Source organism: Acinetobacter sp. Marseille-Q1623 (genome assembly GCF_902809895.1).
Lineage (GTDB): Bacteria > Pseudomonadota > Gammaproteobacteria > Pseudomonadales > Moraxellaceae > Acinetobacter > Acinetobacter piscicola_A.
This window is the reverse complement of sequence record NZ_CADDWG010000002.1, coordinates 172,859-230,529: the sequence shown is the minus strand read 5'-3', so window position 1 is coordinate 230,529 and position 57,671 is coordinate 172,859. Positions and strand designations below refer to the sequence as shown.

At 38.7% G+C, this 57,671-nt stretch carries 60 protein-coding genes (2 of these 60 running past the window's edge); 24 read left to right on the top strand and 36 right to left on the bottom strand.

All coding sequences use genetic code 11. The features are described from left to right. From topA to HUV91_RS13670, 5 genes are all read left to right on the top strand, one after another. On the top strand, window positions 1-1,135 hold the final stretch of the coding sequence (gene topA / locus HUV91_RS13690; RefSeq protein ID WP_130072112.1) for a type I DNA topoisomerase. The gene continues 1,508 nt to the left of window position 1, outside the view; 1,135 of the gene's 2,643 nt are visible here — the last part of the coding sequence; its start codon lies beyond the left edge, outside the window; its stop codon occupies window positions 1,133-1,135. Between the two features lie 122 nt (window positions 1,136-1,257). Beyond that, entirely contained in the window at window positions 1,258-1,500 is a 243-nt protein-coding gene (locus HUV91_RS13685) for a hypothetical protein (RefSeq protein ID WP_174493768.1), read from the top strand. 303 nt (window positions 1,501-1,803) lie between these two features. Continuing rightward, entirely contained in the window at window positions 1,804-2,562 is a 759-nt protein-coding gene (locus tag HUV91_RS13680; protein ID WP_174493767.1) for a hypothetical protein, read from the top strand. Between the two features lie 264 nt (window positions 2,563-2,826). Beyond that, window positions 2,827-3,390, top strand: a complete 564-nt coding sequence (locus HUV91_RS13675) for an HdeD family acid-resistance protein (RefSeq protein ID WP_174493766.1) — start codon at window positions 2,827-2,829, stop codon at window positions 3,388-3,390. 98 nt (window positions 3,391-3,488) lie between these two features. Then, window positions 3,489-4,625 (top strand): glycerate kinase, encoded by a 1,137-nt coding sequence (locus HUV91_RS13670; RefSeq protein ID WP_174493765.1) that lies wholly within the window; start codon window positions 3,489-3,491, stop codon window positions 4,623-4,625. 64 nt (window positions 4,626-4,689) lie between these two features. Here HUV91_RS13670 and HUV91_RS13665 read toward each other — a convergent pair whose 3' ends face one another. Then, window positions 4,690-5,088 carry a hypothetical protein gene (locus tag HUV91_RS13665; protein ID WP_174493764.1) on the bottom strand — a complete coding sequence of 133 codons (399 nt, stop codon included), beginning with the start codon at window positions 5,086-5,088 and terminating at the stop codon, window positions 4,690-4,692. A gap of 109 nt (window positions 5,089-5,197) precedes the next feature. Here HUV91_RS13665 and HUV91_RS13660 point away from each other — a divergent pair, with 109 nt between their 5' ends. The 5 genes from HUV91_RS13660 to HUV91_RS13640 all read left to right on the top strand — a co-directional run bounded on the left by HUV91_RS13660 (window position 5,198) and on the right by HUV91_RS13640 (window position 8,878). Next, window positions 5,198-7,189: an ATP-dependent helicase gene (locus tag HUV91_RS13660; protein ID WP_174493763.1), complete on the top strand. Its 1,992-nt coding sequence runs from the start codon at window positions 5,198-5,200 to the stop codon at window positions 7,187-7,189. A gap of 29 nt (window positions 7,190-7,218) precedes the next feature. Beyond that, on the top strand, window positions 7,219-7,470 hold the full coding sequence (locus HUV91_RS13655) for an RNA recognition motif domain-containing protein (RefSeq protein ID WP_174493762.1): 252 nt from the start codon (window positions 7,219-7,221) through the stop codon (window positions 7,468-7,470). A gap of 72 nt (window positions 7,471-7,542) precedes the next feature. Further along, a complete protein-coding gene (locus tag HUV91_RS13650; RefSeq protein WP_174493761.1) occupies window positions 7,543-7,905 on the top strand; it encodes an ASCH domain-containing protein in 363 nt (120 codons plus the stop codon). A 75-nt stretch (window positions 7,906-7,980) separates the two neighbouring features. Beyond that, window positions 7,981-8,484: a DUF6586 family protein gene (locus HUV91_RS13645; RefSeq protein WP_130072104.1), complete on the top strand. Its 504-nt coding sequence runs from the start codon at window positions 7,981-7,983 to the stop codon at window positions 8,482-8,484. Between the two features lie 115 nt (window positions 8,485-8,599). Continuing rightward, window positions 8,600-8,878 (top strand): hypothetical protein, encoded by a 279-nt coding sequence (locus HUV91_RS13640; RefSeq protein WP_130072103.1) that lies wholly within the window; start codon window positions 8,600-8,602, stop codon window positions 8,876-8,878. A gap of 62 nt (window positions 8,879-8,940) precedes the next feature. Here HUV91_RS13640 and HUV91_RS13635 read toward each other — a convergent pair whose 3' ends face one another. From HUV91_RS13635 to HUV91_RS13615, 5 genes are all read right to left on the bottom strand, one after another. Further along, complete coding sequence (locus tag HUV91_RS13635) at window positions 8,941-9,183, bottom strand: hypothetical protein (RefSeq protein WP_130072102.1); 243 nt, start codon at window positions 9,181-9,183, stop codon at window positions 8,941-8,943. A 167-nt stretch (window positions 9,184-9,350) separates the two neighbouring features. Continuing rightward, window positions 9,351-11,069 (bottom strand): cation:proton antiporter, encoded by a 1,719-nt coding sequence (locus tag HUV91_RS13630; RefSeq protein ID WP_130072101.1) that lies wholly within the window; start codon window positions 11,067-11,069, stop codon window positions 9,351-9,353. A 162-nt stretch (window positions 11,070-11,231) separates the two neighbouring features. Continuing rightward, entirely contained in the window at window positions 11,232-11,387 is a 156-nt protein-coding gene (rpmG, locus tag HUV91_RS13625; RefSeq protein WP_003654787.1) for a 50S ribosomal protein L33, read from the bottom strand. Window positions 11,388-11,399: 12 nt separating this feature from the next. Further along, window positions 11,400-11,636 (bottom strand): 50S ribosomal protein L28, encoded by a 237-nt coding sequence (gene rpmB / locus HUV91_RS13620; RefSeq protein ID WP_000048256.1) that lies wholly within the window; start codon window positions 11,634-11,636, stop codon window positions 11,400-11,402. Between the two features lie 165 nt (window positions 11,637-11,801). Then, window positions 11,802-13,250 (bottom strand): coniferyl aldehyde dehydrogenase, encoded by a 1,449-nt coding sequence (locus HUV91_RS13615; RefSeq protein WP_174493760.1) that lies wholly within the window; start codon window positions 13,248-13,250, stop codon window positions 11,802-11,804. A 112-nt stretch (window positions 13,251-13,362) separates the two neighbouring features. Between HUV91_RS13615 and HUV91_RS13610 the strand changes: the two genes are divergently transcribed. The 5 genes from HUV91_RS13610 (at window position 13,363) to HUV91_RS13590 (ending at window position 17,150) form a co-directional block, all read left to right on the top strand. Further along, window positions 13,363-14,055 carry a TetR/AcrR family transcriptional regulator gene (locus tag HUV91_RS13610; RefSeq protein ID WP_130072099.1) on the top strand — a complete coding sequence of 231 codons (693 nt, stop codon included), beginning with the start codon at window positions 13,363-13,365 and terminating at the stop codon, window positions 14,053-14,055. 85 nt (window positions 14,056-14,140) lie between these two features. Continuing rightward, a complete protein-coding gene (purU, locus tag HUV91_RS13605) occupies window positions 14,141-15,007 on the top strand; it encodes a formyltetrahydrofolate deformylase (RefSeq protein ID WP_130072098.1) in 867 nt (288 codons plus the stop codon). A 212-nt stretch (window positions 15,008-15,219) separates the two neighbouring features. Continuing rightward, complete coding sequence (locus HUV91_RS13600) at window positions 15,220-16,092, top strand: energy transducer TonB family protein (RefSeq protein ID WP_228721876.1); 873 nt, start codon at window positions 15,220-15,222, stop codon at window positions 16,090-16,092. Window positions 16,093-16,125: 33 nt separating this feature from the next. After that, on the top strand, window positions 16,126-16,746 hold the full coding sequence (locus tag HUV91_RS13595; RefSeq protein WP_174493759.1) for a MotA/TolQ/ExbB proton channel family protein: 621 nt from the start codon (window positions 16,126-16,128) through the stop codon (window positions 16,744-16,746). After that, the gene (locus HUV91_RS13590) at window positions 16,746-17,150 is read left to right on the top strand and encodes an ExbD/TolR family protein (RefSeq protein ID WP_130072096.1); all 405 of its coding nucleotides are present in this window, start codon (window positions 16,746-16,748) and stop codon (window positions 17,148-17,150) included. Before HUV91_RS13595 ends, HUV91_RS13590 begins: the two co-directional genes overlap by 1 nt. 90 nt (window positions 17,151-17,240) lie before the next feature. On the opposite strand, the gene msrA is transcribed toward HUV91_RS13590, so the two are convergent. From msrA to thyA, 5 genes are all read right to left on the bottom strand, one after another. Beyond that, window positions 17,241-17,765 carry a peptide-methionine (S)-S-oxide reductase MsrA gene (gene msrA / locus HUV91_RS13585; RefSeq protein WP_174493758.1) on the bottom strand — a complete coding sequence of 175 codons (525 nt, stop codon included), beginning with the start codon at window positions 17,763-17,765 and terminating at the stop codon, window positions 17,241-17,243. 103 nt (window positions 17,766-17,868) lie between these two features. Further along, on the bottom strand, window positions 17,869-18,297 hold the full coding sequence (locus HUV91_RS13580; RefSeq protein WP_130072095.1) for an META domain-containing protein: 429 nt from the start codon (window positions 18,295-18,297) through the stop codon (window positions 17,869-17,871). Between the two features lie 94 nt (window positions 18,298-18,391). Beyond that, entirely contained in the window at window positions 18,392-19,459 is a 1,068-nt protein-coding gene (locus HUV91_RS13575; protein WP_228721875.1) for a DUF4105 domain-containing protein, read from the bottom strand. Between the two features lie 28 nt (window positions 19,460-19,487). Beyond that, window positions 19,488-20,000, bottom strand: coding sequence for a dihydrofolate reductase (locus HUV91_RS13570; protein WP_174493757.1), 513 nt, complete (start codon window positions 19,998-20,000; stop codon window positions 19,488-19,490). 95 nt (window positions 20,001-20,095) lie between these two features. Beyond that, on the bottom strand, window positions 20,096-20,938 hold the full coding sequence (gene thyA / locus HUV91_RS13565; protein WP_174493756.1) for a thymidylate synthase: 843 nt from the start codon (window positions 20,936-20,938) through the stop codon (window positions 20,096-20,098). A 133-nt stretch (window positions 20,939-21,071) separates the two neighbouring features. Here thyA and HUV91_RS13560 point away from each other — a divergent pair, with 133 nt between their 5' ends. Further along, the gene (locus HUV91_RS13560) at window positions 21,072-21,875 is read left to right on the top strand and encodes a YwqG family protein (RefSeq protein WP_174493755.1); all 804 of its coding nucleotides are present in this window, start codon (window positions 21,072-21,074) and stop codon (window positions 21,873-21,875) included. Window positions 21,876-22,173: 298 nt separating this feature from the next. Then, complete coding sequence (locus HUV91_RS13555; protein WP_130072091.1) at window positions 22,174-22,722, top strand: CHAP domain-containing protein; 549 nt, start codon at window positions 22,174-22,176, stop codon at window positions 22,720-22,722. Between the two features lie 82 nt (window positions 22,723-22,804). Here the strand turns inward: HUV91_RS13555 and HUV91_RS13550 are convergent, their stop codons facing one another. The 3 genes from HUV91_RS13550 to lgt form a co-directional block, all read right to left on the bottom strand. Then, window positions 22,805-23,176: a hypothetical protein gene (locus HUV91_RS13550; protein ID WP_165353023.1), complete on the bottom strand. Its 372-nt coding sequence runs from the start codon at window positions 23,174-23,176 to the stop codon at window positions 22,805-22,807. A gap of 2 nt (window positions 23,177-23,178) precedes the next feature. Then, entirely contained in the window at window positions 23,179-23,562 is a 384-nt protein-coding gene (locus HUV91_RS13545; RefSeq protein ID WP_174493754.1) for a hypothetical protein, read from the bottom strand. Window positions 23,563-23,717: 155 nt separating this feature from the next. Beyond that, a complete protein-coding gene (lgt, locus tag HUV91_RS13540) occupies window positions 23,718-24,536 on the bottom strand; it encodes a prolipoprotein diacylglyceryl transferase (protein ID WP_130072088.1) in 819 nt (272 codons plus the stop codon). 105 nt (window positions 24,537-24,641) lie between these two features. Here lgt and HUV91_RS13535 point away from each other — a divergent pair, with 105 nt between their 5' ends. Then, window positions 24,642-25,424 (top strand): NRDE family protein, encoded by a 783-nt coding sequence (locus tag HUV91_RS13535; RefSeq protein WP_174493753.1) that lies wholly within the window; start codon window positions 24,642-24,644, stop codon window positions 25,422-25,424. A gap of 64 nt (window positions 25,425-25,488) precedes the next feature. Here HUV91_RS13535 and HUV91_RS13530 read toward each other — a convergent pair whose 3' ends face one another. From HUV91_RS13530 to tatA, 4 genes are all read right to left on the bottom strand, one after another. Then, a complete protein-coding gene (locus HUV91_RS13530) occupies window positions 25,489-27,678 on the bottom strand; it encodes a PhoX family protein (protein WP_174493752.1) in 2,190 nt (729 codons plus the stop codon). Between the two features lie 146 nt (window positions 27,679-27,824). Then, on the bottom strand, window positions 27,825-28,607 hold the full coding sequence (tatC, locus tag HUV91_RS13525; RefSeq protein WP_174493751.1) for a twin-arginine translocase subunit TatC: 783 nt from the start codon (window positions 28,605-28,607) through the stop codon (window positions 27,825-27,827). Continuing rightward, window positions 28,604-29,065 carry a Sec-independent protein translocase protein TatB gene (tatB, locus tag HUV91_RS13520; protein WP_130072084.1) on the bottom strand — a complete coding sequence of 154 codons (462 nt, stop codon included), beginning with the start codon at window positions 29,063-29,065 and terminating at the stop codon, window positions 28,604-28,606. The genes tatC and tatB overlap by 4 nt, the downstream gene beginning before the upstream one ends. A gap of 16 nt (window positions 29,066-29,081) precedes the next feature. Then, window positions 29,082-29,303: a Sec-independent protein translocase subunit TatA gene (gene tatA, locus HUV91_RS13515; protein WP_130072083.1), complete on the bottom strand. Its 222-nt coding sequence runs from the start codon at window positions 29,301-29,303 to the stop codon at window positions 29,082-29,084. A 164-nt stretch (window positions 29,304-29,467) separates the two neighbouring features. Between tatA and HUV91_RS13510 the strand changes: the two genes are divergently transcribed. Next, a complete protein-coding gene (locus HUV91_RS13510; RefSeq protein WP_174493750.1) occupies window positions 29,468-30,343 on the top strand; it encodes a permease in 876 nt (291 codons plus the stop codon). 128 nt (window positions 30,344-30,471) lie between these two features. Here the strand turns inward: HUV91_RS13510 and rdgB are convergent, their stop codons facing one another. The 8 genes from rdgB to HUV91_RS13470 form a co-directional block, all read right to left on the bottom strand. Then, complete coding sequence (gene rdgB / locus HUV91_RS13505) at window positions 30,472-31,098, bottom strand: RdgB/HAM1 family non-canonical purine NTP pyrophosphatase (protein ID WP_174493749.1); 627 nt, start codon at window positions 31,096-31,098, stop codon at window positions 30,472-30,474. A 192-nt stretch (window positions 31,099-31,290) separates the two neighbouring features. Further along, entirely contained in the window at window positions 31,291-31,884 is a 594-nt protein-coding gene (locus HUV91_RS13500) for a tetratricopeptide repeat protein (protein ID WP_130072080.1), read from the bottom strand. After that, the gene (gene metW, locus HUV91_RS13495) at window positions 31,881-32,474 is read right to left on the bottom strand and encodes a methionine biosynthesis protein MetW (RefSeq protein ID WP_130072079.1); all 594 of its coding nucleotides are present in this window, start codon (window positions 32,472-32,474) and stop codon (window positions 31,881-31,883) included. The genes HUV91_RS13500 and metW overlap by 4 nt, the downstream gene beginning before the upstream one ends. Continuing rightward, a complete protein-coding gene (metX, locus tag HUV91_RS13490; RefSeq protein WP_130072078.1) occupies window positions 32,474-33,634 on the bottom strand; it encodes a homoserine O-succinyltransferase MetX in 1,161 nt (386 codons plus the stop codon). The genes metW and metX overlap by 1 nt, the downstream gene beginning before the upstream one ends. Window positions 33,635-34,028: 394 nt before the next feature. Next, entirely contained in the window at window positions 34,029-35,726 is a 1,698-nt protein-coding gene (leuA, locus tag HUV91_RS13485) for a 2-isopropylmalate synthase (RefSeq protein WP_130072077.1), read from the bottom strand. Between the two features lie 278 nt (window positions 35,727-36,004). Beyond that, window positions 36,005-37,105, bottom strand: coding sequence for an alpha-hydroxy acid oxidase (locus HUV91_RS13480; protein ID WP_174493748.1), 1,101 nt, complete (start codon window positions 37,103-37,105; stop codon window positions 36,005-36,007). A 54-nt stretch (window positions 37,106-37,159) separates the two neighbouring features. Further along, window positions 37,160-37,843, bottom strand: coding sequence for a Fe2+-dependent dioxygenase (locus HUV91_RS13475; RefSeq protein ID WP_174493747.1), 684 nt, complete (start codon window positions 37,841-37,843; stop codon window positions 37,160-37,162). A 108-nt stretch (window positions 37,844-37,951) separates the two neighbouring features. Next, the gene (locus HUV91_RS13470) at window positions 37,952-40,192 is read right to left on the bottom strand and encodes a TonB-dependent receptor (RefSeq protein ID WP_174493746.1); all 2,241 of its coding nucleotides are present in this window, start codon (window positions 40,190-40,192) and stop codon (window positions 37,952-37,954) included. A 435-nt stretch (window positions 40,193-40,627) separates the two neighbouring features. Between HUV91_RS13470 and tig the strand changes: the two genes are divergently transcribed. From tig to HUV91_RS13450, 4 genes are all read left to right on the top strand, one after another. Beyond that, window positions 40,628-41,962, top strand: coding sequence for a trigger factor (gene tig / locus HUV91_RS13465; RefSeq protein WP_130072073.1), 1,335 nt, complete (start codon window positions 40,628-40,630; stop codon window positions 41,960-41,962). Window positions 41,963-42,151: 189 nt separating this feature from the next. Next, window positions 42,152-42,763, top strand: a complete 612-nt coding sequence (gene clpP, locus HUV91_RS13460) for an ATP-dependent Clp endopeptidase proteolytic subunit ClpP (protein WP_130072072.1) — start codon at window positions 42,152-42,154, stop codon at window positions 42,761-42,763. A gap of 34 nt (window positions 42,764-42,797) precedes the next feature. Continuing rightward, window positions 42,798-44,108 (top strand): ATP-dependent Clp protease ATP-binding subunit ClpX, encoded by a 1,311-nt coding sequence (gene clpX / locus HUV91_RS13455; RefSeq protein ID WP_130072071.1) that lies wholly within the window; start codon window positions 42,798-42,800, stop codon window positions 44,106-44,108. A gap of 159 nt (window positions 44,109-44,267) precedes the next feature. Further along, entirely contained in the window at window positions 44,268-45,020 is a 753-nt protein-coding gene (locus HUV91_RS13450; RefSeq protein WP_174493745.1) for a DUF2846 domain-containing protein, read from the top strand. 65 nt (window positions 45,021-45,085) lie between these two features. On the opposite strand, the gene HUV91_RS13445 is transcribed toward HUV91_RS13450, so the two are convergent. From HUV91_RS13445 to HUV91_RS13410, 8 genes are all read right to left on the bottom strand, one after another. Continuing rightward, on the bottom strand, window positions 45,086-45,619 hold the full coding sequence (locus HUV91_RS13445; RefSeq protein ID WP_174493744.1) for a DUF2059 domain-containing protein: 534 nt from the start codon (window positions 45,617-45,619) through the stop codon (window positions 45,086-45,088). A 33-nt stretch (window positions 45,620-45,652) separates the two neighbouring features. Then, the gene (locus HUV91_RS13440; RefSeq protein WP_174493743.1) at window positions 45,653-46,147 is read right to left on the bottom strand and encodes a DUF2059 domain-containing protein; all 495 of its coding nucleotides are present in this window, start codon (window positions 46,145-46,147) and stop codon (window positions 45,653-45,655) included. Beyond that, on the bottom strand, window positions 46,144-46,647 hold the full coding sequence (locus tag HUV91_RS13435) for a hypothetical protein (RefSeq protein WP_130072067.1): 504 nt from the start codon (window positions 46,645-46,647) through the stop codon (window positions 46,144-46,146). The genes HUV91_RS13440 and HUV91_RS13435 overlap by 4 nt, the downstream gene beginning before the upstream one ends. Window positions 46,648-46,737: 90 nt before the next feature. Beyond that, entirely contained in the window at window positions 46,738-48,264 is a 1,527-nt protein-coding gene (locus tag HUV91_RS13430) for a fumarate hydratase (protein ID WP_130072066.1), read from the bottom strand. A 709-nt stretch (window positions 48,265-48,973) separates the two neighbouring features. Next, a complete protein-coding gene (pta, locus tag HUV91_RS13425; RefSeq protein WP_174493742.1) occupies window positions 48,974-51,115 on the bottom strand; it encodes a phosphate acetyltransferase in 2,142 nt (713 codons plus the stop codon). Window positions 51,116-51,171: 56 nt separating this feature from the next. Further along, window positions 51,172-52,389 (bottom strand): acetate/propionate family kinase, encoded by a 1,218-nt coding sequence (locus HUV91_RS13420; RefSeq protein WP_174493741.1) that lies wholly within the window; start codon window positions 52,387-52,389, stop codon window positions 51,172-51,174. A gap of 313 nt (window positions 52,390-52,702) precedes the next feature. Then, entirely contained in the window at window positions 52,703-53,104 is a 402-nt protein-coding gene (locus tag HUV91_RS13415; protein WP_174493740.1) for a hypothetical protein, read from the bottom strand. 133 nt (window positions 53,105-53,237) lie between these two features. Further along, window positions 53,238-54,503: a glutamate-5-semialdehyde dehydrogenase gene (locus tag HUV91_RS13410; protein WP_174493739.1), complete on the bottom strand. Its 1,266-nt coding sequence runs from the start codon at window positions 54,501-54,503 to the stop codon at window positions 53,238-53,240. Window positions 54,504-54,817: 314 nt separating this feature from the next. Between HUV91_RS13410 and HUV91_RS13405 the strand changes: the two genes are divergently transcribed. Beyond that, window positions 54,818-56,152, top strand: coding sequence for an alpha/beta fold hydrolase (locus HUV91_RS13405; protein WP_174493738.1), 1,335 nt, complete (start codon window positions 54,818-54,820; stop codon window positions 56,150-56,152). Window positions 56,153-56,214: 62 nt separating this feature from the next. On the opposite strand, the gene HUV91_RS13400 is transcribed toward HUV91_RS13405, so the two are convergent. Beyond that, on the bottom strand, window positions 56,215-57,060 hold the full coding sequence (locus tag HUV91_RS13400; RefSeq protein ID WP_174493737.1) for a class I SAM-dependent methyltransferase: 846 nt from the start codon (window positions 57,058-57,060) through the stop codon (window positions 56,215-56,217). Between the two features lie 76 nt (window positions 57,061-57,136). Beyond that, on the bottom strand, window positions 57,137-57,671 hold the 3' portion of the coding sequence (nagZ, locus tag HUV91_RS13395) for a beta-N-acetylhexosaminidase (protein ID WP_174493736.1). It continues 485 nt past the right edge of the window; 535 of the gene's 1,020 nt are visible here — the last part of the coding sequence; its start codon lies beyond the right edge, outside the window — the gene reads right to left on this strand; it ends in the stop codon at window positions 57,137-57,139.

Below are 57,671 nucleotides of genomic sequence, written 5' to 3'. Positions count from 1 at the left end.
GAAAGAGCTTGAGAAAAAAGGCATTGGTCGTCCTTCGACTTATGCTGCGATTATTTCAACGATTCAAGATCGTGGTTATGTCAAACTCGACAATCGCCGCCTTTATGCTGAGAAAATGGGTGAAATCGTTACAGATCGTTTGGACGAAAGTTTTAACAATCTAATGAATTATGCTTTTACTGCTGATCTTGAAGGTCAACTGGACAAAGTTGCCGATGGTGAGCGTAATTGGAAAGAGTTACTCGACAGTTTCTATGGCGATTTTAAGAAACGTTTGACGACTGCACAGGGTGAAAATGGCATGCGCCGTAATCTTCCTGTTGAAGTTGAGGCAGTACATTGTAAAGAATGTGAACGCCCAATGCAGATTCGTACAGGGACAACAGGTGTATTCCTTGGCTGTTCTGGTTATAACTTACCACCGAAAGAGCGTTGCAAAGGGACATTGAATTTAACCCCAGTCGAGTCACTTGCTGCATTGTCGGACGATGACGGTGCTGAAACTGCAGATTTGATGTCGAAAAAACGCTGCCCAATTTGCGGTACGGCCATGGATAGTTATGTCATTGACGGTGGTCGTAAGCTACATATTTGTGGTAATAACCCTGATTGTAATGGTTATGAACTCGAAGAAGGTGAGTTCAAAATCAAAGGATATGATGGGCCAACTATTCCTTGTGATAAATGTGATGGCGAAATGCAGCTGAAAACGGGACGCTTTGGTCCTTATTTCGCATGTACAAGCTGTGACAATACCCGCAAAATGTTAAAAAATGGTCAACCTGCGCCGCCGCGTGTAGACCCGATCAAAATGGAACATTTACGCTCAACCAAACATGATGATTATTTTGTATTACGTGATGGTGCGGCGGGTCTGTTCTTAGCAGCAAGTAAGTTCCCGAAAGTTCGTGAAACACGTGCACCTAAAGTTGCTGAGTTGCGTACAGTTGCAGATCAGATTGATCCAAAGTACCAATTTATCTTACAAGCACCTGATCAAGATCCAGATGGTCATCCAACTTTGGTGAAATTTAGCCGTAAAAACCAAGCGCAATATATTGGTTCTGAAACGCCTGAAGGTAAACAAACCAAATGGTCATTGGTTTATCAAGATGGAAAATGGGTTGAAGCTTAATTTTTAATTTTATTAAAATTTTTCAAGAAAATGCTCACTTTGGTGGGCATTTTTTATATGATTTTGGAAATTAAGTAAAAAATTATTTGAGTTAAGTATTTTTTAACTAAGAGAATAGTAATATGAAAACTGCAATAGAAATGCTTATAGTGTTGTGGTTTGATCGGGTGAATGCTCAACAGATTAATCAGTGGGCAAGTGAATATATTGAAAATCAAAATGTTACATTGCATAAAGAATATTTTGCGCTTTTAGATTCTAATTTAAATGATAGTGAAAATTTGTTCGTTGAATTAGTTAAAAAGATAGATTCAAACTTTACTCAAAGCAGTGTTTTAGCTGAAATATATACAGCTAAATATTGATTAGGAAAATTGAAAGAGTATTTAGATAATCAAATACTACCATTATCTATATGCAATCTAATCATGGACATTGAGGTGGCTTTTTTAAGTGCTTCACGGGGGTTACCTGAAAATATTGCTGATTACCCAGAATGGTTGGGTAGCCTTTGGAATGCTTGCGATTAGTGTGATGAAAGCTGGACATTTGAAAATTCTCCTCACTTGGAAACTGAAATTCAAATACAGGTGGAAAAAATTGAAGAATGGTTATTAAAACAAAAGATTGGTGATCGCAAATAAAAGCGATAATGATTGGTGCTGAAAATGTGGAAAAAAATCCGAGTTGTAATTTTATTACTCATTTTATTGATTGTCGCCGTGAATGCTTGGCGTGATATGAATCAAGATTGGACGAAACCCATTATCGTGTTACTTCATCCGATTAATGCGGATGGGCAAACGGCAACAGAGCACTATATTCAGCAGCTTTCGATTGATGATTTAGATGAATCAAAACTATATTTAATGCAACAGTCGAAACAATTTCGTGGACAGCCCATTCAAGTCTATTTCCAACTCGGACGAGAACTTAAAAATATTCCCCCTAAAGTTCCAGAAAATCCAAGTCTGCTCAATAGTATTCTATGGAGTCTAAAGTTTAGGTTTTATGCTTGGAAACAACATGAAAATGGTGATGGTGCACCTGCTGTCACACTTTATTTAAATTATTATGATCCTCAAAATATACATATTCTAAAACACTCAACAGCACTTGAAAAAGGTCGTATTGGTTCAGTCAATTTATTTGCTTCTAAAAAACAGAGTGAAAGCAATAAAGTCGTTTTAGTACATGAACTCTTACATACCTTTGGTGCAAAGGATAAATATGACCTGAACACAGGACAGCCGATTTTTCCATTGGGATATGCACATCCTGAGCAAAATCCAAGATATCCGCAACAATATGCTGAAATCATGGGTGGCTATATTCCACTGAGCGCAACGAAAAGCAAAACCCCTGATAATTTAGAAGATACCATGATTAGTGATTTAACCGCTCAGGAAATAGGCTGGGTTAAGTAAAGATTATTCATTTATCTTCAATTCTGGATAAGCTTTTACTTTTATCACTACGTTTGTCTTGCACTTCGAATAAAGCATGCATTTTTTTATTGCTACGCAAGTCTTGTGCTTCGAACAAAGCGATGCATTTTTTATCACTACGTTTGTCTTGCGCTTCGAACAAAGCGATGCTTTGTTCTCGCTCAAGATGCAGATTTTATACAGACAAATTTAACTTCTTGTTCAACAATAAAATGAGTCTTTATAACAACTACGAGAAGAACTATGCGTACAGTGGGAAATGATATTGTCCGTCATCAATTGCATGAAAATCGGAAATGGTATTTGTTATTGGGAGCATTATTGGTCATTTTTGGCTTAGTTTTACTTGCTTCTTTAAGTATGGCTACACTGACTGTTGTTTTACTTTTTGGTGTGCTGATGATGATCGGTGGCGTGATTCACTTAATTGCAGCATTCAAAATATTTGATGGTGGCTTTAGATGGCTGTGGGCATTGTTTGGTATTTTATATTTGATCGCAGGTTATTATGCGTTTAACTCACCAATCAAAGCTGCTGTAGTGTTGACGAATTTACTTGCAATTGCTTTGTTAATTGGTGGTTTTATTCGTATTTTTAATGCCTTTATGCTCAAACCTATGTCTGGTTGGGGGTGGACACTCTTTTCAGGGATTTTAACTTTAGTTACAGGTGCGATTATTTTGGCTTCTCCTGATTCACCATTTTGGGTGCTAGGGCTATTTTTAGGGGTAGATATTCTATTTCAAGGGGTGAATTATCTAACTTTTGCAGCAGCAATTAAAAAGATTCCACCTGCGAGTCATTGAAAAGTTCATTTGCAAAAGAGCGCTTCGTGCGCTCTTTTTAGTGTGATCACTTGTGTTATTCTGCAATAAATATCTATAAAAGTTACACAAAGAATCTAATGTTTAAAACCTTTCTCCTTGCTCCTGACTCATTTAAAGAAAGTATGACAGCTGAACAAGCATGTTTAGCGATGCAACGTGGTATTGAAAAAGTCATACCCGATGCCACTTTCATACATGTGCCTATGGCGGATGGTGGTGAGGGCACAGTCGATGCGCTTATTTCTGCGAGGAAGGGGCGAAAAGTCGAAATTGAGGTTTCAGGACCGCTGATTCATCAAAAAGTGAAAAGCTATTTTGGCTTGATTGAACATGACCAAACTGCAGTGATTGAAATGGCACTTGCCAACGGCATTCATCTGCTTGAACAATCACAACGAAATCCGATGCTCACTTCAACTTTAGGCACAGGGGAAATGATTAAGGCTGCATTGGATTTTGGGGTTTCCAAAATTATTATTGGTTTAGGTGGGAGCGTCACCAATGATTCGGGTACAGGTATGGCACAGGCGTTGGGTGCAAGGTTTTTGGATGTAAATGGTCAGCCTGTTGCGGTGGGTGGTGGTCAGCTTAATCAAATCCAAGGTATTGATCTTTCACAACTAGATACTCGTTTAAAACAGACTGAAATCATTATTGCGAGTGATGTGAATAATCCATTGTGTGGAGAAAGTGGCGCATCTTATGTCTTTGCACCTCAGAAAGGCGCAAGCTCTGAAATGGTCAAGATTTTGGATCAAAATCTAAGTTATTTTGCCGATTTGGTGAAAAAGCAACTTGGTTTGGATTTTGCTCATGTTCAAGGTGCAGGTGCAGCAGGTGGGTTGGGTTTTGGCTTAATGGCGTTTGCAGGGGCAACCATCCGTTCAGGCGTGGAAATCGTGGTTGAAGAAACCCAACTTGCTGAAAAAATTGCACAAGCGGATTATGTATTTACAGGTGAGGGCGGGATTGATTTTCAAACCAAGTTTGGCAAAACTCCGTATGGTGTGGCACAAGTGGCGAAGCGTTTAAATAAGCCTGTGATTGCTTTTGCAGGCTATGTCGGGCAGGGTGTTGAAGAACTTTATGACGAAGGTTTTACTGCGATTTTCGGCATTGTCGATGGTGCATGTGATTTACCAACGGCTTTAAAAAATGGTGAGAAGAATTTGGAAAGATGTTGTGAAAATGTGGTGAGGTTGATTGGTCGTTAAATTTACTTTTCCCCTCCCTTAGTCCCTCCCAAAGGGAGGGAAATTCCCTTGAGGAATCTCGTACTTATTCATCTATCCAATACTCATCAGGTTTTACACCATACTTTTTAAGTAATAATTTACTCACAGTATGAAAATGTTCATGACCAAAATGACTAAGTAAGTCTATTGCTTCAGCATAGCTAAATTGATGATCTAAAATATAACTTTCACCAAAACGTAAGGAATACAGTCGAATTAAACAGTTCATTTTATTAAAACGAATCAAGTCAAAACTTGGATAAATATCAAAGTCATCATGAGGATACATGACGACTTCGCTTTTATAATCGTATTCTTCTTTTATGAAAGGGTTGAATTTAATCCCTTTTTCTTTATCAAAACCTTCTGTTCGAATGAGTTGGTAAAAGCAATTACCTTCAGTCTGAAAATTAAAAATCTGGTAAATGGTATTTTTCTTCATTTTTATGAGGTGCTGATACGACATTATCAGACTTGATTCTAAGTCAAAGACACATAATTTATCTATAGCTCTGTTAAACTACTCACCATCCACAAAACGATGAGTAAACATGAGTTTAGCCAACCTGATCAATGAATTAAACCCTCAACAAAAACAAGCTGCTACGACTGAAACCAAACACAGTCTAGTCCTTGCGGGGGCAGGTTGTGGCAAAACCAAAACCATCGTGGCACGTGCAGCTTATCTTATAGATCAAGGTGTGCCTGCCAATCAAATTCAGATTTTGACCTTTACCCGCCGTTCAGCAAGTGAAATAGTCGCTCGTGTGGAACTTGCCTTAGGTGATGCTGCTAAAGGTCTGCGTGCATCAACCTTTCATACATTTTGTATGTACCTGCTGCGCCGTGTACCGAAAGCATTTGGATTGGAACAATTCTCCATTATTGATCGTGATGATCAACTCATGTTGTTCCGCTTGATTCGGGGCAAAGACGATAAAAAGAATCCAAATGCCTTACCCAAACCGCAACAACTCTGTGATCTATATTCATTTGCCCGAAATACTCGTCAAAAACTCAGTTTGGCTTTAGAAAAGCAATTGCCTGAGTTTTTAGAATATAAAGATCAAATTGCTGAGATCATGAAAGAGTACGAGACACGTAAACAGGCACGTCATTTTCTCGATTATGATGATATTTTGGCAGTGGTGGCTTCAGGCTTGGCGCAATCCGAAGGTTTGACCGATTATGTTGCAAGCTTGTGTCAGCATATGTTGGTGGATGAAATGCAAGATACCAATCCACTGCAATGGGCAATTCTAGAACCACTCAAAGACAAAACTTCATTGTTTTGTGTAGGGGATGATGCACAGTCAATTTATGGTTTCCGTGGCGCAGATTTTGAAAATATTCACCATTTCAAAGAACGTGTGCCTGATGCACAGATTTTTAAACTCGAAAAAAACTATCGTTCAACCCAAGAAATTTTAGACTTATCCAATTGGTTGCTCGATCAAAGTGCCATTAAATATGATAAAAAACTCGAAGCTTATCGGGGTGATGGCATCAAACCACGCATGCATGTTTTTCCAAATGAGTTTGATGAGGCAAAATGGATCGCCATTGATATTAAAGAGCGTCATTTACTTGAAGCCGCAGCGTGGAATGATCATATGGTTTTGGTACGCTCAGCTTTTGCCGCGCGTCATATTGAAGCCGCATTTATCCAAGCCAATGTGCCGTATCGTTTTATTGGTGGCATGAAGCTGCTCGAAACTGCGCATGTGAAAGATTTACTCAGTTTACTGCGTGTGATTGCTAATCCTTTGGATGATATTGCATGGATGCGATTCTTGACGCTGTGGAATGGTGTGGGTGATGTCGGTGCAAGTAAACTCGCACAGCAACTTTTGACCGATCCTGATCTGGACAAAATTGCTGAAAAATTGGAAAAGTTTGGACGTATTCCTGAAAATACTTTGCTGATCATGAAGCAAATGTCCGTGCTAAAAACCGAAGTTGAAGCCTGTGTCAAATTGGGCGTCGAAGCGATCACTAATCAACTTGAAGAAAACTATGCCAAAAAAGACTGGCATAAACGCGTAGGTGATTTTGATCTGGTGAAACAGTTGGCATCTAAGCATTCTCAACTCAGTGAATTTTTAGAAGAATATGTACTCGATCCTATCTCTATTTCCGAAATTGAGCGTCAGTCACAGGATGATGTTGTTACGCTCATTACCATTCATTCTGCAAAAGGGACAGAACAAAAAGTATGTTATGTTGCTAATGTGTCAGCAGGGCAATATCCACATGCCCGTGCACAAGGGGATTTCGATGAAGTTGAAGAAGAACGTCGTGTGCTTTATGTGGCATTGACTCGCGCACAAAATGAACTGATTTTGACCAAACAAAATTTAAGTTTCTGGGCACAGAGCCAAATTGATGAACAAGGACGTAAAGTAGAAAGCTATTTTCTAAATGATTTAACACGCAATTTATGCATCACTGAAACACATTATCGTCAACGTGAACAAACGGTGAAAAGTGCCTTGATCGAACGAAAGGCGATTCATTTAGATTTTGGTATTGATTTAGATTAAACTATAGTGAAGATAATGAAGGTTTGATCATGAAAATTTTAGTGCGTAATTTAGAGCGTTCAGTAACTGAAGCAGAATTACTTGAATTGTTTAAGCCTTATGGTGCAGTAGATTCAGCTGTGGTGGTGATGGATGCTGAAACCAAAAAATCTAAAGGTTTTGGTTTTATTGAAATGCCAAATGGGCGTGAAGCGATCAAAGCCATTAAAGGTTTAAACACCCTTAAAGTGAAAGGTATGGGGATTCGTGTGAAAGCTGCGGAAGAAAAGCCTAAACCTTAATTTTATACAGTGAAGAGGGAGCATTGATTTGCTCCTTTTTTATTGCTTGAAAATAGTTGATGGAACTTATGCATGACCAAAACATATCTTGCTTTATCTATCGTTGCACCTAGTGCAAGCAAAATTGCTCAAGGTTTAAAAACATTAGAAATACGCACATGGCAGCCTGAATATTTACCTCTGAAAAATTTAGTCATTGTTGAAAATACTCAATTTCTAACATTTGAATATCCTGAAGAAATAGGCAAAGCAGTTGCTATCGTTGATATTGAATCAGTGCATCCTTGGCGAGCAGACGAATTTGACGCAGCCTGTGCAAGCTACTGGGCGGAAGGTTATTGGGCATGGGTCATCAATAATGTCCGTCCTATTTCACAGCCATTTGATGTACCTGCAAAGCGTAAAATCTATTGTATTGATACGGATCATTTATAAATTTTGTTGTGCATTGATACTAAGAAAGTTTAATCTTAGTCAGATAAATGCTGCCAAAATTTAGGAAATAAAATCATGTCACGAGTTGCTCGCTTTCATGCAGACCGCACCAATCAAAAACTGTATTTTGCTCGACTTTCATGTATGCAAGCAGAACAATCTGAAAATGTACAACAAGCACAGGCACAGCGTGAAGCAGCAGTCTTTCATTTACATGGTGCTGTTTTGGCATTTTTACAGGAATTAGTCCGTTACTATCGTCTGAATGATTTTGCACCGACGCTTAAATCGATCGAAGAACTGATGGCAGAAAAAGGACAAGTGTCACCAGAGGTGGTGGTGATGCAACAACTGGCAAAAAATGGTTTTATTGCTGAACTTAAACGCGCATATCGCTCATGTCAGTATGCACCTGAGCCAAGTGCGCCAGAACCTGAAGATGAAACCTCATCCAATTTAATTATTAAAGTGACACAAACCCCACAAGCATGGTTACCTGACACCAAGATTTTAAGAGAGTGGCATCGTGATTTAACCCAACTGATTGATGGTTTTCGTAATGAAATGGTGGAATTCTGATCTTTTTACTTGAATTCACTTGAAATTCATCAATTGAATGACAATATACCAATATCTACAAGATGCAAAGTACATACAGTATTTTGCCCCATGTTGAGCATGGAGGGTGATTGATATGTCTATTGAACAGTTAAAAGAGTTATTTGGGAATCAAGAAGCGATTTTAGAGTTAGTACAACTTGAAAGTGGAGAGTTGGCGCTACGTAATGCAGGCTCAGAACAAGAGCCACTGGTTACTATTCAGTTTAATGAACAAGTGAAAGCTTTGCTTGGTGAACAAACCCCTATTGTTGCTCAACACATGATTCAAGCAGCATTGTACGCTTTGATGGAAAATCAAGTGAATCAATTGAATGCTGAGGTGCTTGATGAGCAGCCGAAATATATGAGTTAAATGAAAAAATTTCATAAAAACGCACTGTGAAGTGCGTTTTTTTATACGTACATTTTCAAGGGCTAGTGCGTTGCTAGTGGCTGTGGTGCAAAAAAGGATCCACCTACACACATAATGGCTAAGCCAATCAGTTGTAGAAAAAATGGGTTTTTCGCTTGATGCCAATGCATGATGAGAAAAATCAGAGAAACTGGAGAAAGCAATAAACAGCCTAAGCCCCACCAAATGCTTTCTTTGAATGCAGCGATGAGAAAGCCAATCGAAGCAATCACGAGAATGAGTAGCCCAAAATAAAATAAAAACATGTTGTCCTCTTATTGATCTTTTATATTTAAATTACATTTATCGTTCAAGTGTGCAGAGTAAAATGTATTTTATAAAGTTATAACGTATGTGACTTTTGTTTAGCATGATTTTAATCAAACAAAAACAGACTACCCTATTTGATAGTCTGTTGGAAATTATTAATAAATCAATGTGTTGGTTCGTGATGATGCGCAATTTGGATCTGATTTAAAATATGATTGCTCATATTTTTCGCCATTTCCTCTTTGGCATAATATACTTCGCCAATTTGATCTTGGCGAATCACTTCCGCCTCTTCTTTACTTTCAGCACAGACCAAAACTTGAATTTGCGGATTCAATAATTTTGCTGTATCAACAATTTTATGAATATCTAAAATATCCATCGGAGAGAGCACCAAGAGCCGTGCATGTTGAATATGTGCTTGAATCAACACACCAGCTTCTGTGGCATGACCAGAAACCGCAGCAATGCCTTTTTCACGCAGATTTTCCACAATCTCACGATTTTCTTCAGCAATGACGACTTTGATGCCATCATCCATTAACGTTTTAGTAATACGTCGTCCAACTTCACCATGCCCAACGATAACGACTTGATCACGCAGATAGTCTTGATCCACTTCATCAGGAAGCATGGCCAATGGATCGCCGCTACGTTCAAGTAAACGTGCCAAATGTGAACGTTCACGAATCCAATTTTGTACAGGTTCAATGGCTGAGAATAAAAATGAATTGAGTGTGATGGAGAATAAAGCACCCGCTAAAATTAAGTTTTGTGCTTCAGGTGTAAGCAAACCTAAAGACAAGCCTAATGTCGCAAGGATAAAAGAAAATTCCCCGATTTGTGCCAAACTTGCACCCACAGTTAATGCCGTATTCAATGGGTAACGGAAAAATAAGACGAGTGCCATAGCAGCCAAAGTCTTACCAATCATAATGATGGCGATCACCGCTAAAATATGTAAAGGTTGTTCAATAATGATTCTTGGGTCAAACAACATACCCACTGACACAAAGAATAAAATCGAGAAAATTTCTCTTAAAGGCAGCGTTTCTTCTTCTGCACGATGGCTAAAGTCAGATTCTTTAACAACCATTCCCGCAAAGAATGCACCAAGCGCCATAGAGACGCCAAAGATAGCGTATGAGCCGTATGCAATGGAGACGGCTGCTGCCACCACAGTCAGGGTGAAAAGCTCTCTAGAGCCTAAACGAGCGACATATTGCATGATCATTGGTACAAGGCGCTTACCAATAATAAGCATAAAGGCAATAAAGCCAGATACCTTGAGTAAGGTAATGCCTAAGGTCAGCCAAATATTTTCATTGCTGTCATGTCCTGCAAGTGCTTGTCCCCCGAGTAAAACTGCTGTTGCAGGCAATAAAACCAGAACTAACACCATCACAAGGTCTTCGACCAAGAGCCAACCAACCGCAATTTTACCATTGACGGAGTTGAGTAAGCCTTTATCACCCAATGCTTTGAGGAGAACAACCGTACTGGCACAGGATAAACTTAAACCGAATACTAAGGAGGAACCCCAACTCCATCCCCAAAAGTGTGACACGATCATGCCCAAGAGCGTGGCAACGGTAATTTGTAAAATCGCACCGGGCAGTGCAATACGTCGAACTTGAATTAAATCATTTAAAGAAAAATGCATACCTACGCCAAACATCAGGAACATGACGCCGAGTTCTGCAAGCTGATTGGCAAGGGTAATATCTCCGACGATTCCTGGAGTATTTGGACTAATAATAATTCCGGCAATCAAATAGCCGATCAAGGGAGGTAAACGCAAACGAGCAGCGATATAGCCGAAAATGAGCGCTATACCAAAACCAACTGCAAGTAAAATAATCAAATCTACATCATGTGGCACTCAACACTCCTTAATTGGTGGGGAAAGTTATAGGACAACGCCAATGTACAGACTAAGCACAAAGGGTGCCAAAATAAAAAACTGTGAGGATTTTAACAATTTGCATAAAAAAAAAGCAAAAAAAACGACCCAAAAGGGCCGTGTTTTTTTAGAAAACTAAAATTATTTAATTTTAGCTTCTTTGAAAATTACGTGTTGACGGATTTTTGGATCAAATTTTTTGATTTCCATTTTTTCCGGCATAGTACGTTTGTTCTTAGTTGTGGTATAGAAATAACCTGTACCAGCAGTAGAAACTAGGCGAATTTTATCACGCATGGTTCAGACTCCTTAGATCTTTTGACCTTGAGCACGTAGGTCAGCAACAACCTTTTCGATGCCCAATTTGTCGATAATACGCATACCTTTAGTAGTTAGACGAAGACGTACGAAACGTTTTTCGCTTTCTAACCAGAAACGGTGGTGGTGCAGGTTCGGCTCGAACCGGCGTTTAGTTTTGTTGTTGGCGTGTGAGACGTTGTTACCAACGACTGGACGCTTGCCGGTAACTTGGCAAACCTTAGACATGGTGTAACTCCATTGATTTAGCCAACAGCAAATCTGTATGGCCAGTCAAAATAAAACGGATTGAATTCTTTCAAGGGGCGTTTTATACCAAAATTCCGCTTAAAAGACAAGCGGAATCGATGAAAACACTGCATGATCTTTGACGATAGATCATGCCTTGATCATTTAGCGGATAAAAGTTTTCTCTAGAATTTTATGAACAGCACCACCAAATGGCGGTAGGATGAATTTTATGCTAAAGAGTTTTGGCATCGACATCATAGAGCGTTCATGCGATAAACTGAAAAAACCTTCTGGACCGTGATATTTCCCCATACCTGATGCACCAACGCCTCCGAACGGTAGGTCGTCTTGCGCGACATGGGTCAATAACGCATTTTGACCGAAGTGCCCTGAATGGGTACGCTGAGCGACATACTGTGCTCGCGCATCGTCAAAGTCGAAATAGTATAATGCAAGTGGACGTGGACGGCTATTAATAAAGTCGATGACATCATCGATTTGATCATATTCCATGATTGGCAATACTGGACCAAAGATTTCATTTTTCATGATATCCATGTCCGTAGTGACACCTGTGACTAAAGTAGGTGCAATCTTACGTGCTTGCGTTAAATCTTCATTTTTAGGATTGATTTCAATCAGTTCAGCACCTTGAGCTTGTGCATCCTCTAAATAGCCTAGTACACGTCTATATTGCTTATCATTAATCATCGAGGTGTAATCTTGATTGTTGGCAATGTTTGGATACATGCCTGTCACGATCGTTTTATAATGCTCTACAAATTCAGCAGTTTTGCCTTTCGGTAAGAATAAATGGTCTGGTGCAACACAAGTTTGCCCCGAATTCCATAATTTACCAAAAGCCAAACGTTGAGCGACATCTTTGATTTCAGTTGATGGATGTACAATTGCAGGGGATTTACCACCAAGCTCTAAGATCACAGGGACTAAATTCTCTGAGGCAGCTGCCATGACGGTTTTACCCACATTGGTTGAGCCTGTGAAAATTATTTTGTCAAACGCCAAATGACTAAAAGCATCGGAAATTACACCGCCTCCTGTAATGACGGCAACGAGTTCACGTGGAAAAGCTTCAGCAAGGGCATTTTCTAAGACATAACCCAGGTTCATTGATGAACTTGAAATTTTGATCATGGCATGGTTACCTGCGGCTAATGCGCAGATCAGTGGGCCGACAGAAAGTAGCAATGGATAATTCCACGGTGTAATAATCCCGATCACGCCAAGTGGTTGATATTGTACCCATGCTTTAGATGGTTGATGCATGATACCCACATGGCGTTTAGATGGTTTCATCCATGTACTAATATTTTTACTATAATATTTGATTTGTTCTAAACAAGTGATGAGCTCACCAATTTTTGTTTCGGTGATAGAGCGATTACCATAATCTTGATTAATTGCTTCTGCAAGTTGATCTTGATATTTTAGTAACACTTTTTTAAGGCGTGCTAAACGCTCAATACGCTCTTTTGCAGTAGGTACTGGATAACGTTGATATGCTTGCTTTTGCTGAGTAAGCGTATCATGTAAATGTTGAACTTCAGGGGTATAAGAAGTCATTGAATTTGTTTTTGTTTGACTGTTCATCTCGAACACCTTTAGAGAGGAGCTGATTTATGATAATTTTTAGAGTAAAAGCTCTAATTAGTCAAGTTACTTTATATGTTAGCCTAAGCTAACACTGAAATATGGTATTAGGATGTCGCATACTAAAACGGTAAAAACCAAAGATCGAATTTTGCAGATTAGCTTGCAACTTTTTAATGAGCGTGGCGAACGTTCAATTACCACGAATCATATTGCTGCTGAGCTTGGGATCAGTCCGGGTAATTTGTATTATCATTTTCGCAACAAACAAGAAATCATCAAAGAGTTGATGGAGCGCTATCAAAAAGAAACCTTAGAGATGTTGGCATTGCCTGATGACCGGACAGTCAACGCAAACGATAAAATCCGTTATTTCCAAGTGTTGAGTAGTCAACTTTGGGAATATCGTTTTTTGCATCGCGATGTCTATCATTTGATTGAAAATAATGCTGACTTTAGAAAAATTTATCCACGTTTCGCAGGTAAGGTCATGCAACAAGGGCAAAAAATTTATCATGCTTTTGTTGAAGCGGGTTTGATGCAAATGACGGCTTCTGAAATTGAAGCGTTGATTATTAATATTTGGATTGTATTAACCAATTGGACAAATTTTTTATACATGTCAGGACATTTAAGTGATTCTAATCATTTAGATGAAAAATGGATGTGGCAAGCTTTGCGTCAAATGGTGTTTTTAGAAGGTCCTTATTTGCGTGGTGAGAGTCGTGAGACTTATGAGCGCTTGCTTGAAAGTTTTGGTTCTTCTGAGTTATTTGCGAGTTTATCGACTTTAAAACATGATTGAATTGCGTTCGATGATTGAAAGCTGTGTAAAAAGCGTTAGAATATTCGGCTGTTTTCAAATTAACGTATAAGTGATATCAATTAACATGAACATGACTACTGCCAACACAGCACGTCTCCTGATTACTTGTGAAGATAAGCCAGGAATTGTGCAAGCTGTATCGAGCTTTTTGTATCATCAAGGAGCAAATATTACTGCGCTTGATCAATATGCAACAGAAGCTCAGGGCGGGCGTTATTTTATGCGTGTTGAGTTCGAGTTAGAAAATCTACAAAGCCGTCGTGAAACTTTGCTACAGACGTTTGCTACGAATGTAGCAGAGCGTTATAGCATGCATTGGCGTCTAGCTTTGGTCAGTGATTTGAAAAAAGTGGGGATTTTAGTATCAAAAGTTGACCATGCTTTACTTGAGCTGTTATGGCGTCATGCGCGTGGCGGTTTACCGTGTGAAATTACCCAAGTTGTGTCAAATCATCCTGATTTAAGAGAAGCTGTGGAAAATTTTGGTATTCCATTCCATGTCGTGCCTGTAAATAAAGAAAATAAACGTGAAGCCTATGCACAAATTGATGAAATGATGCAAGGCAATGATTTATTGATCTTGGCGCGTTATATGCAAATTTTGGATGAAGAATTTGTACAAAAATGGGAAATGAAAATCATTAATATTCACCATTCATTCCTACCTGCCTTTGTCGGAGCAAATCCATACAAACAAGCCCATGAGAAAGGGGTGAAATTGATTGGTGCGACGGCACACTACGTCACGGCAGATTTAGACCAAGGTCCGATCATTGAACAAGATGTAGAACGTGTAAGCCATGATTTTACGGTGGAACAATTACGTGAACTTGGACAAGATGTAGAACGTAATGTGCTTGCACGTGCAGTAAAATGGCATTTAGAAGATCGTATTATTGTTGATGGGAACAAAACAGTTGTATTTCAATAATATATAGATTTTTGATGTCAAGAGAGGATGCCATAGTGCATCCTTTTTTACATTTTTGCTTGATAAAACGCTTAAAAGCAACCAAAAAGTAGTTGCAAATGAAAACACTTCTCATTTATTATTGGCGCACTTTCATTGTTCTATCCGATGAGTTCAATCTAAACAAGCTATCTTGTATATAGATTTTCTCAGATTTAGGTATTTAGATTCGTATGAGTCAATCTTCCACTTCTAACATGCAGGCACCCAACCCAATGAAGAAAAAGGTCATTGCTGCTGTAATTGCCGTTCTTGTGGGACACATGGGGGCATTATGGGCATTGAGTCATCTAAAAACACCTGAGTTAAAACCCATCGAGAAAAAACCGATTCAAGTAAAATTTGTTAAAATCAAAGAAGAACAGGTGATTCCACCGCCTCCACCTCCTGTCAAGCCGAAGGTTGAACCGAAGCCTGTGGTTGAGAAAAAAGCACCGCCACCGCCCGTGGAAAAACCAAAATTGATTACCCAGAAAAAACCTGTAGTGGAAAAGAAAGCCATTCAACAGGAAGAACCCAAGATTGATCAAGAAAAAATTAAACGTGAGCAAGAGCAGCGTCAGCAAGAGCAGCAACGTTTAGAGCAACAGCGTCAGGAACAACAACGCCAAGAGCAGCAACGCCAAGAGCAGCAACGTCAAGATCAGTTAAGACAACAGCAAGAGCAGCAACGTCAAGATCAGTTAAGACAACAGCAAGAGCAACAGCGTCAAGAGCAGTTAAGACAACAGCAAGAGCAACAACGTCGCCAACAAGAAGCACAGCAACCACGTAAGTTGAGTGCAGGCGAGATCTCTTGGAAAAAAGCACCAGCATTTGATTTTGATGATGACTTGCTTAAAAATCAAAGTAGATCTTTACTTGTTCGTATAGAGATTAATCCTGCGGGTAAAATCACCAATGTGACTGTTTTAAAATCAAGTGGTTTACCTAGTCTTGATCGTGAAGTACGCAGTGCTGTACGTTTTGCAAGGATGAATCCATCAAGTGATGGGCGTGCAATGATTGCAGATTTACCTGTAAGTCTGAAAACCTCTGGACAATAAATTTAACCGGCTAACCTTATCAGGAGTTCAAATATGAACTTTTCAGTTTATTGGCAACATGCAGATGCAGTCAGTAAGACACTGTATTTCGTGTTATTGGCGATGTCTATTGCCACATGGACAGTATTCATTTTACGTTTGATGGGTACACGTCAGCTTAAACAACAAGCGCAAGCGCATCTTGCGCAAGCGGTCAATCAGCTGAAAGCAAAACTTGCTCCTTTAGGTTTTGATCAACGTAAAGCAGTTGCTGAACAAGCCTTGTTACGCCAAATCTCGGTTGAAAAGTCAAATGCTGAAAAAGGGGTTTCGGTTCTAGGAACTATTGCTTCTATCGCACCATTTGTGGGTTTGTTTGGTACAGTTTGGGGGATTTTCCATGCGCTTGTCGCTGTGGGTAAAAGTGGTCAAGCAGGCTTAGCACAAGTGGCAACACCAGTTGGTGAAGCTTTAATCATGACAGGTTTGGGTTTGGCTGTCGCAATTCCTGCGGTATTGGCATATAACATTTGTGTGCGTTTCAACCGTACATTGTCAAATGAATTGCAAGACCAAGCACACGGTTTATTGATTGATACCATGTTGCAACAAGACTCAACTACGAAAGTTGAACATCAAGCAACACAAAAAAGTTTAGTTGGAGGTCAAGCTTAATGGCTTTTCAGTTGGGTGAAGACAACGATGCTGGCATGAATGAGATGAATCTCATTCCGCTCATCGACATTATGTTGGTATTGATGATCATCTTTTTGGTGACTGCAACCGTTGCTAACCCATCAATACCATTAACCTTGCCAAAAACCACTGCGGAAATTGTGGATCCGCCACCTGAAGCCATTACCATTAGCATCAATAAAGAGGGTGAAGTGGCTTGGAATGATCAGGTGATTGGTTTGCCTGAATTGGAAAAGCGTTTCCAAGAAGAAGCAGCAAAACCAGTAAAACCTGCGGTTCAATTGAGAGCAGACCAAGATTCTCGTTATGATACTGTTGCTCAAGTCATGTCTCGTGCCAGTGAAGCCGGACTGAACGATCTTGCCTTTATGAGTGATAATTAAATTTTATATCGTGTAAATTTTAAAAAAGCGATCTTTTTAGATCGCTTTTTTATGTCTTATTTTTAACATAATTTGTTTTTCAGTTTGCAATTAACTCTCTTTGAGTAAGTCTTTAAATTGGCTTTGTAATTTCATCAGTTTGGGTGGAATAGCAAAGTTGCAATACCCTTGTGACGGGTTTTTGGCGTAATAATTTTGGTGATAGTCTTCCGCAGGGTAGAAGGTTGGCACAGGAGAAAGTTCGGTGACGATATTTAAATCTTGTGCTGTTAATTCTGCAATATAGCTTTCAGCTTGTGCTTTTTGCTCATCATTAAAATAATAAATCACTGAACGATATTGTGTGCCAATATCATTGCCTTGACGGTTGAGTGTGGTTGGATCATGTGTGGTAAAAAAAACATTGAGTAATTGTTTAAAACTGATTTGCTGCTCATCGAAATCAATTAAAATTACTTCTGCATGGTTAGTGTTACCTGTGCAGATTTGCTCATAAGTCGGGTTTATCGTATTACCACCTGCATAACCGCTGACGACTTTGTCTACGCCCTTAAGTTGTAAAAATACAGCTTCAGTACACCAAAAACATCCACCACCAAATAATGCCTGTTGCATCATGATCTCCCTTCTATTTTATTTTCTAGATCAAAAAAGAAAAATGAAACAGCATAAAAACCTAAATAGTACGGATACTTATGCTGCTTGAATATATTCAAACTTATGGTGCAGTGTGGTATTGCAACACCACATTGCCATGCTGATCTAACAGTTTTAAAGTTTGATCATACGCTTGATAACCCATGACTTTCTTTAAAGCCGTATGGTATTTTGCAACAATATCTTGATTGTTTGGGCATAACATTTTTGTTGAAGCGATGTCACCGAGGTTTAAATGATGATTTTTTACTGCATAATTGCCCATAATACGGTTACATCCATCTGAGCCACTGACACGTAAGTCACTGCCAAATTGAATCATAGGCGTTTCTGCTTTTTTCGCAAATTCGGTTGCGCCAATATGGGTCATGACCCACGTTTTATTTTGCAACACTGCTAAATTTTCTTGTTGTTGCACTGACTGTGTTGTTGTCGTACAGCCAACGATTGCAGTTGATACAATACCGATCCATAACAGATTTTTTAGCATGATTTTCTCAGAAATATAGACTGCTTCTATATAAACAAAAAATCATGCAAATCACTAGCTTGACAATGTATCTAAGCGTTAAAAATCTACTGAATTATGAACCCTTTGTGACCGTTTTCGGTAAACCTTCACGAATCACTTGGGAGTAGTTCTCACTGCTTTGATATTTAAAATGTTTAAACTGATCTGTACGAGGATTGACATGTGCATGTTGATACCACTGGTGCATATTCCATTGTGCATTTAAGGCACCTAGATCATAGAGATAATTCGGTAAATAACCTGAGGCAAGCAAACGATAATCTATCGGTAACTCTTTAGGTGAAATGGCTTGGATCATGTCAAAAACGAGCGTCGTGCAATTACTGGTGAGCGTGTTATACCATTTTGCTTGTTGTGCCAACTCATCAGTTTTACTCAAATATTCTTCAAATAAGGCACGCATTTCAGCTTTGGGCATATTGATTGGGAAGAAATACACTTGTTCATTGCGTACATTACTACGGGTATAAATTAAATCTTTTTCATCTGAGGCAATTAAACTCAACTCATATTTACGGAAAAAGCCCCCGATTGCAGAAAAACTTTCAGTTTTTTCTTTACGGATTTCAATTGAAAATACCAAAGGTTTTTGATCAGAAAAATCAAAACTTACCAAAGTATGTGCAATTTGTGGTCCCATCCAATAAGAGGTAATGATATTGACCCCTGTAATATGATTTAAATTATAACGGCGTGTATCCCAATGCGCATCGTATTGGTCTTCAGTTTTCCAATTAAAATTACGAATATTCTGAATGGTGACGATATCACCTTGTTTTTGATAGGTAAATAAACGGTCTACTTCAGGATTCCAGTCACGGTTTTGTTTGGCAGGAATATTAAAATACCACAGCAGACTCAGTATAAAAACGACGCTATACAGCAAAATATCTTTATTGCGACTAAACAGATTTTGACGAATATAAATGCCTAAAATACTGAGGGAAAATATGATCCAAATGGCGATGAGGACACGGCTGAATACTATACCTAAAGGTTCTTGAAACCAAATGACACCACATAGCCAAATAGAAGAAATGAGCACAAAAAGACTAAAAATGGAATGGAGTAATCCCATTCCAAATGTATGAAAAATAGATTTTTTTTGGAATTCTGGCATATTTCAAAATCATGATTTGAATTGATGCTTATTTTCGATAAGTTGCAAACTCAAAAGCAATAGCTGTTTTGTCATCAATATGTGATTCAGAAGCAACTTTTTTAAATGCCGTCGGGATTTCTGGATAGTGTGCATCGCCTTGTACATCTAGTTCGACATGCGTCAATTCTAAACGATCAGCAATATGCATCGTTTGTTTAAAAATTTCACCACCCCCAATGATAAAAATGCTACTTGGTTTTTCTGAAGCGAGTACATCGGAAGTTGCAAGCGCGAGAGCATCTTCAATGCTATGTGCTCTTTTGACACCTTCAAATGTCCAGTTTGGATCACGGGTAATGACCCAGTTGACACGTTTAGGTAGCGCGCGCCCCATAGACTCAAGAGTTTTACGTCCCATCACAACGACACCACCTTGGGTGATTTCCTTAAAGTGTTTTAGGTCAGCTGAAATATGCCAAGGAAGATCATTACCTTTACCAATACAGCGTTGCTGATCCATAGCAACAACATGAACAACTTCTAAATTTTTAAATGTCATAGTGAACTCGTTTTTGAATTCCTCTCAACCTCTCTGTTTAAAGAGAGGGGAGTACTTGAACGGGAATGGGCTTTATTGAGAAATAGTGTGTAAAATTAAACCGCAACAGGTGCTTTAATTGCAGGATGAGATTCATAACCGACAATTTCAATATCTTCAAATTTAAAATCAAAAATATCTGTGATTTCAGGGTTGAGCTTTAATTGACATAGTGGCAAGGGTTCACGCGTTAACTGTAACTGTGCTTGTTCAAAATGGTTGGCATATAAATGTGTATCACCACCTGTCCAAACAAAATCTCCCACAGCTAAACCACAGACTTGTGCAATCATATGGGTGAGTAGTGCATAGCTTGCGATATTAAATGGAACACCTAAAAATACATCCGCACTGCGTTGATAAAGCTGACAAGATAATTTGCCATCTTGTACAAAAAACTGAAATAACGTATGACAAGGCGGTAATGCGACTTGACCTGCTTCTTGAGGGTTCCAACCTGAAACAATCAAACGGCGTGAATTCGGATTGGTTTTGATTTCATTAACGAGCCATTTGATTTGATCAAAGCCGTCATTTTCATATAAGCCATTTTCAAGCTTTGTTGCACCAAAATTACGCCATTGATGACCATATACAGGGCCGAGTTCACCTTCGGGACGACCAAAACGTGCAGTTTGTTCAGCAGTAGACCATTCATCCCAGATAGAGACTTTGTTGTCTTTTAAATACTGAACGTTGGTATCGCCTTTTAAAAACCATAATAGTTCAATCACAATTGAACGAAAATGCACTTTTTTAGTCGTGAGTAGTGGAAAACCTTTGGACAAGTCAAAACGCATTTGATGACCAAATACAGAACGTGTTCCTGTGCCTGTACGGTCGCCCTTGTCGCCACCATTGTCGAGGATGTGTTGTAAAAGGTCTAAATACGCTCTCATATCAATTCCAAAAAATCTGTTTTTAAACGACACAACTCGTCTTATAGCACAAGATGGTCATATTTTTGCTTAACCGCTCAGTTTATACTAAACGCTAATTTATTTTAACTAGAGATAACAAGAGAGAAAAACAATGCACATCAATTCGAGCGAAATACCTGAGTTTATTCAGCACTATAAAGTACAAATTTTAGCAACAAAAAAGTCAGCGATTGCGTTGAATTTAACGCCTGCTGACGATTTGACGCTATGGCAAAGCAAAGTCGGCGGTGAACCTTATTTTCCTTTAAGTACAGACTACCCACACAATGCAGAAGGTCGAGCTTTGGTTTTATTGGCACAGATTAATTTTGCTGAACTCCCTGAGAATGATCTTTACCCAAAAACAGGAATTTTACAGTTTTTTATTGATATTGAAGATGATTTATGGGGGCTAGATTTTGATGAGCCACAAAATCAAAATAATTTTCGGGTGATTTTTCATGAGCAAGTGATACAAGATACCACACAGTTGTTACATACATTTCCAATACAAACTTTAGATCAGGAGATGAACCCTGTAACAGGGCAATATGCTGTACAGTTTCAGGCACAAGAGCGCTATATTTCGATATCTGATTATCATTTTGCTGAGCAGATTTGTGATCCTTATGAGATGGACGATGATGCCGCAGAAGATCTGTATGATGCATATGAAGACGCATTTTCTGCTAGTGGGCACCATCTAGGGGGTTATCCTTACTTTACACAGGATGATCCACGAGGCAATGATGAACGCTTTAAAGATTATATTTTACTGTTTCAGTTGGATAGTTCAGGACAAGAAAATGTGGAAATTTTATGGGGAGATTGTGGGGTTGCCAATTTCTTTATCCACCCCGATGACCTGAAGAAAAGCGATTTTTCTAAAGTGATGTATAACTGGGATTGTTCTTAATGACATGGCATGGACCTATCGAGAGATAGGTTTCTTATTGATTGTGTGATATATTTCACATTAATATTCTATTTCATAAAAAAGCATAAATATATAAGCATAATTGATATAAAAAATAATCTTGTAAAATAACCGCAGAAAGAGCAACTTAAACTATTCTCATTTACATTCACAAATTTTATTACATTTACATTAACCACTTTTTAAGAATCTATGGCTAGTATCACTGCTTCTTTCATAAGTGTATTGGTTTTTTTATGGTAGGACAGGTTCAAAGAAACAAGGATGAGGTTGAGCAATGATTATCGATTTAAATACTCAACCCGTGTCAGATTTACATGCAAGTAATACTGAGAGCCAGTTTATTTTCCAACTTGAAAGCGGTTCTTTTTACCCTCAGCAAGATGACTTCAATCCAACAGCGATTATTCAACAGAATAAATTGAAAGTTGCACAAGCGAATAAGTTTTCGTTGAGTAATGCATTTCAAATTGATATTGATAAATTCATCAATAAATTAGACAGTATTTCTGCACGTACCAGTTCAGCACGTTGCGCACGCAGTATCCGTATTGCATTACAAACAGCAGGTGCTAAATTTACCAATCATCCAATCGCTGCGGCAGATTGGGGTGGAACACTCGAAGAAATTGGTTATAAACAGATTCAACCTGCTTTTGATCATCCTAAAGAAGGTGATATTTATATTATTGATCGCACCGCTAAACACCGTTATGGGCATATTGCAGGCTATACGGGGACTGAGTGGGTATCAGACTTTAAACAACGCAGTTATGACGTTTACAAAGGCGATGTAACGTATAAATATTATCGTTTACCTGTTTAATCTTCACGCGTGCAAGCGCATTTTAAGCATAAAAATGTGCAGACTAAATTAAAAAGGAAGCTTATTCGGGAAATCTTCCTTTTTAATTGATACGCTTCGCACGATTTTCATAATTGGCAATGAGAATAAAACCTAAAGTCATAAAGCCAAGACATTGTAAGATCAAGTAGATCAGATCTTGCTGTGGCAGATACCAAGCCATGATGGTCAAAGTTAAAATGGGGAGAAACATGATTAATGTTTTTAAAATTTTGACTTGGCTGCTATGTTGTAAACGTTTCAAACTGAGCTGTTTTAGCAGGTGTAAGATGATGCCTATTGCTAAACTGATTCCCACAAAGAATGGACTGAGTTTGACAATGCTTGAACAATAATAAATCCCAATACACAGCCCAATGCTGACCATCAATTTTATTTGTCGGGTACAACGTTGCGAATACCAAAAATCGAGCATATTTAAGAGACTTGTGTGGGTTTGTTTTGATGGAGTAATGACAAAGGTGAAAAGAGACATACTGCCAATGCCATAAAGCAAATACCTTGTGCACCAGGAATTAAAATTTCACCTTGATTCATATTTTTAAAAATCAATGCCAATAAAAGCGCGATTGGAATCCATGTCAGGACACGATACACAATACCCGTTGGCTTCTGTGCCACAAAATGTATTTTACAATAACGACAAATCAGGAAGATCACACCTGTTGCGACAAACATTAAGATCGCGCTATAGGTCAAAGGTTGCATACGATAGAGCACTACAGTTGCAATGGCGATGACAATCAAGAAAAATAGCTTTTTCAAGATCGGGGTTTTTGGATCAAACCAGAATTCAAGCATGATGGATGTGTATTTTAAAAAGACGCTTTTAGTATAAATGAACTGATTGAAAAGATGAGTTTTAGTTACGTAGTCATTAAAAAATAAGAAAATAAAAGATAAAAAGCGGATGCTTGTGCATCCGCTGGTTGTCGCTTCAAAGTGAAGTTTGGCTTTTAAGTGTTTTTCTGTGGACCCCAGTCAAAAATTTTCTTTTGGTAGGCATACCAAATCATCCAAACTCCAATCAAAATCATCGGGAAAGATAAAATCTGACCTTTGGTCATCCAACCAAATAAGATGTAGCCTTGATCTGCATCGGGTTCACGGAAGAATTCCATAAAGAAGCGTGCACAACCATAACCGATCAAAAAGATAGCTGAAACAGCATAACGAGGACGAGGTTTCGAGCTAAACCACCATAAGATAATAAAGAGTAATAAACCTTCACATAATGCTTGGTAAATTTGTGATGGATGACGGACCAAATGTAGTGGATCTGTCGGGAAAATCATGCCTAAAGCAAAGTTTGGATCGGATACTTGACGACCATAAAGTTCGCCACCGATAAAATTACCAAAACGACCAAACATTAGACCTGTCGGAACACAGGGTGCGATAAAGTCCAGCGTTTCAAACCAAGTTTTTTTGTATTTATGACACCATAACAGCATCGCGATCATCACACCGAGGAAGCCGCCATGAAAACTCATGCCACCAGTCCAGACTTTAAATAACCAGATTGGGTCGGCAATAAATTTGTCAAACTCATAAAATAGTACGTACCCAATACGTCCACCGAGCACCACACCTAAGGCACCATAGAATACTAGGTCGGAAATCATTTCTGAGTTCCAATTGGTGCGCTGTTTTGCACGGTAAGTTGCCAGTCCCCAAGCACATAAAAATGCAAGAAGATACATGATTCCATACCAATGTACTTTAAGTGGCCCCAATGCGATTGCGACTGGGTCGATATTCGGGTAGGTCAGCATGCCTTGTCCTTTGTATTCTGTTTTGCACAGATTTTAGCTGAAAGATATGAAAAATGTTGTACATTCAATGTGTAAACTTAAAGTAATCTGAGATGGAATAAAAATATGTGTATCGTGGCTTTGGCATGGCAAGTCTTTGATGATATACCATTGTGTTTGATTTCAAATCGAGATGAATTTTATCATCGTGCTGCTTCACAGCTACATCACTGGGAAAATAGTCCAATTATTGCAGGGCAAGACTTGCAATCTGGCGGGACATGGATGGGTGTAACTGCGCAAGGACGTTGGGCGATTGTCACTAATTTTCGAGATGGACAGGATAAGAAACAATATGCAACTTCACGAGGACATTTGATTCAGGCCTTTTTACAGTCCGCACAACCCCCCATTCGTTTTGCCCAAGATTTAGAAAAAAAACAATGTGATTATGCGGGATTTAATTTATTTATCGGAGATCGAAACCAAGCGGTATATATGAGTAATCGTGGAGAAGCCCCACAGGTCTTAGCCAAAGGTGTGTTTGTGGTATCGAATGGGTTATTGAGTGAAAACTGGGAAAAAACGCAACATTTGCGTAAGCGTTTTACACAGGAATTTTTACCGATGCTGCAACAGCCATTGATACCTGAGCACGATATAGTCTCTGCCGTATGGGATCTTTTACAAGATGAACGTAAAATCATTCCTGACTTATTGCCCAATACTGGTATTAGTACTGAAATGGAACATTTATTGTCTTCTACTTTTATTCAAAGTCCAATTTATGGGACACGATGTTCAAACTTTTTAACCATTCAGCATTCTAAAATGCAATGGTTTGAAAAAACCCAACAGGGTGAAAAATCAGGGGAAGTGATTCAGATCGCTCGATTGCTTTCACATTAAAAAACGCCATATGTAGTGAATACATATGGCGTATAAAGCAGATTACAATCATATAATAAGCGTATTAGCCTGCGATTGTACCGCCATCTTTACGTGTGATAACCACGGTTGCTGAACGTGGGCGAGCAGTTTTATTGCTGGCATCTTTTTGAGTTGCTGGCCAATGACTTGATGGTTTGTCATAGCTTGCTGAATCTTCACCCGGATGTTGTACATTGATGAAGATTGCTTTATGGTCAGGTGTCATTGTGACCCCTGTAATCTCACATTCTGTTGGGCCTGTGAGGAAACGACGTAAATTATCATCGGTCATTTTCGCACCAACAATGGTTTCTTGACCTGTTGATGTCGTTGCTTTAGTACCATCACCCACTTTACCTGGTAATGCTGCTAGCATCATACAATTGGTCGTATCTGTATATGCACCATCATCTGTTTGAATCCAAAGCACACCACGTGGGTCAAACCACATACCATCTGGAGAAGACAAGTCATTGTTATCATTTAAGCCAGACAAGTTAATGTTATTTGCCATTTTTGCTTCCGCACCAAATAGGTAGATGTCCCATTTAAATGTTGTTGCCGTTGTTGTATTACCATCTTCATGGAAGCGGATAATATGACCATTCACATTACCTTTTCCACCTTCAGGATCTTGGTAGTTACGTGGATTGGCTGCATCTGTTGGATAGGCTGTACCACGGTTTGAGTTGTTGGTCAGTGTCACATAAACTTCTCCATTTTCAGGGTTTACCGCAACCCATTCAGGGCGATCCATTTTGGTTGCGCCCACTGCATCGCCTGCAAGACGAGCAAAGGTTGTGACTTCTGCTTGTGATTGAAATGGATAGACGCTATTTGTCGCATTTAAGCCATTTTTACCATAAGCCAATTCGATCCATTGACCTGTTCCATCACTGTTGAACTTGGCAACATAAAGTTTGCCTGAGTTCATATATTTATCGCCTGCTTTATAGCCGCCGTTAATATCTTTGGCAGACCATTTTGCATCAGAAACAAATTTGTAAATATATTCGCCACGTGAGTCGTCACCCATATAGAACGCAAGGTTTTCACCTTCGATCAAACGGCTTGCACGACAGTCTTCATGCGCAAAGCGACCTAAAGAAGTACGTTTGACTGGATTTTGACGATTATCAAATGGGTCGATTTCTACGATCCAACCAAAAGTATTGGCACTGTTACGATAGTCTTGGGTCGCTTTGTCTGCAGTGATTGAAGAATTCCAACGGTCATATAAGTCTTGGCTTTCTAATTCACCGAGGGCAGTTTCCCATTTGTAGCGTGAGCTTGCACCATCTTTTAGACCATAACGTTTAAGTGCGATAATTTCTGCTGCCGTACGTTTAGCGTCATCACCTTTATTACGGATGAAATAACCAATATAGTTTTCTTCAGTGGTTAAGTATGTTCCCCATGGTGTATAGCCATTACCACAGTTGTTATGAGTACCGCGAGTTTGTTTACCTGCTGCTGAATATTTGGTGACTAAAAGGTCTGAACCTGCCACAACACCTGCAAAATCCATCACTGTTGATGCAGTAATACGGCGATTAAACAGTGAGTTTTTAACAATCTCGACTTTTTGCGTTGTTTTGTCTTTTTTCAACTCAATGATTGAAACACCGTGTGCATTCATTTCACGAATCACTTCATCTTCAGGGCGGCGACCGTCAGCACTCAGTGTCGGACCTTGAGGATGCAAGAACGTTGGATTGATATATTCATGGTTCATGACCAATAAACCACTTTCCGATACGGTTGGATCGTAGTTTTTGGTGGTCTGATTTAAACCAAAATAGCTCATACCGTCATGACAGTCACCTGATCGATACTGAAAACTTGGACCCGATGGAACAGCATTATCATTCCATTCAGCATAGGCAGGATTAATGGAGTCGCCCATTGCATACAGTACAGTCGCTTCATAACCTTCAGGTACAGTCACAATGTCATTCAGATTTTTAGCGACAGGCTTAAAGGTTAATTTTTCAGGTTTTTTATTAGGATCAACAGGTGTAGGCGTTGGGGGTGTTACATTATTAGATGAATCTTTATTATCACCACAGCCTGTTAATGTAGAAGCTAAAGCCAAAGCAGCTGCACCACTGGCTGTTTTTGCAATTAAGCTACGGCGTGTAATATGTTGTTCTAAAATGTCACGAAAATGGATGTTATCAGAAGTATTATTATCAAGTTCTTGATCTTCATGATATGGCGTCAGCTCGGTCATGGAAGTTTCCCTAAAATTAATCAATGGTGATAAAAGTTGTTATTAACTTAGAGAAGAAATATGACGACGTTTTGACAGCTAGGTGACAGTCTAATGAAGAAAAAATGTCAAAATGGTGAAATTAAACATATTGTTAATCACAGAGGTTAATCTGTACTGAGGCGTCTTTTTTCAAGAATTTTGCCGAACATTAGACCCAGTTCAAAGAGTAACCACATTGGAATTGCCAACATAATCATAGAAATGGCATCAGGTGGGGTAATAAACATTGCGATAAAAAAACAACCCACAATAATATAACGGCGTTGGTTGACGAGGTCTTGTGTAGAGACGACGCCGATTAAAATCAGCAATAAGGTAATAATTGGGATTTCAAAAGTGAGTCCAAAGACCAAAAATAGCTTTAAACAAAATGCCAAATAACTATTAATGTCGGTCATCGGTGCGACAGTTTCAGGAGAAACACTCATGAAAAAATGTAAAATCGAGGGCAAAGCCACAAAATATGCAAAGGCAATACCTGCATAAAATAGGCTAATACTGCCAATTAACAAAGGCAGTGCTAAACTTTTTTCTTTGGCATATAACGCAGGTTTCACAAATGCCCAAATTTGATAAAGAATAAAAGGCATTGCCAACATCAAAGCAATAAAGAAATTTAGCTTAAAAGGTGCCATAAATGTTGCAGACACATCGGTAGCAATCATGGTCGATGTTACGGGCAATTGCGCTCTTAACGGTGCAGATAAGGCGATGTAGGTTTTATTGGCAAAGGGCAATAAACAAAAAAATAGTGCAATCAATACACCAATAATTTTAAACAAATGACGTCTTAATTCGATCAGATGTTTTGTGATCGGCATAGCTTCTAATTCAGGCTGAGGATTGGGCTCAGAGGAATGAACCTGTGGGGTGAAAGAGCTGTTCATACCGCAACCTCGAAGTGTTTCATTGTAAAAGCTTGCTGTTCAATTTGTTGAATTGGATGGTTAGATGTTGCCAATATTTTCAGCCAAATATGAGCGATATATACGGTTGGAACTGAAGCTTGCATAAAGTGGTAAGTGGTGTTTTGCGGCTGAGTCGTGACATTTGCTGTGATATTTTGTTTTTCTTCAGCATGTTTGTTTTGTTGTAGTTCCTGCATTTGCGCTTGCATTTTTTGTTCAAGCTCTTGAATACGTTGCATCTCAAGCTGCATCTGCTCACGCAATTCGGAAAGACGGAGTTCGCGGTCAATGTCATTTTGCACATTACTGACAGTACGTTTGATTTTAGAATACCATTTGCCTACAAAACGTGCAGCGACAGGCAGCTTTTCAGGACCTAAAACCAATAAAGCGATAACGCCAAAAACCAGTAATTCAGAAAAACCAACATCGAGCATGATCTATACTCCCGTATCAGTGTTTTACGGTAGAGTTCACATCATGGGTATTTTGATGTTCTAAAGTACGTGGCTCTTGTAGATTAGGAGTCGCAACTTCATCCTCTTTGATAGATTTTTTAAAGTCTTTTACCGCACCGCCCACGTCTTTCCCTAAGTTTTTAAGTTTTGATGTACCAAATAATAAAATCACTACAATTGCAAAAATCAGTACGTGCCAAATTGATAATCCAGCCATGATAAAATCTCCTGTTTCATTAGGGCTTATCTCAACAGGTATCTGTGACAAAAAAGTGACACCAATATTTCAATTTAAAGACATGGGTTTTAAAGTTGCTTTTTCAAAAGCATGTTGCGGTGCATCATGCTAAAATTCTGTGAAATTATTTTAGGTGAATGCGAGTGTCTACGGTATTACCTCTTTTGGGGTTTTGTAGTGGCTTAATCTTAGCAACAACGTCATTTTCACAGCATTTAAAAAGCTTATTTTCTTCTGTTTTATCACGCTTATTCATTCCAATTGTGATTATTTACAATATGGTTTTTTATCAGGCGGGCAGTTTGGGCTTGATGCTATTTAGCTTTTTTTCAGCAGTTTTATTATTTTTTATTTACCTATTTTTATCCAAAGACCGACTACAGTCACTCTGTTTTAGTTATACCAATATGGCTTGGCTCGGTTTTCCCATCGCCATGGCTTTGTTTGGAGAACAAATCAGTGCATCTATTATTGCCATCTATGTCGGTGGTTCTATTTTTGGCAATATTTGGGCAGTAACTTCTGTCAGCTCCGAACCTTTAAATATTCAAGATATTTTTAAAAAAGTCATTAAGTCACCCCCTGTTATTGCCTTGATTTTGGCAGCTATTTTAAGACTGTTGAATGTGCAAAGTGTACAAGAGCATGCGTGGATCGATGCGATTTATTCTTTTTCAAAATGGGGGATGGTCTTTACGGGTATGTCTGTATTAGGCATGTGGTTACGCAAAACCAAAGTACATTTAGAGGATTTGACCTATAGTTGTAAAGTAGCACTGATCAAAGTGATCTGTGGCGTCATTTTCTGTACATTTGCTTATTATTTTTTACCAATCGCATATGTTCAGGACAATATTGGTGTGATGTTTTTATTATTCTGTTTACCTCCCGCAGCGAATATTGTGGCACTTGAAACGCATTATCAAGGGACAGGTATTTCAGCCAAATACATTGCAGCAGGAACGATGGTCAGTTGTGGCATATGTTTAATTTATGGGGTAATGGTGCATTTATTGTAGGGCGGCTTAAATCATGCAAATCCCCTTGTTTTATAGGGCTGAGGTAAGGGTATTATAATTCTTATAGGGAAAATACCTCTCCTTGTTGTGCGTATAAACACTCATTCTTTCAAGGAGAGGGCAGGTTCTTACTTTTCTAAACTTGCTTTAAACAGTTGCATGGCTTGTCCACGATGACTGATTTTATTTTTTTCTTCTTTACTCATTTCAGCACTCGAAATCTGCAATTCGGGTAACCAAAACAAAGGATCGTAACCAAAACCATTTGCTCCACGTGGAGCATCTAACACTTCACCTTGCCAAATGCCTTGAAAAATTTGTGGAAGTGGGTCATCCGCATGTTGAACCAAAGCTAAAACACAAACAAACATGGCTTCAATCGTTTTGCCTTCTTGGCGTAAAGGTTTTAGGTTTTCTAAAAGTTGCTTATTGTTTGCGGCATCATCACCGTGTTCACCCGCATAACGTGCAGAGTAGATGCCAGGTGCACCACCTAACATCGGCACACAAATCCCTGAATCATCTGCAATGGCAGGTTTTCCTGAAATACGACTTGCATGGCGTGCTTTGATGATGGCATTTTCAATAAAACTTAAGCCATCTTCTACGGCATCTTCAATATTGAGTTTGCCTTGAGGAATGACCTCGACAGGGAGGTTTAACTCTGCAAACATTTTTTCAAATTCAGCAATTTTACCTTTGTTATTACTTGCGAGGACTAATGTTCCTTGGGATAACCAATCTTGTGCAGACATGTCAATTGCTCTGAGTTTGAATCGTGAAAGCTATTTTAACTGATTCTGAGTGCGGTTTGAAAATTAGAAGTTTTTCCATGAAATGGAAGATGATTTAAAAAATCATGATGCTAAAAAAGCATATTCTATTCTCAAATAAAAAAAAGCACCTTAATGGTGCTTCCTTTATCGTATTTTATTTAAAAATAAAACTTATTGTGTTTGAATCCAACGGTCAGCACGGTCACGCGCAGTACGGATTTGTTCAGGCGTTAAGTTGGCAGCTAAAGCCGTTTTTTTGGTTTCAGACATATTAATGACTTTATTGTCTAACATGCCATCACGAGTTGAAAGTTCATACCACTGGTAAGCACCAATGTAGTTTTTCTTTTGCTCTTCCATCACAGCTAAGTTAAAGCTTGCACGATTATCGCCGTGGCTTGCGGCTTTTTCAAAGTATTGACGTGCAGACGCTTCGTTTTTAGATACCCCAATACCATCAGCATACATACGACCCACGTTCAATTGAGCTGCTGAAATCCCTTGATCCGCCGCAGCTTTAAACAAACTAAAAGCTTCTTTTAGATCTTTAGAAACACCATTGCCTGATTGATAACGCGTCGCAAGATAAAACTGTGCAGCAGGTTGACCTGCTTTTGCTGCTTTGGTTAAGTCAGCCACATTCATATGTGCATACTGTGCAGCAAGTGCAGCAGTTGACTTTTGTTGTTGCGGAATATAGTCCGCATGGGCTTGAAAACTAAGCAGCCCAAAAAATAATGTACTGCCTAATAATAATTTTTTCATATAGCGCTCACTCGATAGATTGCGACTTCGCCGAACAAGTTTGGGATCGACTTACTCAGTAAGCTCCCTTGTTGGTTCCCATTTACAGCAAGTCGATTAATAATACGAATATGATTTTCCGCACAAAGTGCTTCAAAGTCACGAAAGGTGCATAGGTGGATATTTGGCGTATTATACCACATATACGGTAATGCATCTGAAACGGGCATCATCCCTTTTAAGGCAAGAAAAGAACGAGTCTTCCAATGCGCAAAGTTAGGAAATGTAATGATTGCCTGTTTCCCCACACGCACCATGTCGCGCAATAGCACATCGGGTGCATCCACTGCTTGTAATGCTTGAGCCATGACAACATAGTCAAAAGACTGATCAGCAAAACGACCTAAACCCAGATTTAAGTCTTGTTGGATAATATTTAACCCTCTACTGACTGCAATTGCAATCTTTTCTTGATCAATTTCGAGTCCGTATGCACGAATATTATGTTTTTTACTCATGTGTGCAAGTAACTCGCCATCACCACAACCTAAGTCGAGGACACGTGAGTCGGGTTGAATCCATTTTTCAGCAAGTTGGTGGTCAATACGCATTATGCTATCTCCTTCGGTGTTGCTTGAAGGTGTTGTTCACCACCTAAAAATGCTCGTAATGATTTGACATATAACGGAATAGGAAACAAGAATGAATCATGACCTTGTTCTGCATCAATGTCTAAATAACTGACTGGTTTGTTTGTAGATACGAGCGCATCTACGATTTCCTGAGAGCGTTGTGGGCTAAAACGCCAGTCTGTAGTAAATGAAACCACCAAGAAACGACATTGAGTATTGGACAATGCTTTGACTAATGATTGCTCATATTCACGTGATGGATCAAAATAATCCAAGGCTTTGGTCATGATCAAATAGGTATTAGCATCAAAGTTACGGCTGAATTGCTCACCTTGATAACGTAAATAACTTTCGACTTGGAATTCCACATCAAAGCCATACATAAATTTGCCTGATTTTAAGTCACGGCCAAATTTCTGTTTCATGGCTTCTTCTGAAAGATAGGTAATATGACCGACCATGCGTGCCAAAATTAAGCCACGTTTTGGATAGCTATCATGTTCAAGATAACGTCCATGATGGAAATCTGGATCGGACAGAATGGACTGACGTGCCACCTCGTTAAAGGCAATATTCTGTGCTGATAGCTTCGGTGCAGAAGCAATGATGACGCATTTTTGTAAACGATCAGGATAATCTACAGACCATTGTAACGCCTGCATCCCCCCCAATGAGCCTCCAATAACCGCGTACCAAACATCAATGCCCAAACGGTCAGACAACATGGCTTGAGTTTTAACCCAATCTCGCACCGTGACGAGAGGAAAGTCTGGACCATAAGGGCGATTTTCATTTTCAGGATTTGGTGAAGTTGGTCCTGTAGAACCATTACAACCGCCAATATTATTTAAGGCGACGACAAAAAACTTTGAGGTATCAATGGCTTTGCCTGGGCCAATACAAGCATCCCACCAACCAGGCTTTTTATCATCTGCATGATGATAGCCAGCAGCATGATGATGGCCTGACAATGCATGACAAATTAAAATAGCATTCGATTGATCTGCATTCAGTTCACCATAAGTTTCAACCATGATTTCGAAACGAGGTAATACACGACCACATTCGAGTTCTAAGGGTTCTTTAAATTCAAACTTTTGCGGGGTAACGAGACCCACTGAATCTGCTGGAAATGACACAGGAAATGTTCGCCTTAAAATTTGAGAAAATAGGTAACTTTCATCAATCAATGTCTGATCAGAAAACGATTTGTTTTGATCATTTGAACTTCGCTATATTTCACCAAGAAAGCTCCCTCCATCTTTTGGAAGAGGGTAAGGCTGGGGGACATTATTGGAAATTTGCCCTCATTCTCACCTTCTCCAACTTGGTCGTGTGTCTCAACAAAGCACTGCTTTGTTTTACTTAGGGAGAAGAGACTTTCTAATGCTTAAATAGCACTTTAGTCGTTAAAGTCGTTCATTTTTTGATTTGTGAAAATACGCATATCTAATGATTACATAAACAAAAGGATACCACTTGGGGCATCCTTTCTAAAGTCTTTTAATTGATATTGCTTATATACGATCTAGCTTATACAGCAGCAGCGATCACTTGATCTGTGCTCAACACACCTTGGTCGATCAAACGGTTGGTTGCCGCAATAATCGCTTCGATAGATGAAGTGACAATATTGTCATGAACACCCGCACCAAAGGCAGATTTACCTGTACCATGTACCTGAAGTTCGATCAATGCCAAGGCTTTAGCGCTAGCACCTGAGCTAATGCTACGTTCTTCATAATTCAAGACATCAATCGGCAATTGAAGTGCATTCAAAATTGCTGAAATTGGGCCGTTACCTTCACCACGTAAATGTTGAGTTTCACCATTTACTACGACATCAAGCTCAATCACTTGATTGCCGTTTTCATCAGACAATCTGTAATTCTGCGCTGAATAATGTGCATCTTTAGCTGCAACATAGGTCTCTTTGAACAAGTTCCAAATTTGTTGTGCTGAAACTTCAACGCCTTCATCATCAGCAACCTGTTGTACCACTTGCGAAAATTCAACTTGTAAACGACGCGGTAAAACCACGTTGTAGTTTGATTCTAACAAGTAAGCGATACCACCTTTACCTGATTGTGAGTTAACACGAATCACGGCGTCATAGTCACGACCTAAATCTTTAGGGTCGATTGGTAAATAAGGCATATCCCAAATTTCTTGATCTTTTTGAAATTCAAAACCTTTCTTAATCGCATCTTGGTGAGAACCTGAGAATGCAGTAAACACCAAGTCACCTGCATACGGATGACGAGGGTGTACAGGTAAGCCTGTGCATTCTTCAACAGTCGCAATGATTTCGTTGATGTTCGAGAAATCTAATTCAGGTGCAACACCTTGGGTGTACATATTCAATGCAATCGCTGCAACGTCCACATTACCTGTACGTTCACCATTTCCAAACACACAACCTTCGACACGGTCAGCACCTGCCATGATCGCCAATTCAGATGCTGCAATGCCACAACCACGGTCATTGTGACAGTGAACAGAAATGATCACACCATCACGACGAGCAAGATTACGGTGCATCCATTCAATTTGGTCGGCATAGACATGAGGACCTGAAACTTCAACCGTCGCAGGTAAGTTTAAAATCACTTTATTGTCAGGAGAGGCTTCCCAGATTTCTGTTACAGCGTCGCAGACATCTTTGGCAACTTCTAATTCTGTTGCAGTAAAACATTCAGGGCTGTATTGGAAAATAAATTCGGTTTCAGGTTGTTTTGCTGCATATTCTTTGACTTTAGTTGCAGCATTGATTGCCAATTGTTTTGCACCTGCAATATCTACATTCAAGACTTTCTGACGGAAGGTCGGTGAGTTTGAATTATAAATATGCACAATGGCACGTTTTGCACCTTGCAAAGATTCAAAAGTACGTTGAATCAAATGATCACGTGCTTGTACCAAAACTTCGATATAAACGTCGTCTGGAATATGACCTTCTTCAATCAATTTACGTGTAAAGTCAAAGTCAATTTGCGAAGCAGAAGGGAAACCAATTTCAATATGTTTAAAACCAATTTTCACCAACATTTGGAACATTTTGAATTTTTGTTCAATGTTCATGGGTTCAAAAATCGCTTGGTTTCCGTCACGAAGGTCGGTACTCATCCAAATTGGCGCTTTATTGATTTCTTTATCTGGCCATTGGCGGTCTGGCAAGTCTACACGTTGGTACATGCGACGATATTTTTTACTTGGATCAGCCAACATCATGAGGAAACTCCTTGTGTAGTGTGTACTGCTCGTATCTTGGGTAAAGGCAGCTTACTACAAATATAGATTGTGTCTATTCTAACGATTTACAAGTATTTTTCGGAGAATATTCGCCTAAAGTGGCATAACATGATGGTGTTTTTAACATCACATCAATGGAACTTTGATGACTTGTAAATGAATTAACTTAAGCTTAATTCTAAAACATATACTTTGGAAATAATTTCCTTAATGTGCAGCATTTCATTTAAATAAGAAAAATATTTTCATGAAAATGATTATTCTTGAGAAATATAGTCTGTGTTAATGTCATTTGGTGTAGAAGTTCCCATTAAAGCCATAGTCACCTCAAATTCTTCCTTTAAGATTTTAATCACATGCGCCACACCCAAAGCCCCGGCAACGGCCAAACCATGAATATAAGGACGCCCAATCAACACTGCAGACGCACCTATGGCCAGTGCTTTAAATACATCTGTACCACGGCGCACACCGCCATCAAGGAGTAAAGGAAAATCAGCAGGGACAACGCTTTTAATTTTTGCTAAAGCTTTGAGTGGTGAAATCGCGGTATCTAAAACTCGTCCACCGTGATTGGAGATAAGTAAACCTTTTACCCCGATTGCTATAGCTTTACGGGCATCAGCAGGATGTAGTACACCTTTTAAAATCACAGGTAAATGTGTGTTGGCAATGATAAATTCAATATCTGCCCATTTCGGTGCAATTTGCATTAAGCCATTAAATACAGGATGTTGATCTTCACGAAGTTCAGGCAGAGGAATATGAGTGGGAGTATGCGGATGTTGCATATTTTCAGGTAAATGGAAAAACACACGACGTTCACGATCACGAATACCTGTATGTGGCGAGTCAACTGTAATCACCATCGCTTTAAAGTTCTGCTGTTCAGCAAGTCTTACCAATGCCAATGATTTCTCACGATCACCTTGCCAATAGAGCTGAAACCATTTCAATGGATTTTCTACTTTGAAATGGCGTAAATCGGTATTGGTAAAAGTACTGAGTATAAAGTTGCTACCCAATACTTCAGCAGCTAAAGCCGTGGCTGCTTCGGCATCAGGGTGGAACTGTTGTTGATGTCCAATGGGTGCTAAAAAAATCGGATGTGGGAATTTCTGTCCTAAAATTTCAATTTCTGTTGTACCTTGGGTTAGGTCATTGAGTAATCTTGGTACAAGTTGGATTTTGGAGAATTGTTGGCGATTGTCACGGACACTATATTCATCCATTGCGCCGCCTTGTAGATATTGCCACACCATATCTGACAGATGTTTTTGCGCTTGAGTTTCATAATCTGCCAAGGTTTGTAGATGAGGGGGGATTTGGCTAAGTGGGGCGAGGACAGAGGAGCTCATAAGAAACCTATTCATCTACAAAATGTGGGCTAAAAATACGTTGGCTGAATAAACTTATAACTCAGCCCATTTACGTATTAAATTATGATAAAGACTGGTGAGTTTCACAACTTCGGCATGTCGATCACCCAATTCAGTCCTAAGATTTTGAATACTTTGATCTAAATTAAATAAAATATGGCGATTGGCATCATCACGAATCATACTTTGTAGCCAAAAAAATGAGGCTGTACGACAACCTGAGGTGACAGGACTGACCTCATGTACACTGCTTGAAGGATAGAGGAGTAAATCCCCCGCAGGCAGTTTAACTTCATGGTAGCCGTAAGTATCCTCAATGACCAATTCACCACCGTCATAGTCTTCAGGTTCGGTTAGAAATAGGGTACATGAAAGATCTGTACGGATGCGTTGTTGTGTTCCTCGAATATTGCGAATGGCATTATCAACATGAAATCCAAATTTTTCGCCTTGTTCATAACGATTAAAGTAAGGTGGTAAAATTTCCAACGGAAGTGCTGCTGATAAAAATAAAGGATGCTGTGCCAATGCATCTAAGATGATGCTGCCCAAATGCTGTGTGAGTGGGTGGTTTTCAGGAAGTTGTTGGTTCTGTTTAACATTTGCAGACAATGACCCTGTGGTTTTTTTACCATCCTCCCAATTAACTGTATTCATTTCTTGTCGGAAATAAGCGGTTTGTTCTTTGCTTAATACATTTGGAATATGGTGAATCATCGTCACACCTTGCATGAATAATGGGGATAGAAAAATAGCCCCTAAAATTAGAGGCTATTTTATAACATGAAATCTAATCTAAAAAGCGAGATGGATGAGACTTAAAACTTAGTATTTAAAGTTTAAAGACAATACAGCATTACGACCATCTGCTTCTGTTGCATAGTGAGATGCATAAGCTTTTGTGAAATAGCGTTTATCAGACAAGTTATTGACATTTAATTGTACATTTACTTGTTTGTTTACGTCATAACGTGCCATAGCATCGTAACGGACATAAGATGGTGCCCATTTGATGTTTGCGATATCGCCATATACTGTGTCTGAATATACTGCACCGCCACCTAGTGTTAACTGTGGTAAGACTTTATAGGTTGTCCATAACGTTGCAGCTTGTTTTGGAACGTTTGGCATTTGGTTGCCATTATAAACTGCATTGTCAGTACATTTTCCATTACGGCAAGATTTACCATTCTTGGTTAACTCGCTATCAAGATAGGTATATCCTGCAGAAATATCCCATTTTTCAGTAATTTTACCGTTTAAGCCCAGTTCAATACCATCAACTTTACTTTCACCAACATTGGCATAAGTCGTTGGATCAAGTTGTACACGGGTATTTTGTTTTTCAGTACGGAAAATTGCAGCAGTTAGATTTAAACGATCATCTAACAAATCCCATTTTGTGCCTAACTCAAATGTTTGTGCTTCTTCAGGATCAATCATTTGGTTATTGGCATTAATGGTTTCGCTATTATCTCCCCAACCCGCATTTAGACCTACAGGGCTTGCAGATGTTGCATAACTTGCATAAATCGAACCATTTTCAACAGGTTTAAAAGTTACGCCTGCTTGGTAAGTAAAAAAGTCCGAATCGTTATTGGCTGTATATGCTGCCGCAGAAGACGTTGCAAGGAAATTTTGTTCAGCTTCAAACTTGTCCCAACGTACACCGAGGTCAAGTAACCATTGTGGTGTAATTTCAATATTGTCTAATAAATATACTGAAGTACTTTCAACAGTGGCATCAAAATCTTGGCGTGCCTCTAAACGGTCTAAGAATGGTTTTTGGGTTGGATTATTAAGAGAAGTACACCAATTTGTTGATAAGTTTGAGCAGTCGCTAAAAAAGCCAGTTGTAGATACTGTGCCATTTTTATCGATGATATTATAGCCACCTTTGTCTGTTTCTTGCTTGCTATATTCAGCGCCGACATTAAAGCTGTGCTTAATTGAACCTGTATTAAACTTACCTGTTAATGCCAATTGATCAGTGAAGGTATCGCTGTCAGTAATTGCTGAATTTAGACGATGCCAAACTTTTCCATTAGCGACATTACCTTTTGAGTCATCAGGATTTGTCCAAACATAATCATTTTTAGATTTGCTGTACATTGCTGTGTTCGTAAGGGTTAAGTTGTCAGTTAAGTCATGTTCTAACTTAATCGTACCCGCGTGGTTTTCTTGTTTTTGGAAATCACGGTCTAACCAACCATAGTAAGTGCCTTGTTTTACTTCAGCAGGTTTACCTTGTGCTTTACCCAAAGCTGCATTCCAGTAAGGGATACCTGAATCAGGCGTATCATCTGATTTTAAGTAGTAATAACTTAATGTCGCACGAGTAGGAGTATTTAAACCAAAAGTAATACTTGGTGCAATGCCGGCACGTGCATATTCCGCACCATTAGATTGACCTGGTTTTTCATTTTTATGACCTAGGACAGCAACACGCGCTGCGATGCCATTACCAAAATCTTTATTACCATCTAAGGTGATACGTTGGTAATTGTCTGTACCCCCAGCAACTGAGCCTTCTAAAAAGTCACCTTTTTTAGCCACTTTAGAGATCATGTTGATACTACCGCCGACCGTTCCCGCACCACCCATGGCAGAAGCAGAACCTTTGGTGACTTCTACTTGTTCAACTGCGAACATTTCACGGTTTTGTGAAGTTGAGTTACGGATACCATCTAGATACATTGAGCTTTCAGAGCTGTAACCACGAATAAATGGGCGGTCACCATTTGGATTGCCCCCTTCACCTGCACCTAAAGTAATCCCTGGAACAGTACGAAGTGCATCTGCAAGCGTAGTCACTTGTGTGTCTTCGATTAATTTTTTAGAAATTACAGACACAGATTTTGGTGTGTCTAAAAGAGGAGCAACAAATTTACTATTTGCTGATTCATCAACTTTTAAACTTTCTTTTTTTGTTGCGTGAGCTTGCGCATGGATTGTAGGTAGTTGTTGAATCGTATCTTCTTGTGCAATCGCAGTTGTAGTAATGACAGACAAAGAAGAAGCAAGGGCTGAAACAACAACCTTTTTGCGTGATTTAATAAATGACATAACGACTCACTGGTGAATGCAAATTTGTATGCGAATAATAATAATTCTTATTTGTTTTAACTATTCTTTGTTATTGGTTTTAACTATGAATATATTGATTATCATTTGTAAATATAATGTTTAATAATGTAAAATAATATTAAGTTTATGATTTTTATGTTAAATAAAAAACTCTTTTAAAAAATGGTTTTTTATTGGTTTTACAAATCAGAGGTCATGTGAGAGGAGTTGTTAGAAGTTTTACTCTAGTGAAGTGGTTTTATTCATTTCTGAAAGAATGACGTCATCGGAAAATAAATTTGAAAAATTACTGAAAAGAAATATAGAGAAATTTTTATTTTAGGGGTTAAAATAGCCGACATTTTGTATATCTATAAAGTTGTCATATAATGTGGCACTTTTTTAAATTGTAACTACTATTATATAGAGGAAGCCATGCAAGTAACTTCTGAAGCGGTTTCGGGCATTGCCCGTCGTTTAAATGTATCTGTACCGACGAGCCGTGTAAATGAGCAATTTGAAGCTCGTTTAAAACGCGCTGCCAAAACTGTAAAGATTAACGGCTTCCGTCCAGGTAAAGTACCTGTAAACGTTGTTCGTCGTGAATATGGTGCTGGTATTTACCAAGAAGTGGTAAATGACATCATCCGTGACTCAGTATTCGAAGCAATTCAACAAGAAAAAATCAATGCTGTTGGTATGCCAAACATTGATAAAGTTGAAAACAAAGATGATGCTTTGGTTTTTCAAGCAACTGTAGAGGTTTACCCAGAAGTTTCAGTAAATGCACTTGATACTTTAGAAATCGAACGTAAATCGACTTCAGTGAATGATAAAGATGTCGACACTATGCTCGAAAACCTTCAAAAACAACGTCAAACTTGGGCTGAAACCAAAGGTATGGCGAAGAAAGACATGCAAGTGACTTTCGACTTTGAAGGTACAGTGGATGGCGAAAAATTTGAAGGCGGCGCTGCGCAAGACTTTAAACTTGTTTTAGGTTCTGGTCGTATGATTCCTGGCTTCGAAGATGGCATCATCGGTATGAAGAAAGGTGAAGAGAAAGTCATTGATGTTACTTTCCCTGAAGACTACCAAGCTGAAAACCTTGCAGGTAAAGCGGCTCAATTCAAAATCAATGTGAAATTGGTTGAAAAACCAAAACTTCCTGAAATTGATGCTGAGTTCTTAAAAATCTTTGGTATTACTGAAGAAGAAGGCGTTGAAAAATTAAAAGCTGACGTTCGCAAAAACATGGAACGTGAAGTGAAAAATGGTCTACGTAACCAAGTTAAATCTGCTGCGTTTGATGCATTAGTTGCTGCAAATGAAGTTGAACTTCCTTCAGCAATGGTTGCTCAAGAAATTGACCGTCAACGTCAACAAATGATTCAACAGTTCACTCAACAGTTTGGTGCTCAAGGTGCGCAAGCATTTGACAGCAGCATGCTGCCTGATGACTTATTCAAAGAACAAGCTGAAAAGTCAGTTAAATTGGGTGTACTTGTAAGTAAAATCTTAGCAGATGCTAAACTTGAAGTAGATGCTGCTCGTGTTGAAGCATACATCGAAGACATGGCAACTTCTTATGAAGATCCTGCTGAAGTGATTGAATACTTCAAAAATGATGAAAAACAACGTGCTCAAATTGAAGCTGTTGTTTTAGAAGACCAAGTTGTAGATTATATTTTAGCTGCTGCTAAAGTATCTGATACTGAAGTGAGCTACCAAGATTTATTGAAAGAACAGCAAGCACGTCAACAAGGCTAAGTTGTTTTTTATTAAAAGGCGCTTTCGAGCGCCTTTTTTTATGCTGTATCAAACTTGTAATTGTCCCAAATTCAAAATGCTTATTCAAAAAAATTTGATATTTAATGGGGAATATTTTGCAATTTCAATCATTATCCCTCATATTGTCACTATGAGCTGAGTAACAAAAAATTCAGGAATAAATAACATATGTATGTTCCATCTATTGAAAACGCTTTAGTCCCTGTGGTTGTAGAACAGTCATCTCGTGGTGAACGTTCTTTCGATATTTTCTCACGTCTTTTACGTGAGCGTGTAATTTTCTTAACAGGTGAAGTTGAAGACAACATGGCAAACTTAATCGTTGCACAAATGTTGTTTTTAGAAGCTGAAAACCCAGAAAAAGATATTCATTTATATATTAATTCACCAGGAGGGTCAGTGACTGCAGGTATGGCAATTTACGATACCATGCAATTTATTAAGCCCGATGTGGTGACGTATTGTATGGGGCAAGCTGCATCGATGGGTGCATTCTTGTTAAATGCGGGTGCGAAAGGTAAACGTTATTGTCTTGAAAATGCGCGCGTGATGATTCATCAACCATTGGGTGGTTTCCGTGGTCAGGCATCAGATATTGAAATCCATGCACGTGAGATTTTATTTATTAAAGAACGTTTAAATCGCTTAATGGCAGAACATAGTGGCCAAGACTATGAGCGTGTCGCAAAAGACACAGATCGTGATAACTTTATGACTGCAGAACAAGCGAAAGAATACGGTTTAGTGGATCAAGTGTTATCAAAACGCCCACAAAACTAAGCTTTAACGTACAGATTTAAGATTTGGAGTGAAAATGTCCGATAATCCTCAAGGACAAAAACATTGTTCATTTTGTGGAAAAACACAGTCTGAAGTTGGAAAACTGATCGCTGGAGAGGACGCGTACATTTGTAATGAATGTGTGGATGTCTGCTTAGATTTAGTTCAAACCAGTCAACAAGTTGAAACTGGAGATTGGGCAACACGTCCATTGCCTAAACCTCATGAGATTCGTGCTGCGCTTGATCAGTATGTGATTGGTCAAGATACTGCAAAGAAAACGTTATCAGTTGCGGTCTATAACCATTACAAACGTTTAAAAGTAACGCAATCTGCAAATAAACCTAAAGATGCTATTGAGTTAGCAAAAAGTAATATTTTGCTGATTGGACCAACAGGTTCTGGTAAAACATTATTGGCGCAAACACTTGCGCGTTTACTTGATGTACCTTTTGCGATGGCAGATGCAACCACTTTAACCGAAGCAGGTTATGTGGGTGAAGATGTTGAAAACATTGTACAAAAGCTATTACAAAAAGCGGATTATGATGTAGAAAAAGCCCAAAAAGGTATTATCTACATCGATGAGATTGATAAGATTACGCGTAAATCTGAAAATCCGTCGATTACCCGTGATGTATCAGGTGAAGGCGTACAACAAGCACTTCTGAAAATGATTGAAGGCACGGTTGCATCTATTCCACCTCAGGGCGGACGTAAGCATCCACAACAAGAGTTTATTCAAATTGATACCTCAAATATTTTATTTATTTGTGGTGGTGCGTTTGCTGGACTTGAAAAAGTGGTACAACAACGTCAAGAAAAAGGTGGTATTGGTTTCACTGCTGATGTGAAAAATAAAGATGATACTAAGAAAGTATCAGAATTGTTCCGTCAAGTTGAAGCAACTGACTTAGTAAAATTCGGTTTAATTCCTGAGTTTATTGGTCGTTTGCCTGTGATTGCGACGCTTGAAGAGCTCGATGAAGAAGCATTAATGCAAATCTTGACTGAACCAAAAAATGCATTAACGCGCCAGTATCAGTACTTGTTTGAAATGGAAGATGTCGATCTAATTTTTGAAGACTCAGCATTACGTGCTGTGGCAAAAAAAGCGCTTGAACGCAATACAGGTGCGCGTGGTCTACGTTCGATTTTAGAAAATGTTTTACTTGAAACTATGTATGACTTACCAAGTCGTGAAGATATTGGCACAGTCATCATTAATGCTGATGTGATTAATCATCAAGCAGAACCTGTTTATCAAGCAGAACGTCAACCGAAGCAAGAACAAGCTGTTGAAGAAAAAGTTGATTTAAAAGTGATTGATAGTAAATCTGCTTAAGATGATTGAGTTGTGATCTGCAACTTATCTGAAACGTGTAAGAAGCTGGACTTTTTACACGTTTTTTATTTTTAAATCGCCAATGAAATGTTAAGCTGATGTTGAGAAAATCATCTTCATTCAAAAAATGAAAATAAAAATACGTGGTGAGGGATAATCATGCGTTACTTTGGTCTAATTATTTTAACCAGTTGTGGATTGGCTGCCTGTCAAAGTCATCAGGCTGTCGAACAACCAATTACAAGTCAAGCTGTGTCTACTTTAGATGCCGTAAATTTTGAAAAAGAAAATTCTTTTGTCCATGAAAAGTTAGATCAATATAAACTCGGTAAGTTTTCTGTCGGTTCATGGGTCAATCAAGAGCCTGGGCAGTATTTCAAACTGGTAAAACCCCAAAATCCGAATGCTGCTGTGATTTATTTTTATCGTCCTGATAGTAAGTGGAATCGCCAAGAAATTATTGCACAGAGCTTTTATTTAAATGGAAAACGAATTCCTAGTCTCATTAGCAATCATTATTATTGGATTGAGCTGGCTGAGGGCGATTATAAACTCAGTTTAAGTCGACCATTGGCAGTGGTACATTTTCAAAAGCCTAAAGTTGCTTATTTTCACGTGCAAGCAGGTCAGCAATATTTTGTAAAGTATGAGGAAGAGAAATTCCGTGGTGGTCCAAATGGTGGTGGTGACTTGTTGAAAGTTGGTCCATTGATGCAAATGCCAACGCGCCAAGGATTAAAAGAAATTGCCATGACGCAATTAAAATCGCCTGGTTTAAACTTTGTTGGCGAAATGACCGCAGATGGAAAGTTGATCAAACCTCAGGAAAAAATTAATAGTGGAGATTATCAAGCCAGTGATGATGTGCATTTGAGTACACCATTTAAGATTTGGAATCCTTTAACATGGTAAATGAGATACCGAAATAATCCATTTAAAAAGAGGCAATTGCCTCTTTTTTATAAAAATAAACAGTATTATTTGTTTTCTGCGGCTTTTTTAAGTGCTTCGAGTTTTTTATTGACTTGAGCAAAGTCTTTTTCAGCCGCTTGAATGGTCGACATCAGTTGAGTATTGACGATTTTCATGGATTCTTGGGCAACAACAGGGCTTTTAGCTAAAATGGATTGTCCAACTTGGCTTGAGTAAAAATCAATTTGTGCTTGTACTTCTTCAGCACTATAAATGTCTTTGTAAATTTTTTGATAAATCGGCTGCATTTTTTCCCAAGAAATACTTTTCTTATTTTGCTCATGTAATTGATCTGCTAATTCATTGGCAACGATTTGCTCTTGTGGGCTAAGTTGTTCATGCCGCACAATATTTTGTACAATCGTATATGCTTGCTGATCAAGCTGAGGGCGAATTTGTTGTATAGTTTGTTGTAAAAGCTGATCGATTTTCATCACTTCTATTAATTGTTGCACTTGTTGGTCGCTTGCAGGAGCAGCAAAAGTATAAGGTGTAATCAGTATTAAACCACTGAGTAATAAGGTTTTAAATTTTTTCATCTGACTGTCCTTAAAAGATAATGAATAGAAAACTTATTGAGAGAAAAATTTCTGCATGACTTGCGTAAGTTTAGCTTGTGCTTGCGCTGATGGTTCGGCATTGTCAGGGAAAATTTGTTCAACAGCATCAATGATTTTCTGTTCAAAATTTTTATTATTTAAAATAGATTGTCCGACTGCTGTTTTATAAAATTTAATCCATTGCTGGGTTTCTTCTTCAGTCATGTTTTGATTGTAAATATTAAATAAATTTTGTCTAAATTCACGTTTATAAGCATCACTTAAATAATATTTTTGAATCGCATTATAAATACGGGTTTGGTTTTCCTTGGTTGGCGGAATGGTATAATACTCAATGATTTGTTGTGTCAATTGTTGAAAAGTTTCACTCTTTGCGAGGTCTTCGATTGCTTGATTGATATGAATAACATTAAGTAGTTGTTCGGTACTTTCTGTACTTGCAGGTGCTGCATATACACCTGTGTGCAGTAGGTAAAGGCTGAGGCTAAACATTATTTTTTTGATCATTTTTGGTTCTCACGAATAATGCTTTGAATATCGTCTAAGTTGACCAACTTATTAAAATCATTACTTGAAGCATCTACAATCTTTGCAATTATAATTGGAGTATTTTGTCCTGCATTTTGCATATTGGGTTGCTGGTAAACATCGATCAAGGCTTGGGCTTGTTCTTGACTGAGTGCTTGATATGCTGCACGAATATTGCTGAGCAAAACTTTTTCATCTACTTGTTCGATCATGTCATTAATCATAATATCCGATATTTGGATGATTAAAGCTTGCTTTTCAGCTGAAAGCGCTTGTCTATATTGTAATTGGTCAAACATCAATTCTTCAGTTGCACTTTTCATATTCGGCATACTTTGTTTGAGTAAAGCAGGTTTAAATTGATTCCAATATTCAAGTTTAATGAGCTGATCAATTTGTTGTGATGTCGCAGAGGCTGCGAAAGTTTGAAAGCTAAAACTTAGTAAAAATATAGAAAATATATAGGATTTAATTTTCATCTTCTTCTCAGAAATAAAAAAGCACCCTAATCATAGAGTGCTTTTTCATCAATATTCAAGCAATAAATCTATTTCGCGTTGAATAAAGACTTAGTTTGCTGCAGCATCAACGACTGGAATTTTACCAATTTTTGCTTGCCAGATTTTTGGTGCTGTTGCATGGATTGATGTACCGTTTACATCAACTGCAACAGATACTGGCATATCTTCAACCACAAATTTGTAGATTGCTTCCATACCTAAGTCAGCAAATGCAACCACTTCAGCTTGACGAACAGCTTTAGAAACAAGGTACGCAGCACCACCAACAGCCATTAAGTAAGTCGCTTTGTTGTCTTTGATTGCTTCGATTGCAGCCGGACCACGGTCTGCTTTACCAATCATGCCGAACAAACCAGTCGCTTCTAACACTTGACGAGTGAATTTATCCATACGTGTTGCAGTTGTTGGACCTGCAGGACCAACCACTTCATCACCAACAGGATCAACAGGACCCACGTAGTAAATAAATTTACCTTTCAGGTCTACAGGAAGCTCTTCGCCTTTGTCGAGCATTTCGCACATACGTTTGTGCGCAGCATCACGACCTGTATAGATTGTACCGTTAAGCAATAGCGTGTCGCCTGGTTGCCAAGAGTTCATTTCTTCTTGCGTAATGTTGTCTAGGTCAACACGTTTAGATTTTGAAGAATCCCAAGTCACTTCTGGATAGTCAGAAAGTTTAGGTGCTTGAATATGTGCAACACCTGAACCATCTAATTGGAAATGTGCATGACGAGTTGCAGCACAGTTCGGAATCATACCGACTGGTTTACCTGCAGCATGACAAGGGTAATCTTTGATTTTAATATCAAGTACAGTGGTTAAACCACCAAGACCTTGTGCACCAATACCCAATGCATTTACTTTTTCAAAGATTTCAATACGAAGCTCTTCGATTTTGTTTTGTGGTCCACGACGAAGTAATTCGTCCATGTTGATTTCTTCCATGAGTGATTCTTTTGCAAGCATCATGGCTTTTTCAGCAGTACCACCAATCCCGATTCCGAGCATACCCGGTGGACACCAACCTGCACCCATGGTTGGAACAGTTTTAAGTACCCAATCCACGATTGAATCAGAAGGGTTGAGCATTGCAAGTTTAGATTTATTTTCTGAACCACCACCTTTTGCAGCAACAGTGATGTCTACTTTGTTACCCGGAACGAGTTTGTAGTGAATCACAGCAGGAGTGTTGTCTTTGGTATTTTTACGACCAAAAGCAGGGTCAGCAAGTACAGATGCACGAAGAACGTTGCTATTTTCAAGATAGCCTTGACGTACACCTTCATTGATTGCGTCATCTAAGCTCATTGTTAAATCAAATTTAACGTCTAAGCCCACATCAACAAATACGTTAACAATACCAGTATCTTGACAGATTGGACGATGACCTTCTGCACACATACGAGAGTTAATTAAAATTTGTGCAATGGCGTCTTTTGCAGCTTTGTTCTCTTCACGATCATAAGCACGGCTCATCGCTTGGATGAAGTCTTGTGGATGATAATAAGAAATGAACTGAAGCGCATCCTTGACCGATGTGATCAAGTCATCTTGCTTGATAATAGTTGTCATATCGAAAATCTCTTGAGCGGGCTGATAGCTAGCGGGCTAAATTATACGTGATAAAGCAGCTTTTGTGGATGACTTGCTTGAATTTTGGCTAAAGTTTAATGTTGAATTTGCAGGGCTAAGAGATATTGAGTCAAATCAGCAAAGTTTTGTAGCAGAATAAAATTTTACTTTATGTTATAAAAATATCAGCTTTAAAAGATTTTTTATATTTTCTAAATGACTGTTTGTATTTTACTTTTTTAACATTTTAAAATATGACAGTGTTTGTCATAAAGTTGTCATAAAAATTTCACATAATAAATATAACAAAACTTGAGTGAAGACACATATGACAGTTTCAAGTGTTTTGATGGTTGTGGGCTTTAGTATTTATATTGCTGCAACTTGGATGTATGGACAGAAAGAAGATCAGGCATAAGCTTTATCTTCTTTTTTTATGCTTGCATTTTTATTGTATTGATCATTTGTGTATTGCTCTTTATTTCAAAAAATTAAGTTAATATAAAAGATATCAAAAAGTATTTATTCTTTAAAATTTAAATATTTAATAGTAAAAAGTAGGATTGAAAAACGTACAGCTTTATCAGCTTCCAATTGCTAGGTAATGCGAGTATTTAATTGATTAAAACTGTAATAAAAAAAAAGACCACCCAATCCGCAAATTGGGTGGTTTGAGTATTAAACTTTAATAATCTTGTATAAGTCCAAATTACTGAGCAGCTTGCTGTTCGGCTTGAATCGCAGTTAGGGCAATCGTAAAGACAATATCATCCACCAAAGCACCACGAGACAAGTCATTCACAGGCTTATTTAAACCTTGCAACATTGGACCAACACTGACCACGTTTGCAGAACGCTGAACCGCTTTATACGTGGTATTTCCTGTATTGAGGTCAGGGAAAATAAACACATTGGCACGACCTGCAACTTTTGAATCTGGTGCTTTTGATTTACCTACGCTTTCAACAGAAGCTGCATCGTACTGTAATGGACCATCAATAAGTAAGTCAGGGCGACGCTGTTTTGCAATTTCAGTGGCTTTTGCTACTTTTTCTACATCAGCACCCATTCCTGATGTGCCTGTAGAATATGAAATCATGGCAATACGTGGATCGATCCCAAAGGCTTTTGCAGAGTCCGCAGACTGGATGGCAATCTCAGCCAATTGTTCTGCATCTGGGTCTGGGTTGATTGCACAATCACCATAAACATAGACTTCATCAGGTAATAACATAAAGAATACTGAAGATACCAATGAATAGTCAGGCGCAGTTTTAATCAATTGGAAAGCAGGGCGTACGGTATTTGCTGTGGTATGCACCGCGCCAGACACTAAACCATCAACTTGATCGAGTGCGAGCATCATTGTGCCAAGTACAACGGTATCTTGCAGCTGATCACGTGCTTGTAAATCATTGAGTTTGCCTTTACGCAATTCCACCATTTTTTCGACATACTGTTCACGAATCAAATCTGGATCAATAATTTCTAAATCATGAGGCAGTTCAATATTGCGTGCACGTGCGACTTCAACAACAGCTTCAGGTTTTGCCAATAATATACAGTGTGCAATTCCACGCGCCTGACAAATTGCAGCCGCTTGAATGGTACGATGTTCATCACCTTCAGGCAGTACAATACGCTTTTTCGCAGCAATTGATTTTTGTACCAATTCATGACGGAAAGCAGAAGGGGATAGACGAGGTTGATAGTCACCGTTTAATAACAAGACTAACCAGTCCATATTAATATGGCTCGAAACAAAACGTGTGACTTGTTCAGCGCGCTCAGTATCATCGACTGGAATTTCATTGCTTAGATTTGAAAGTAATTGAGTTGTTTCAAATGTACTTAATGGCGTATGTAAAATAGGTAAACCATTTTTAATTGCTGTTTGACAAAATGCCAATGCAGCAGGGTTGGGTTCATGTTGCTCAGCTAAGACTAAGCCAGCCAATGGAATTCCATTACTGGTTGCAAGACTTGCTGCAAGTAACACATCAATACGATCTGAAGCAGAGATGATTAATTCACCCGCAATAAATTTTTGTAATTCATGTTCAATATTAGAAGCAATTAAACTGCTGTGTAAAACACGGCGTACAGTTGATTTACCTTCATTAATCCAACTTGCTTGGATATGTGTGGCAAGGTCTGAAACACGCGGTACACTTAAAGTATCACTGAATGGGACTAAACCAATCACAGGTAAATGTTCAGTGCCAATATGTGCATGTGTGCGTTGAATGGCTTGTGTAAATTGTTTTGTTTCTTCAACTAAACGTAAATCTGGCGCAAATGTCACAGGAATTTGTGCTGATTCTTCTGGTAAACCACGTGTACGCATAAACAATACACCAACATTACGCGCTGATGCTGCACCACCAAAATAGCGTAATTGTGCTTCGACTTTCTCAGCAGTTTGTTCAGGCTTGGCAATATTGGCATTGCTGACAAAAATAACTTTTGCGTCAAGGGCTTGGGCAAGTGAAGCGTTAATTTCACTCGCAAAAGCATCACGTGCATTTGGGACTAGACCTTCAACAATAATAATGTCATGTGTGCGAGCAACTTCACGATGTAAACGAACAGCTTCTTCAAGTAGTTCGTCGGTTTCACCTGTGTTGAGTAAATGATTTAATTTTGCATATGGAATTGGTTCAACCGTTTCAGTTTTCGAAACATGGCGATAGAGTGCAGTTGTACGGTCAGATTCGGCTTTCTCATCTTGTGAAAAAGGTTTTAAAAATCCCGCTTTTACTCCCTGACAATCTAGAGCATAAATAAGTCCAAGACATGCAGAGGTAAGACCTACGCCTTCACCTGTAGGAACCAATAAAATTGTTTTCATACGCTATTCTTAATCAGATAAATCAAAATAAATTTTAAATCACATCCTGCAACAGCTTAAGCTGTCACAGTTTCCGCATTAGACTTTTTTGCAGTTACATTTCCTTCTTGTAATGCAACATGCTCAGTTTCTTTGGCAATACGACCTTCTTCATCGGTTGGTACAACCCAGATTTGCGGACCTGTACCAGCATCAATACGACCTTCTGTACCACGTTTTAAGCTATTATTTTGTTCTTGACTCAAGTTAAAGCCAAAATGTGGTAGATACGCAACGGTTTTTTCACGAATATAAGCGGAGTTTTCACCAATACCACCTGTGAAAAATAAGCCATCAATACGTGGTAGACCACAGCTTAAACCTGCTAATGATTTTGCTAAACGGTAGCAAAAAACTTCAATCGCAAGCGTTGCATCTTCATTACCTTGTTCAGATGCTTCGATGAGCGTACGCATATCATTTGAAAGATTAGATAGACCCAGCAAACCAGATTGGCTATTGAGCATTTTGTCAATTTTATAAATGTCCCAACCTAAGTTTGAAGCTAAGAAACTATGAATACTTGGGTCTACGTCACCACTACGTGTACCCATTACCACACCTTCAAGTGGTGTTAAACCCATAGAGGTATCGACAGATTGACCATTCCAAATGGCACAAGTCGAGCTACCATTACCTAAATGTGCTGTGAGCCAACCACCTTTTTTGTAGCTGCCTGCAAGTTCAGAACCACGTTCAGAGACATACGCATGGCTTGTGCCATGGAAACCATAACGGCGAACATTATGTTCTGTATATAAAAATTTTGGTAATGCATAACGATAGGCATGTGCAGGCATCGTTTGATGGAAAGCAGTATCAAAAACTGCAACTTGTGGCAAGTGTGGGAACAAACGCATGGTTGCTTCAATACCCACTAAATGCGCAGGATTATGCAAAGGTGCAAGTGGCGTTGCTTCACGAATACGTTCAATAATTTCAGGTGTTAATAATTCAGCTTTGGTTAATGTGCCTCCATGTACAACACGGTGACCAATCGCTTGAGGATTATGATGAGCTAAACGTTCAAGAATGGTTTCCAATGCTTTTTCATGATCTGCATGTGGAATAGAAAGTTCAAGCTCTTCACCACCAGTCGTAATACCTTTAATACGTGCATTCGCAGAACCTAAGTTTTCTGCCAAACCAAAGATTCGATCTTTACGGTGCTCTGAAACCAAAGCATATTTAATTGATGAAGATCCGCAGTTAATTACTAATACTGATGTAGACACGTTTTATTACCCGAAATTGTAATTTGATATTCGTCCTGATTGATCTGATTACGCTTTTTGTTGGTGCAATTTAGATCAGTAGTGATGTTGTACCATGTGTTGTTTTTCTGTCCTAGATAGACTTTAGGTGATTAGACTTAAGCACTATCGACCACTTTAAGAATTATAATTAGAATTTATCAGTTGATAGATTTCATTTATAAATAAAATAGTACAGGACATAAAGTATCATCTATTTCAAACATAGCATGATTTTTATACATCTTGGCTGAGTTTTATGTTAACAAGTTTGTATTTCAACGGTTGTGTATCATTAATTTTTATATTTAATTTCAGACCAACGCACAATCACATAAGCAATTAAAGCCACCATAAAAAAGACGAGCATCATCCATGCCAAACCTTGTAATGTCTCAATAATGGTGCGATAAACCTCTAAAAACCAACGTTCTTGGGTGAGTGTTAAAATGATTGGTGCTTTCTCGTTGGTGTAAGTGATTGGGCTAATATACTTTTCCATATCATATATGCGAATGCCTGAAGACGTACCCACCACCATACCTGCAAATTTGGTGTATTTAGCCCAAGCTGTATGGATTGGATCATGGATAATACGCGCTAAAATGGCATTGATAGAACCTGAAAAAATACGCATGACCACAAACGAAACCAATAATGCCAAGCAAAATGTAATGATGATTAAAGCGTAAAACATAATTTTTCCCTTCTTTTTATATATTTTTTTATTTTAGGAAATTTTTTTTGTTGCAATGTAATTTTTTAATGCCACAAAAATAAAAAACCGTCCAATTTTCAAAAATTGAACGGTTTTACTTCAATGTACTAACTTACTGACGAATTTGACCATCGCCTAAAACAATCCATTTTTGAGAAGTTAAGCCTTCTAACCCCACTGGACCACGGGCATGAATTTTATCGGTTGAAATACCAATTTCAGCACCTAAACCATATTCAAAACCATCAGCAAAGCGAGTAGACGCATTCACCATGACAGAGCTCGAATCAACACGAGTTAAAAATTGACGTGCCAAACTAAAGTTTTCAGTGATGATCGAGTCAGTATGATGTGAACCATATTTATTAATATGATCAATCGCTTCATCTAAACCTGAAACGACTTTTATCGCAAGAATAGGGCCGAGATATTCTTCATACCAATCTTCTTCAGTGGCTGTTTTTACACTGGCACCTAAAATACGACGAGTTTCTGCATCACCACGGAGTTCAACTTGTTTTTCAGCATAAAGTTCTGCAATACGTGGTAAAAACTCTTCTGCGATTTTTTCATCAACCAGTAACGTTTCCATAGCATTGCAGACACCGTAACGGTGTGTTTTGGCATTTAAAGCAATCGGAAGTGCTTTGTGTAAGTCAGCTTGTGCCTCAACAAAAACATGGCAATTGCCATCTAAATGTTTGATTACAGGAATAGTGGCTTCATTGGTAATCAGTTCAACTAAGCCTTTACCACCACGTGGAACGATGACATCGACATATTCTGACAATGTAATTAATTGACCCACTGCAGCACGGTCTGTGGTATTGATCACTTGTACACAAGTTTCAGGTAAACCAGCCGCTTTTAGACCATGTTGAATGGCTTCCGCGATTGCTTGGTTGGAGTAGAGTGCTTCTGAACCACCACGTAAAATAATCGCATTACCTGATTTAAGCGCAAGCGAAGCTGCTTCAAGTGTGACGTTCGGACGCGACTCGTAAATCATGCCCACAACACCTAAAGGTACGCGCATTTTACCAATTTGAATGCCTGTTGGGCGATAGGCTAAATCAGTGATTTCACCGATAGGGTCAATTAAGCCAATGACATCTTTTAAACCTTCAAGCATCGCTTGAAAGCGTTTGGGGTTAAGTTCTAGGCGATCAAGCAGGGCGCTGTCTAAACTTTTTGAGCGACCATTGTCCATATCAATTTTATTTGCAGCTAAAATTTGCGGTTGGCTATTTTCCAAAGCGGTATAAATCGCAGATAGCGCATTGTTTTTTTGCAGTGTGGAAGCACCTGCCAAAAAGCGAGAAGCTTGGCGTGCCTGTTTCCCTACAGTTTGCATATACTGTTCAATAGAATCTTGCATAGCGTTTTAATTGATCACCTAGAAATTTCCCTTTGATAGTAGCAGCCAATGTGAAAGCAAGGAAGTCTGATTCGAAAATAAAACTAAAAATGCAAGTGAAAACCATGGTTTGTAAATATTTTGCAATGCTTTTCCCTTTTAAATATGATGAGCGGTCATTTCAGCAATTGCGGAGAATTCACATATTTGTATAGAATGAAACTATAAGGACATTGAAATGATACAAAAGTAGGTCTGTATCACGATTTGATAAAACAACGCGAGCGATAATAATCTTGCAGACTAAAAGAATAAAGCAAGGATGGAGGAAGGATATGAATTCCATTATCCAAATGGACTCAGAATCAAATCAAAATTTTACTAATTTTGGTTTTTTCGATATTTACAATAAAAATAGCTTCAAACAACCAGCACGTACGACGTGGATTGACGGTTGGAAAATTGAATATATGGCGATTGCTGATCCAGAGACAATCCATAACACGCCTATTGTAATTATCGGTGGTGCTTTTCAAAACTTTAACTCATATAAATATTGCGTTGAGCAGTTTTTTGAAAGCGGACCTGTGATTTTAATTGACCTCCCCTCTATGGGAGCAAACCAACAGATTACCAATGTCGACACAGGCTTGTCTGCGGGCACCTTGGAGCTTCCAGATTTATCTCAAATGTTAGGACAGTGGTTTGATATTATTGGCATTCCAAAAGTTGATGTTGTCGGGATTTCTTTAGGTTCAGTGATTGCCTCATTCTTTGTAGAGCAACGTCCTGAATTGGTTGAAAAAATGATTCTAATGGGCGTGATGCAAAAAACGCGTAAGAGTTGGCGTATGCTGCTTGAAGAATCATTAATGCTGATGAAAGAACAACGTATGGATGAGTTTGGTCAGGCTGTAATTTTGTATTTGGTCAATCATGCAAAGCTTGACAAAACACGTATGTCTCCAACCGCAAAGCGTCTTTTCTTTAAACAAATGGCTGAGTTTTCAGTCACCGAACAAGAACGTTACGAAATTAACTGCAATCGTTTGTTGCGCTTGTCCAATGTGCCCGTGCCACAGTGCGACACATTAGTTGCTTGTGGGCAGTATGACAGTTTTACTTTACCTCACGAAAATGCAGCTTTTGCATTGCAATGCCCAGACATGCAATTTGCCATGATTGCCAATGCCGATCATGTGCCACAGTTGCAACGTCGTAAAGAAACTATGACTTTATTTACCACCTATTTAAAAGGTGAATCGATTCAGGGTCTGGATGGCATTATTCATTTAAGCCGTGAGGACATGCAGCATATGGAACGCCGTGGCGAAGACCGTATTCAGATTCGACAACCTGCACGCCAATTACGTCATCGTCATTCGGCACGTGAAATCTCTGTACATGTGAATGATGTGAATTATTTTGGGCTTTCAATGACACTTAGTGCAGAAGATGTTGAATTTGCAGCACAACATACTCGAGATTTGGCATTGAGTTTAGAGGATGAACAAGGTGAGTTCACCATTGAATGTTTGATTTTTGAAATGGGTGAAAATCACATACGCGCTTTATTTAAACATGGCAGCTTTGAAAATGCAGATCGTCTATTGCAATTTATTGCAACGGAACGAGCAAATTTAGAGACTACAGTATGTGAAACGGTTTAATCTTTTAAAATGAGTAAAAAAATCAGTCATATTCGACTGATTTTTTTTGTACCTAAAATTGACTATTTTTCAGCGTGAATCATCCACACTAAATCACCTAAATGTTCTTCTAGGTTCACTTGTTTAGCTTGTTGTGGTTGAAAATAAACATGTGGTTGTAGCACTTCGACCTGTGTAAAACCTGCCATTTTAAAAAACGTTTGGATTTCTTGAGGTTTTTGAAAGTGGAAACTAAAAGCACTACGCGAAATGACTTTGAGTAATTTACTGCTATTCCAAATAACACTTGCGAGTTTATTTTTGACAGGTTCAGGATAAATATCGGTCAGATAATGTAAGGTCTTAAAATCTTGCCCATAATCTACAATAGATTTTAGGAGTTGTTGTAATAAATTTTTTTCAAAATAATTTATCAGACCTTCACTGATGATCACCAAAGGGCGCTGTGGATCAAAGACAGCAAAGGCACTTTTAAAGTCTTCGGTAAACAAGTCTGCAGATAATACGTCAGGACTGGCTGCATTGATTTTTTTTAATGCGGCTTGCTTAGTCTTTGCCATATCAGGCAAATCAAGTTCCCGATAATCAATGTGTGGGAAGTGCTCTCTAAACCACCAACCTCGTGGTGATAGTCCTGTGGCAATTTCTAACACTTGTAGATTAGGATACTGATGAATTAATTGTTTTAGAGTGTCATCTAGCATGGTGTGACGTTCTTTTAAGGTCGTACGCATGCTGCCACCCACATACTTTTCTGCCCATGTTTCAATAGGATTGGCAATAAAAGCGAGTGACTTTCCTTTTGATGTTGCAAGTAATGGGTGAGAAATTCCCATTTGATACCAAATATACCCTGTATAGTGTGCGGTAAAGGAAATATGCCGATGTTTAGAAAGTTGTTGAGTCATGGTTATCCTTAACTTTATTGTTGTTATTTTGACTGTTTAAAATCAAAAAAAGGGCATATCGAATGCCCCTCTAGTTTTAAAGTGAATTTTTAAATTCTTCAATGACTTTTTTGACAGTTTGCCATTCTTCACCTAAATCCAGTGCTTCACCTATCTGGAGCTGTGGAATTTTGCCACGCATACGTTCAAGACGTTCTTGGTTTGGTAATGGCAAATCTGAAATTCCAGCCAAAGCCATACAGGCAGATTCACGATTATTACAGACTAAGCCCATATCACAACCGGCATTTAAAGCTGCTCGAATACGTGCATCTGCACCACCTGCGACACAAGCTGCTTGCATACTTAAGTCATCTGAGAACAGTATGCCGTCAAATTTTAATTCTTGGCGTAAAACTTTTTGTAGCCAATAGGGTGAAAAACCTGCTGGATTTGGGTCAATATTTTCATAAATCACATGTGCCGGCATTAGGGCATCAAGCTGTGGCTGTAGCTGAATAAAGCTTTGCATGTCATTTTGGTAAATTTCGTCATAAGAACGTGGATCAATTGCTGCAGCAACATGCGAGTCCGCTTTAACAGAACCATGACCAGGGAAATGCTTGCCTGTA

Bases quoted from the DNA above. Each gene is read 5' to 3' on its own strand.
- HUV91_RS13685 (WP_174493768.1), top strand. From the start codon at position 1,258: ATGAAAACTGCAATAGAAATGCTTATAGTGTTGTGGTTTGATCGGGTG.
- HUV91_RS13680 (WP_174493767.1), top strand. From the start codon at position 1,804: ATGTGGAAAAAAATCCGAGTTGTAATTTTATTACTCATTTTATTGATT.
- HUV91_RS13675 (WP_174493766.1), top strand. From the start codon at position 2,827: ATGCGTACAGTGGGAAATGATATTGTCCGTCATCAATTGCATGAAAAT.
- HUV91_RS13670 (WP_174493765.1), top strand. From the start codon at position 3,489: ATGTTTAAAACCTTTCTCCTTGCTCCTGACTCATTTAAAGAAAGTATG.
- HUV91_RS13665 (WP_174493764.1), bottom strand. From the start codon at position 5,088: ATGAAGAAAAATACCATTTACCAGATTTTTAATTTTCAGACTGAAGGT.
- HUV91_RS13660 (WP_174493763.1), top strand. From the start codon at position 5,198: ATGAGTTTAGCCAACCTGATCAATGAATTAAACCCTCAACAAAAACAA.
- HUV91_RS13655 (WP_174493762.1), top strand. From the start codon at position 7,219: ATGAAAATTTTAGTGCGTAATTTAGAGCGTTCAGTAACTGAAGCAGAA.
- HUV91_RS13650 (WP_174493761.1), top strand. From the start codon at position 7,543: ATGACCAAAACATATCTTGCTTTATCTATCGTTGCACCTAGTGCAAGC.
- HUV91_RS13645 (WP_130072104.1), top strand. From the start codon at position 7,981: ATGTCACGAGTTGCTCGCTTTCATGCAGACCGCACCAATCAAAAACTG.
- HUV91_RS13640 (WP_130072103.1), top strand. From the start codon at position 8,600: ATGTCTATTGAACAGTTAAAAGAGTTATTTGGGAATCAAGAAGCGATT.
- HUV91_RS13635 (WP_130072102.1), bottom strand. From the start codon at position 9,183: ATGTTTTTATTTTATTTTGGGCTACTCATTCTCGTGATTGCTTCGATT.
- rpmG (WP_003654787.1), bottom strand. From the start codon at position 11,387: ATGCGTGATAAAATTCGCCTAGTTTCTACTGCTGGTACAGGTTATTTC.
- rpmB (WP_000048256.1), bottom strand. From the start codon at position 11,636: ATGTCTAAGGTTTGCCAAGTTACCGGCAAGCGTCCAGTCGTTGGTAAC.
- HUV91_RS13615 (WP_174493760.1), bottom strand. From the start codon at position 13,250: ATGAACAGTCAAACAAAAACAAATTCAATGACTTCTTATACCCCTGAA.
- HUV91_RS13610 (WP_130072099.1), top strand. From the start codon at position 13,363: ATGTCGCATACTAAAACGGTAAAAACCAAAGATCGAATTTTGCAGATT.
- purU (WP_130072098.1), top strand. From the start codon at position 14,141: ATGAACATGACTACTGCCAACACAGCACGTCTCCTGATTACTTGTGAA.
- HUV91_RS13600 (WP_228721876.1), top strand. From the start codon at position 15,220: ATGAGTCAATCTTCCACTTCTAACATGCAGGCACCCAACCCAATGAAG.
- HUV91_RS13595 (WP_174493759.1), top strand. From the start codon at position 16,126: ATGAACTTTTCAGTTTATTGGCAACATGCAGATGCAGTCAGTAAGACA.
- HUV91_RS13590 (WP_130072096.1), top strand. From the start codon at position 16,746: ATGGCTTTTCAGTTGGGTGAAGACAACGATGCTGGCATGAATGAGATG.
- msrA (WP_174493758.1), bottom strand. From the start codon at position 17,765: ATGCAACAGGCATTATTTGGTGGTGGATGTTTTTGGTGTACTGAAGCT.
- HUV91_RS13580 (WP_130072095.1), bottom strand. From the start codon at position 18,297: ATGCTAAAAAATCTGTTATGGATCGGTATTGTATCAACTGCAATCGTT.
- HUV91_RS13575 (WP_228721875.1), bottom strand. From the start codon at position 19,459: ATGCCAGAATTCCAAAAAAAATCTATTTTTCATACATTTGGAATGGGA.
- HUV91_RS13570 (WP_174493757.1), bottom strand. From the start codon at position 20,000: ATGACATTTAAAAATTTAGAAGTTGTTCATGTTGTTGCTATGGATCAG.
- thyA (WP_174493756.1), bottom strand. From the start codon at position 20,938: ATGAGAGCGTATTTAGACCTTTTACAACACATCCTCGACAATGGTGGC.
- HUV91_RS13560 (WP_174493755.1), top strand. From the start codon at position 21,072: ATGCACATCAATTCGAGCGAAATACCTGAGTTTATTCAGCACTATAAA.
- HUV91_RS13555 (WP_130072091.1), top strand. From the start codon at position 22,174: ATGATTATCGATTTAAATACTCAACCCGTGTCAGATTTACATGCAAGT.
- HUV91_RS13550 (WP_165353023.1), bottom strand. From the start codon at position 23,176: ATGCTCGATTTTTGGTATTCGCAACGTTGTACCCGACAAATAAAATTG.
- HUV91_RS13545 (WP_174493754.1), bottom strand. From the start codon at position 23,562: ATGCTTGAATTCTGGTTTGATCCAAAAACCCCGATCTTGAAAAAGCTA.
- lgt (WP_130072088.1), bottom strand. From the start codon at position 24,536: ATGCTGACCTACCCGAATATCGACCCAGTCGCAATCGCATTGGGGCCA.
- HUV91_RS13535 (WP_174493753.1), top strand. From the start codon at position 24,642: ATGTGTATCGTGGCTTTGGCATGGCAAGTCTTTGATGATATACCATTG.
- HUV91_RS13530 (WP_174493752.1), bottom strand. From the start codon at position 27,678: ATGACCGAGCTGACGCCATATCATGAAGATCAAGAACTTGATAATAAT.
- tatC (WP_174493751.1), bottom strand. From the start codon at position 28,607: ATGAACAGCTCTTTCACCCCACAGGTTCATTCCTCTGAGCCCAATCCT.
- tatB (WP_130072084.1), bottom strand. From the start codon at position 29,065: ATGCTCGATGTTGGTTTTTCTGAATTACTGGTTTTTGGCGTTATCGCT.
- tatA (WP_130072083.1), bottom strand. From the start codon at position 29,303: ATGGCTGGATTATCAATTTGGCACGTACTGATTTTTGCAATTGTAGTG.
- rdgB (WP_174493749.1), bottom strand. From the start codon at position 31,098: ATGTCTGCACAAGATTGGTTATCCCAAGGAACATTAGTCCTCGCAAGT.
- HUV91_RS13500 (WP_130072080.1), bottom strand. From the start codon at position 31,884: ATGAAAAAATTATTATTAGGCAGTACATTATTTTTTGGGCTGCTTAGT.
- metW (WP_130072079.1), bottom strand. From the start codon at position 32,474: ATGCGTATTGACCACCAACTTGCTGAAAAATGGATTCAACCCGACTCA.
- leuA (WP_130072077.1), bottom strand. From the start codon at position 35,726: ATGATGTTGGCTGATCCAAGTAAAAAATATCGTCGCATGTACCAACGT.
- HUV91_RS13480 (WP_174493748.1), bottom strand. From the start codon at position 37,105: ATGAGCTCCTCTGTCCTCGCCCCACTTAGCCAAATCCCCCCTCATCTA.
- HUV91_RS13475 (WP_174493747.1), bottom strand. From the start codon at position 37,843: ATGATTCACCATATTCCAAATGTATTAAGCAAAGAACAAACCGCTTAT.
- HUV91_RS13470 (WP_174493746.1), bottom strand. From the start codon at position 40,192: ATGTCATTTATTAAATCACGCAAAAAGGTTGTTGTTTCAGCCCTTGCT.
- tig (WP_130072073.1), top strand. From the start codon at position 40,628: ATGCAAGTAACTTCTGAAGCGGTTTCGGGCATTGCCCGTCGTTTAAAT.
- clpP (WP_130072072.1), top strand. From the start codon at position 42,152: ATGTATGTTCCATCTATTGAAAACGCTTTAGTCCCTGTGGTTGTAGAA.
- clpX (WP_130072071.1), top strand. From the start codon at position 42,798: ATGTCCGATAATCCTCAAGGACAAAAACATTGTTCATTTTGTGGAAAA.
- HUV91_RS13450 (WP_174493745.1), top strand. From the start codon at position 44,268: ATGCGTTACTTTGGTCTAATTATTTTAACCAGTTGTGGATTGGCTGCC.
- HUV91_RS13445 (WP_174493744.1), bottom strand. From the start codon at position 45,619: ATGAAAAAATTTAAAACCTTATTACTCAGTGGTTTAATACTGATTACA.
- HUV91_RS13440 (WP_174493743.1), bottom strand. From the start codon at position 46,147: ATGATCAAAAAAATAATGTTTAGCCTCAGCCTTTACCTACTGCACACA.
- HUV91_RS13435 (WP_130072067.1), bottom strand. From the start codon at position 46,647: ATGAAAATTAAATCCTATATATTTTCTATATTTTTACTAAGTTTTAGC.
- HUV91_RS13430 (WP_130072066.1), bottom strand. From the start codon at position 48,264: ATGACAACTATTATCAAGCAAGATGACTTGATCACATCGGTCAAGGAT.
- pta (WP_174493742.1), bottom strand. From the start codon at position 51,115: ATGAAAACAATTTTATTGGTTCCTACAGGTGAAGGCGTAGGTCTTACC.
- HUV91_RS13415 (WP_174493740.1), bottom strand. From the start codon at position 53,104: ATGTTTTACGCTTTAATCATCATTACATTTTGCTTGGCATTATTGGTT.
- HUV91_RS13410 (WP_174493739.1), bottom strand. From the start codon at position 54,503: ATGCAAGATTCTATTGAACAGTATATGCAAACTGTAGGGAAACAGGCA.
- HUV91_RS13405 (WP_174493738.1), top strand. From the start codon at position 54,818: ATGAATTCCATTATCCAAATGGACTCAGAATCAAATCAAAATTTTACT.
- HUV91_RS13400 (WP_174493737.1), bottom strand. From the start codon at position 57,060: ATGACTCAACAACTTTCTAAACATCGGCATATTTCCTTTACCGCACAC.